The sequence below is a fragment of the Herminiimonas sp. GW821-FHT09C12 genome (genome assembly GCF_059416385.1).
This window is the reverse complement of sequence record NZ_JBWKPC010000001.1, coordinates 1-57671: the sequence shown is the minus strand read 5'-3', so window position 1 is coordinate 57671 and position 57671 is coordinate 1. Positions and strand designations below refer to the sequence as shown.

The following is a 57671-nucleotide window of genomic DNA, read 5'->3' as shown; positions in this document are numbered from 1 at the left end:
TACCTGCCACAACGTCGTCAACAGGCGGACGAGAAGTTACCGGTACCTGAACTGGCTGCATTTAAAGCGGTGCTGGATCCGACTGCAGAAGGTCGCGAAATTTCGACCACACAAGCTTACGTACGCATTATTTCCATCCTGCTGCGCGATGCAAATCTGGGTCAACGTCTGGTGCCGATTCTGGTTGATGAATCTCGTACTTTTGGTATGGAAGGCTTGTTCCGTCAGATCGGTATTTATAACCGCGAAGGCCAGTTGTACGAGCCAGTCGATAAGGATCAGGTCAGCTTCTATCGTGAAGATAAAGCCGGTCAGATTCTGCAAGAAGGTATTAACGAAGCTGGCGCGATGGCATCGTGGATTGCAGCAGCGACTTCGTACTCGACCAACAACCGCATTATGGTGCCGTTCTACACCTTCTACTCGATGTTTGGTCTGCAACGTATCGGCGATCTGGCATGGGCAGCGGGCGATATGCGTGCACGCGGCTTCCTGCTTGGCGGTACCGCTGGTCGTACTACTTTGAACGGCGAAGGCTTGCAGCATGAAGACGGTCACAGCCACATCCTAGCTTCGACCATCCCGAACTGTATTCCTTACGATCCAACCTTCGCACACGAAGTCGCAGTCATCATGCATGACGGCTTGAAGCGCATGATCGAAAACCAGGAAGATGTGTTCTATTACATCACCCTGATGAACGAGAACTACGCACAACCTGGTTTGAAACCGGGCACCGAAGCCGACATCATCAAAGGTCTGTACCTGCTGCAAGAAGGCGCGAAGAAATCGAAAAACCGCGTGCAACTGATGGGTTCCGGCACCATCCTGCGCGAAGTGATCGCCGCTGCCGATTTGTTGAAAGACGATTGGGGCGTTACTGCCGATGTCTGGTCCGCACCATCGTTCACCTTGCTGGCCCGTGACGGTCAGGACGTAGAACGCTGGAACATGCTGCACCCGACCGACAAGCCACGTCAGGCGCACATCACTTCGTCCTTGCAAGGCACCGCCGGTCCTATCGTGGTGGCGACCGATTACATGCGTACTTTTGCAGAACAAGTACGTGCGTTCGTACCGAAAGATCGTACCTACAAAGTACTGGGCACTGATGGCTTTGGTCGTTCGGACAGCCGCGCAAAATTGCGTGAGTTCTTCGAGGTCAACCGTTACTTCGTCACGATCGCGGCACTCAAGGCATTGGCAGACGACGGTGCGATTGCATCTTCCGTAGTTGCAGAAGCAATTGCGAAGTACGGCATCAATCCAGAAAAAGTCAATCCGGTTACGCTGTAATCTACATACAAAAATCCTTCCTCATCACTGAGGCGACGGGGATGCAAATGGACATCACCATTTGCTTCCCCGCTGTCGTGATGGCGGACACGCAAACAAGCGGAGATAAAAGATGAGCATGGTCGAAGTCAAAGTCCCGGATATCGGCGACTTCAAAGAAGTCGAGGTCATTGAATTGTTGGTCAAAGTGGGCGATACGATTAAAGTCGATCAGTCCCTGATCACGGTTGAATCCGACAAAGCCAGCATGGAAATCCCATCCAGCCACGCTGGTGTCGTCAAAGAATTGAAAATCAAACTCGGTGACAAGATCGCAGAAGGTGCGTTGGTCTTGTTGCTGGAAGAGTCAGCAGCAGCGCCTGCTGCCGCTCCGGCGCCTGCAGCACCGGCTCCGGAACCAGTCAAGGTTGAAGCTGCACCTGCCGCAGTGCCAGCGCCTGTAGCTGCTCCAGCGTCTGTCGCCGCGCCAGCTCCGGTTCAAGCTGCACCTGCCGCACCAGTTGCTGCCGCAGTTCCAGCGACTGCTGCCAGCCACAAAGCACACGCATCACCATCGATACGCAAGTTCGCGCGCGAACTCGGTGTCGATCTCGGCAAAGTCGTCGGCTCCGGTCCTAAAGCACGCATTACGCAGGAAGACGTACAGAATTATGTGAAGGGCATCATCGCTGCCGGTCCGGTTGCGGCTGCTGTTGCTGCACCAGTCAAATCAGGTGGCGGTGCAGGTCTCGATCTGTTGCCATGGCCATCGCTGGACTTCAGCAAGTTCGGTACAACCACCTTGCAACCGCTGTCACGAATCAAGAAAATCAGTGGTCCTAATTTGCACCGCAACTGGGTCATGATCCCGCACGTTACGCAATACGACGAAGCAGACGTGACCGAGTTGGAAGAGCTGCGTAAATCGACCAACACCGCGCTGGCAAAATCCGGCGTCAAGTTGACGATGCTCGCATTCGTCATCAAGGCTTGCGTTGCAGCTCTGAAAAAATATCCAGAGTTCAATTCTTCACTCGATGCATCTGGTGAAAACCTGATTCTCAAGCAGTACTACAACATCGGCTTTGCTGCCGACACACCGCAAGGTCTGGTGGTTCCTGTCGTCAAAGGCGTCGACCAGAAATCGGTTACGCAGATCGCACAGGAAATGGGCGAACTGTCGGCACTGGCGCGCGACGGCAAGCTTAAAGGTTCCGACATGCAGGGCGCGACCTTCACGATCTCGTCCTTGGGCGGCATCGGTGGTACTTACTTCACACCATTGATCAATGCACCGGAAGTGGCGATTATCGGTTTGTCGAAAACATCGATGAAACCGGTATGGGACGGCAAGCAATTTGTGCCGCGTCTGATCATGCCTTTGTCGTTGTCTTACGATCACCGCGTGATCGATGGCGCTATGGGTGCGCGCTTCGTGACGTATTTGAGCGAAATGCTGACCGATCTGCGCAAGTCGCTGCTGTAATTGATCGCACCGCAATGAGCGATTTCAAACATTCTGTTCACCTTCATGAGGTGTTGGCATGACTACTTGTGTGGTTGTCAAAAAGAATAATGAAATCGCGATTGCCTGCGATTCACTGGTGACCTTCGGCGATACACGTCTGTCTCATGCGTACGAAGAGAACAACAAGATGTTCCGTATTGGCGATTCCTACATCACCTTGGCAGGCACGGCTGCGCATTTTCCCGTCATGCGTAAATTGCTGACGAGCATGGGCGAAGACTGCAAGCTGAATAGCCGCGATGAAGTATTCGATACCTTTACCAAGGCACATCAGATTCTGAAAGATAAGTACTTCCTGAATACGAAAGAAGAGGAAGACGATCCTTACGAGTCTTCACAGATCGCGACTCTGGTAGCGAATCCGCACGGCATCTTCGGCATTTACTCGTATCGTGAAGTATTCAGTTTCGATCGTTTCTGGGGCATAGGCAGCGGACGAAATTTTGCTCTTGGCGCGATGTATGCAGCTTACGACGGCGCAGCCAGTGCCAAGGAAATTGCAGAAATCGGTGTGCATGCAGGAGCAGAGTTTGACAAGAATACGGCAGCACCGTTTCAGATCATCAGTTTTCCCATGCGGGGATGACTTTGTAATTCAGGGTTACTAAAAAATATCAATCCGGACTCGACGCATAGAGCGGGACGAGCAGGATAAAAAATACGGAGCTAAAGCGATGAGCATGATTGAAATGAAAGTCCCCGATATCGGCGATTTCAAGGAAGTTGAAATTATTGAAGTGCTGGTCAATGTGGGCGATACGATCAAGGTCGATCAATCGCTGATTACAGTCGAATCAGACAAGGCCAGCATGGAGATTCCATCCAGCCACGCCGGTGTCATCAAAGAATTGAAAGTCAAACTGGGCGACAAAATTGCTGAAGGCTCACTGTTGCTCATCCTGGAAGCAGCGGACAGCGCGCCGGCACCGGCTGCGACTCCTGCGCCAGCACCAGCCGCCGCGCCAGCTCCTGCACCGGTTGCAGCAACACCGGCTCCAACTGCTGCTCCAGCACCAGTTCAGGCTGCAGCGCCAGTCGCTGCACCAAGCGCAGCCAGCTTCAGCGGCACAGTAGATATCGAATGCGACATGATGGTTCTGGGCGCAGGTCCTGGCGGTTACTCCGCAGCCTTCCGTTCTGCAGATCTGGGCTTGTCTACAGTCCTTATTGAACGTTACTCGACACTCGGCGGTGTTTGCCTGAACGTCGGTTGCATTCCATCCAAAGCTTTGTTGCACGTCGCAGCAGTGATTGATGAAACAGCTTCGATGGCTGCGCATGGCGTGACCTTCGGCAAGCCGCAAATCGATATCGACAAACTGCGCGGCTACAAGGAACAAGTCATCGGCAAGATGACCACCGGCCTCGCTGGTATGGCGAAAGCACGCAAGGTCAATGTCGTACAAGGTGTAGGTCAGTTCGTCGGTCCAAACCACATTGAAGTGACGGCAGCAGACGGCAGCAAGAAAACCATCCAGTTCAAACAAGCAATCATCGCTGCTGGTTCATCGGTAGTGAACTTGCCGTTCGTACCGCAAGATCCACGTATCGTCGATTCCACCGGTGCGCTCGAATTGCGCAGCGTGCCTAAGCGCATGCTGGTCATCGGCGGCGGCATCATCGGCCTGGAAATGGCAACCGTTTATTCCACACTAGGCGCACGCATCGACGTGGTCGAAATGCTGGACGGTTTGATGCAAGGCGCTGATCGCGACATGGTCAAAGTCTGGCAGAAGTTCAACGAGAAGCGCTTCGACAAAATCATGTTGAAGACAAAAACTGTAGCGGTCGAAGCGTTGAAAGAAGGCATCAAAGTTTCTTTTGAAGCAGCAGAAGCCGGTGCGACTGCACCAGAACCTCAAGTCTACGATCTGGTCCTGGTCGCAGTTGGCCGCAGCCCGAACGGCAAGAAGATTGCAGCTGACAAAGCAGGCGTAACTGTTACTGACCGTGGCTTCATCGAAGTCGATGCGCAGATGCGTACCAACGTGCCGCACATCTTCGCCATCGGTGATCTGGTTGGTCAACCTATGCTCGCGCACAAGGCAGTACACGAAGCGCACGTTGCGGCAGAAGCGGCAGCTGGTGAAAAAGCCTACTTCGACGCACGCGTGATTCCATCTGTTGCTTATACCGATCCTGAAGTCGCATGGGTAGGTATCACTGAAGACGAAGCCAAGGCCAAGGGTATCAAGCTCGAAAAAGGTCACTTCCCATGGGCAGCATCGGGTCGTGCCGTGGCGAATGGTCGTGACGAAGGCTTTACCAAATTGCTGTTCGATGCAGAAACACATCGCATCGTCGGTGGCGGCATAGTCGGCACACACGCTGGCGACATGATCGGTGAAATCGCATTGGCGATCGAGATGGGTGCTGACGCAGTTGATATCGGCAAGACCATACACCCGCATCCGACCTTGGGTGAATCGATTGGTATGGCGGCTGAAGTTTACAAAGGCGTCTGTACTGATTTGCCACCGACACGCAAGAAGTAAGGTGTAACTGAGTCTAAGCTGTGCTTAGACTCAAGCAAAAAGCGACGCAATGCGTCGCTTTTTTATTTTTAAACTCAAAAATATTTGGGATATAGGATTGCTTAAACGAAAGCGATTTTCTATATTCACAAAGTCGTGAAAATTAGAGCGCACAGTAAGACGAATACATCAGGAGGATTTTTGAACATTACAAGTGAACAGAACAATGCGGCCGGGCAGATAGTCGAGCTGTTGGCAATGCGAATAGGTCAAAACCGTGCGATACATCCAGAGACAGTGATCGCGGTGGTTGCACGCTTATCTGGTAGTTTTCTTTTGAGATCATTTAACTTTGATCTGGATAAGCTGGAGCGAGGAGCGATTGTTTTGTCGGCAGAGGCAAACGAAAAAGCTCCGGACTTACTGGCGCTTTTGTCCTCTGCGCTTACCAGCCGTAGCATACCGCTGGATACGAATAAACTGGGTGGAGACAAGTCTTTGCGCGGCGAAGAACCTAACTTGTCCTTCGAGGAATCAATTACCTCGCTGCAAGATGGTCTGCTTCTCATCATGCAAGAAAATAATCTGGATTTTGAGCAAGCTGCACAAGCAGCAACTCTGGCAACCGCTTTTATCATTGCAGAGTGCAGCAGAACAATAGGTGCTGAAACAGCATTGAACGTTGCGGTCTATGGTTTGATAGAGGGGTCGAAAACAGTACCACCGCCTTTTGCATCTGTACAAAATGTGAATTAAAAGACTTTTTGTATTTTTCTTGAACTTAATTTTTAGCAGATAAAGCGTAAGAAATTCAGTTAAGTAATATGAATAAAAAGTAATACGTAGGCTCTGTTCTGAATCATATAAAAGGCGACGTATTGCGTCGTCTTTTTATTTGTTAAATATGGTTTATAGCAATCGGTTTTCCCATATCCATGGCTTGTTTAATAGTAGGTTTCGACATACATTATTTGGCCTTCATCTTGAGTGGAGGAATAAAAAATCAGGGAATAATATGAAAATAATGATCATCATCATGGTGACAATGGCGGGTCTTTCCGGTTGCGCATCTATAACCGGGGATACGGCGCAGCACGTTCGGGTTGAAACTGTTAACCAGGATGGCGCTGTTGTAGCGGGGGCAAAATGCACGATGCAAAACAATTTTGGAACAACTTCAGGAGATTCTGGTACGCAAATTGTGACGCATAGATCTTCCGAAAATTTACATGTTGAGTGTAAAAAAGATGGCTATCCAGATGCGCAAGCAGCGGCGATTTCGCGTGCTAACGGTGGTATGTGGGGGAATATTCTTATCGGTGGCGGCATTGGAGCAATCATCGATCATAATAAAGGAACTGCTTATACTTATCCGGAATGGATTCGACTTGTATTTGGGAAAGTACTGACGTTTGATCGTTCTGATGATAAAACCGGGCAGCCTTCATTAGCGAAAGAGGTGCCCGATGCGAGACAAAAGTCCTCGGATGTAGCAAGTGCACAGTAAATGCATTGATTTTAAAAAAGCGACGCAATGCGTCGCTTTTTTCTTATTGCACCATCCAGGTTAAGAATCAGCACAGTCGATTATTTAAACCACCATTCCGACCAATCCCGTAACAGTCCCGCCAAACGGTCATACCCAAACTTCCCCGGATGCGCAAAATCATTGGCAATCGCTTCTTTCAGCCAATATTCATCTTTGCGCAGCGTATCGAACACCGATAAGTAAGGAACATATAGTCCGGCTGCTATTTCAGCAAACTGCTTGTCCAACTGCGCGACGCGACGATTGTGCGGCGCGTCTGGCATAGACGGTGGTCCGACCATCAATGTCTTGTAGCGAGCTGAAGCAGAGCGCAGGATGTTCTGGCAGTTGGTCAGACTTTCTTCTTCAGGAACGCGTAACACTCCCTCATAGATAGCGCTGTCGTTGACGCCAAATGAAAACACCACGTGCTGTTCACAGTCGGCCGGCAAGCGCGCCGCGCATTCCTGTTCCCAGCGCGCTGCAATGTCGCGGCTGGTATCGCGGCGTATGCCGAGGTTGTAGTGAGTGATGTTGTAGCCGCATGCTATGGCATCTTGTGTGACGCGTCCGGCCCAACCCAGACATAGCGGATCGCTGGTGCCTTGTACGAAGGAGTCACCGACAAAACAGATGCGATGATCGGTATTGGTCTTGGGTTTTGAATCGCTCACGATGGGTAGTCGAAGAAGGTTCAGTCGAAGTAGGTACGCGCCATTTCAAACCTGGGCGCGAAGTAGACATTATCCATACGCGCTATGCGTACTTTACCTTTGCTGGATGGAGCATGGATGAAGCGGCCATCGCCTATGTAGACGCCAACGTGTGAGAACGGTCGATTCATGGTGTTGAAGAACACCAGATCGCCGGGACGCAAGGTGCGTGGATCTATCTCTTTGCCAAGGCGTGCGATGTCTGCAGCGCTGCCGCTGACGTTCATGTTGAGCGCCTGGCGATAGATATAGGACACCATGCCGCTGCAATCCAGTCCGGCTTCAGGATTCTTGCCGCCGAACTGGTAACCGGTGTCTATCATGCCCATCGCATAGAGGGCGATTTCATTGCCTTTTTCGCTGATAGGTTGCGGCTCATACAGTATGCTTCCTGTCGATTGCCGCTTGATTGGCGCTGAGGTGCCGCAGGCAGCGAGTAGTGATGCTGCCAGCAGCGCGAGCAATAGTCCGCGCAAGCTGGCTATCTTGATCGAGGTGCTATGCAGCATCATCAAGCCGCTCAAGACTTCAGGTCGCTCAACACACCAGACAACATGTCTATCATCTGGTCTATCTCTTCATACGATACATTCAGCGCAGGCATGAAGCGCAGCAGGTCAGGGCGCGGTGAGTTCAGCAACAAACCAACTGGTGTCAGGTCACGTGCTTTTTCCACGATTTGCGGGCCGATGTCTGAACCCAGTTTCAGTGCGCGCAACAATCCATCGCCGCGTTCGCCGGCCAGACCGTGTTTCTCTGTGAGCTTCAGCAATGCTGTGCTCAGGTAAGTGCCTTTGTCTTTCACTGATTGCAGAAAGCCCGGTGCCAGTAGTGCTTGTGCAACTGCGATACCGACTGCAGTCATCAATGGATTGCCGTTGTAGGTGCCACCTTGATCGCCCGGTTCAAAGCAGGCCACTTCTTCACGACACAACATCGCAGCCAGTGGAACACCACCGCCTATGCCTTTGCCCAGCGTCATGATGTCTGGTGTGATACCGGACAATTGATAGCCGAACAATTCACCAGTGCGGCCCATGCCGGTTTGTACTTCATCGACGATCAGCAGCACGCCGTGTTCTTTGGTCAGTGCGCGCAAGCCTTGCATGAATTCACGCGTAGCCGGGATGACGCCACCTTCACCTTGTACAGGTTCCAGCATCACGGCGATGGTTTTATCGGTGATGAGTTTCTTGACGCTGTCGAGATCGTTCAGTGTGGCTTTGAAAAAGCCTGACACTTGCGGCGCATATATCGTGTCCCAACCTGCTTTGCCACTGGCCGACATGGCGGCGATCGTACGGCCGTGGAAGCTGTGATCGAAGGTGATGATTTCGTAGCGATTTTCGCCGGCGGCATTCTTGTTGAGCTTGCCCCATTTACGTGCCAGCTTGAACGCACTTTCATTTGCTTCTGCGCCGCTGTTGGCGAAGAAGACGCGATCGAAGCAAGAATTCTCAGTCAGCAATGCGGCCAATGCGATCGATGGTTCGTTGTAGAACGCCGGTGATGGATTGATCAGTTTTTTCGATTGCGCTGTCAGTGCATCTTGCATGCATTGCGGCGAATGGCCGAGACAGTTGACGGCCCAGCCTTGCAAGTAATCGAGGTAGCGTTTGCCATTATGGTCAGTCAGCCACATGCCGTCGCCTTCTGTGAAAACCAGTTCAGGACGGTTGGTGATGTAGAGCAGTGAATTGACGGGGTACTGGCTGAATTCCATTTCGGCTACTCCTGAGCGCAAATAATTGAAAGAATATCTGGGACGAAAATTACTAAGAATTACTAAAAAAAAAGCCACAGGATTTGCCTGTGGCTGAGTGATCGGCTTACGCTTACACGCACGGCATCCAAGGCTGGGGCAGCTGGTTACGGCGTCGCAAGAGTTTGGCGGTCATATTCATGTGAAGAATATTATGACGTTTTGCGCAGTGCGTCAAAACGTTTTTCGCCACTCTTGCTTAGCGGCACGCCGCGTGGTTAAAAGCTTAATAGCTAATCAACAAGCGAATTAACCCTGTGCCAGATCTGCTTCTGATGTGAATGCGTCTGCGTAGAACTCGTCGACAGGCAATTTGCACACCGCACTGAAATCGGCTTGCGCTGCTTCCACCATCGCCGGTGCACCGCATGCATACACTTGATAATTCGACAGGTCAGGCAGATCGGCCATCACGGCTTGATGTACGAAGCCGCTACGGCCTGTCCATTGATCGTCTGCTGTTGCATGCGAGATGACCGGAACGTAAGTGAAGTGCGGCACGGTGCGCGCCCATTCTTCGCACAGGGCATGCATGTACAAATCTTTCGGACGACGGCCGCCCCAGTACAACGTCATCGGGCGTTCACTCTTGTCGTGCAGCGCTTGCTCGACGATGGCTTTGATAGGCGCAAAGCCAGTGCCGGATGCCAGCAAGACCATCGGTTTCTTCGAATCTTCGCGCAGGAAGAACGTACCTTGCGGGCCTTCGAAGCGCAGGATGTCACGTTCCTTCATCGTCGTGAATACCTGATCGGTGAAGAGGCCGCCGGGCATGTGGCGCACATGCAGCGTCAGTTGTTCATCCAGATGCGGTGCATTTGCCAGACTGTAGCTGCGACGCTTGCCGTCTTTTAAAAGAAACTCGATGTATTGGCCGGCGCGATATTGCAGGCGTTCGCTGGCCGGTAATTGCAGAGAAATGGCGATGACGTCATCGGCCAGTCTTTCCAGCTTGGCGACGCGTGATGGCAATTTCTTGATTGGGAACTCGCCGATGCCGAGCACTTCGCGGGCTTCGATCTCGATATCGCTATGTGGGCGGGCGCAGCAGAAGAGAGAAAATCCTACAGCTTCATCAGCTGGCGACAAGGCGCGTGCCTGATGCGGGCCATGCGTGACTGTGCCGGACAAGACCATGCCCTTGCAGCTACTGCACGCGCCATTCTTGCAGCCGTAAGGCAAGCCGACGCCGGCGCGTATCGCCGCATTCAAAATGGTTTCATCTGCTTCGCAGCTAAATTGCCGACCACTCGGCTTAACAGTTACTTGGAACGTCATACAATCTCGATCATGAAAATAAATACTAAAAGCAAAAATACTGCCAACACCTTCGGCAAACCGCGTCTGCTGATTCTGGGATGCGGTGACGTAGGCATGCGCTTGCTGCCGCTGTTGCGCGACCGTTTTCGCATTTTTGCCGTCACTACGCAGTTATCCAGGCAGGAAGAATTACGTGCTGCCGGTGCGGTTCCTGTCATCGCCAATCTGGATGAGCCGGCTACGCTGGCACGTTTGGCGCGCTTGTCCTCGCATATTGTGCATTTGGCACCACCGCAATCGGCAGGCAACACGGATAAGCGCACACGTAATCTGACCGCCATTTTACCCGACCACGCGACACTGGTTTATGTCAGTACTTCCGGTGTGTATGGTGATTGTGGTGGTGAGTGGGTAGATGAGACGCGTACGGTGCAGCCGCATAATCCGCGCGCGACCAGACGGGTTGATGCTGAAAAAGTGCTGCGCGCATGGGCACGTCGTTCGCAATCGCGTCTGAGTATCCTGCGTGTGCCTGGTATTTATGCTGATGATCGTTTGCCTGTTGATCGCTTGAAGAAGGGCTCGCCAGCCTTGTTGCCTGAGGATGACGTATATACCAACCATATCCATGCCGAGGATCTGGCGCAGATCATTGCGCTGGCCCTGTTCCGTGCGCAGCCTTGCCGCATTTATCATGCGGTCGACGATAGCGATATGAAGATGGGCGCTTACTTCGATGCGGTGGCCGATGCCTTGTCGCTGCCGCGTCCGCCGCGTTTGTCGCGTGAGAAGTTGCAGCATGAGGTGTCACCGATGATGTTGTCCTTCATGTCGGAATCGCGTCGTTTGGCGAATCAGCGGATCAAGACCGAGCTGGGTGTGCGCCTGCGCTATGCGACGGTAGGGCAGGCTTTGAGCCATTTGAACAAGGTTACTGACAAAAATTGATGTGCGTTAAGAATTTGTTATGAAAATTAGTGTGAATTAAGCATGTTTTAGCTGCATTACTGATCGGGAGCGTCAGTCCACGTATTTCTCCCGATTTTTATCTCTATTTTTATCCCTTCCTGTGTAAATTCAGCAACTTATCTATGTAATTGACATCTTTAATGTCAATTTATATGGCTTTAATCATCCGTTTTTATCCATTTAAAAATAATACTCTTCGGTTTTTCCGTATATAAATTATGCTAAATTCGATTTCCAGTAATGTTAGGATTCCGTTAAAGTTCGTCCACCTGCCAGAAACGGTGGTTTGAAAAGGGGAAGACCGATGTAGGAGCACCGGTGCTGATTGTTGAAAAGGCAATTGGCTTCAAGCATAAAAATATTTGCCAAAACGAAATCTGCGATCAACCCACCCTGTTGGCGTGAGATGCGCGTAAGGCATTCACCAATTTATTCGAGACTATTATGGAATTTCTACAAGTTTTTACTACGCCAGAAGCATGGATCGCATTAGCAACGTTAGCGATGCTGGAGATCGTGCTCGGCGTCGATAACATTATTTTCATTTCGGTTCTGGTTGATCGCCTGCCGAAACATCAACAGCAAAAAGGCCGCATCATCGGTCTGGGTCTGGCGATGGGTACACGTATCCTGCTGTTGTTGAGCTTGTCGTGGATGATGGGATTGGTCGAACCGATCTTTACAATTGGCGATATGGGCTTCTCCGGCCGCGATCTGATTCTGTTCTTCGGTGGTCTGTTCCTCTTGTATAAGGCTTCGTCCGAGATCAAGGAATTGATGGGCACGCATCAAGAAGAGGAAACGAAAGCTGTCGTGAAAAAGGCAAGCTTCGCGATGACCTTGGCACAGATCGCTGTGATCGATATCGTGTTCTCGCTGGATTCGGTCATTACCGCAGTTGGTATGGTCAGCCAGGTAGAAATCATGATTGTCGCTATCGTGATCGCAGTCGGCGTGATGATGTTCTCGGCAAAAGCAATTGGCGAATTCGTCAACGAGTACCCAAGCATCAAGATGCTGGCACTCTGCTTCCTGGTCATCGTCGGTGCTGTATTGGTGGCTGAGAGCTTCGCGATCCACATCCCGAAAGGCTACATCTACGGTGCGATGGCATTCTCGCTGGTGGTTGAATTGTTCAACATCCGTATGCGCAGAAATCATCACATGGCAGCATGCGATGCGCCTGAGTCGGTTCAGGACGGCGTAACGGCTTAAGTTGAAGTAAGACGGAGCGGCACGGATGTGCCGCTCCTCAAGTAAAAAGAGGAACCCGTTTGGGTTCCTCTTTTTTTTCGTGCTGCTTGGTAGGTCTTATTTGCAAGACGAAATTGATATTTCGCCCAGTTTAAAACACACCGTTTTTAGAAGCGATGCTGGATACCAGCGGTCACGCCACGCTGATTGTTGCCGAAACCGGCATCATCACGCGACAGACCAGTCAGCAGTCCGTTCTTTGCCTTGGCGTAAGCTCCGCTCAAATACAGATCGGTACGTTTCGACAAAGCATACTTTGCGCGGAGCGAGAGCATGTATGGATCTGCATCGGTGTTGGCCGCTACGTTCTTGATGTCTTGATAGGAGAGCAGTGCAATCAAGGTTAGAGCTGGTGTAGTTTTATAAGTGACGCCAGCCCAGTAGAAATCACTGCGTCTGTCGGGAGCATTGCTTGCCAGCGTCATTTTGTAATTGCGATAACCAAGGTCGACAGCCAAGGCATCGGTGATTTGATAATCGCCGGCTAAATGCATGATGGTGGTTCTGTCACCAAGGCCGGTTGTCGTACCATTGGCACGCTGTACTGTCGCGGCGAGGCGCAATGGGCCTTTTTCGTAACCTGCACCCAAGTCATATTTGGCGTTATCGCTCATGCTGCCTGCGACTTCACCAAAGCTATAGGTTGCGCCGACTTTGAAGTCGCCGAATTTTCCTAAATATTTAACCATGTTAGCCAGATTGGTCACCATGCCATCTTTGCGAACGGTGCCTCCAGTGGTTGATGCGGTTGCGCTGCCACCGGTAATCCATGAATAGTTGGCCGAATAGCCCATAGGATCGAAAGGAAGGATGAAATCATAGGTGGTGGTGAAAGAGCGTCCGGCAACGATGCGGCCCCAGCTGCCTTCGAGGCCTACATTGGCTTGGCGACCAAAATAGTCGGCAGTATCTTGCGCACCGGTGTCTACCTTGAAGCCGCTTTCCAACTGGAATACTGCCTTTAAACCGCCGCCCAGATCTTCAGTGCCACGGAAGCCTATACGCGAGGTATTCATCGCACCGGAACTTAGACGCGCCAAGCCATCTTTATTGGAGTTAGCGTTGTTAACATATTCGACACCGGTATCGACGATACCGTAGACGGTGACGTTGGATTGCGCGTAAGCGCTGGCTGCCATAGCGCCGAATGCGGCGAGCATTGCTGTCGCCAGATATTTCTTCTTCATTTGTGATGTCCCCATTATTTGATATTTTGGTGTTGGTTGTGCGATACGACTACGCTGCACAAAGGCTGTTGCGTGCTACGGATGTGCCCCCCTTTCTGTGATGCCTGAATTGATAACTAAACCGTTTGGAAAGCCCACAGCGCGTGTTGTGGCAATTGCAGCCAGTACTCGCCCGGGGCCAGTCGTTGTTTTGCATAAGCGCGTAGAACGGTGCCGTCGGTGCCGTTCTCGTTCGCATTGCGGAAGACGCATTCCCAGCGATCACCCAAATACATGCAGGTTGAAAGCGGTAACTTGATCGCGTTGTCGACAGATGTATCGGAGATGTTGATTTGCTCGACGCGGATGATGGCGGTGGCATCGTTGCTGTCACTGCTGTGGCCACGCAGAGTTGCCTTGACATTGCCGCCTGCGATTTGCAGTACGACATGCTCGCCTTCGCGTTGCAGTATCTTGGCTGGCAAGCGGTTATTGCTGCCCATGAATTCCGCCGTGAACAAGGTGTTCGGCGTTTCATACATGCTTTGCGGTGTGCCTTGCTGTTCGATCTTGCCGTTGTTGAGCAACAGAATGCGATCCGAGATCGCCATTGCCTCTGCTTGATCATGTGTGACCATCAGTGCTGACAAACCGAGTCGTACGATCAGTTCACGCAAGAAGGCACGCGCTTCTTCGCGCAACTTGGCATCCAGATTCGAGAGTGGTTCGTCCAGCAGAATGACGGGTGGGTTGTAAACCAGTGCGCGCGCGATGGCGACACGTTGTTGCTGTCCACCGGACAATTGATGCGGAAAACGGTCGCCCAACTGGCCGAGACCGAGCTGGTTCAATACGGTCTTGACGCGTTCGGCAATGTCGCTGCTGCTCATCTTGCGCAACTTCAAACCGTAGCCGACGTTGTCGGAAACAGTTTTGTGCGGCCATAGCGCATAGGACTGGAACACCAGACCGAGATTGCGTTCTTCAGCTGGAATTTCCAGCTTGCGATTGCCATCGAACATGGTGCGTTCGCCGATTTGTATATTGCCTGACTTCGGTGATTCCAGACCTGCAACTGCACGCAGCAAGGTGGTCTTGCCGCTACCGGATGGTCCCAACAAGGCGACTACTTCGCCGCGTTGCAATTCCATCGAGACACCTTTGAGAATCTGGTTGGCGCTGGCGCCGGTGCCATAGTCGAGATGCAAGTCATTGACGCTTAATTCGTTCATGATGATTTCCTGAAGATGTGATGTACTTAATCGTGCAACTTGACGCCGAAGCGCAGCGCAATGCCGAGGCCGATGGCCACCAGCGTGATGTTGATAAAGGAGAGAGTGGCGACCAGATCGACGGAGCCGGAAGCCCACAGCGAGACGATCAATGCGCCTATGACTTCGGTGCCAGGCGACAGCAGATAGACGCCGGTCGAATATTCCCGTTCGAAAATCAGGAACACCATCAGCCATGCGCCGAGCACGCCGTAGCGCACCAGTGGCAAGGTGACGTCACGTGTGACTTGCGAACGACGCGCGCCAACCGCACGTGCGGCTTCTTCCAGTTCCGGGCCAACTTGCAACAAGGCTGTGGTGATCAGACGCAAGCCATAAGCCAGCCACACCACCGAGTACGCCAGCCACACCGAGAAAATGGTGGAGCGCAGTTCACGCAATTGCGGAATGACGTTTTCGACCAACCACATCGCGATGAAGTTGTCGTAACCTTTCAATATGTTGTCGAGGAAGGACGGTACGAACAGAAACACCCACAAGAAGGAAAGGCCAGCCAGCAAGCCTGGCACAGCGCGTGGAATCAATACGCTGTAATCAAGGAAGCGCGTGATGCCATCCGATTTGCGATGCATGGCCAGTGCGATGCAGCAGTAGCAAGCTACTGCCAGCGCGCCGCCGATGACACCGATCATGATGGTGTTGACGATGCCGCGTACCAGCGATGGTTGTTCCCAGATATCGCGGAAATGCTGGAAGGTGAAGGCATCGATCAGCGACACGCCATAACCCCAGTGCGAAACAAATGCACGCAAGGCGATGCCGGACAATGGAATTACTATCGTGAAAATCAACCACGCTGCGATCAGACTGAAAGCCAGCCATTTCCATTTACCTAAAGGCAGCGCTTTTTGACGCGAGCCTTTGCCTTTGATGGACACATATTTGTTGGCGGAGCGTAGCAACCAGCGCTGGATCATGACCAGCGGCAGCGTTACTGCAACCAGACACACCGCAACTGCTGCCATCAAATGATAGGAAGGCGTACCGAGTTTATTGGTCAGCTTGTACAGATAAGTTGGCAAGACCAGATGACCCTCCGGATCACCCAATACCAGCACCAGACCGAATACTTCAAAGCCGAGGAAGAACACCAGTACGCCGGCATAGGCCAGCGCCGGCATGATCATAGGCAGTGAAACATTCAACGCAACTTGCAACGGTGATGCGCCAGCCACGCGTGCGGCTTCTTCCACATCGGCACCCAAGCTCTTGAGTGCAGCGGACGCGTACAGATAAACGTGCGGGACGTGTGTCAGGCCGGCGATGATGACGATGCTAGGGAAGGCGTACACATTCCATGGCGTTGCTTCTATGCCGATCAGACGCAACATGTCTTGCATCCACACGGTGTAGAAACCAACCGGCCCCATAGACACGACATAGCCGAAGCCGATCACCATCGGTGACACAAAAATAGGTACCAGCAAGAGCGGTGCAATCCAGTTGCGACCCGGCAAATCGGTGCGCACCATCAGGAAGGCCAACATGCTGCCCAGCGGTACGGCGATCAAGGCCAGACCAGTGGCGAGGGTTAAACCATTAATGAAAGCCTGGCGAAAATCAGGATCATCGAAGATGAAGCGATACGGCTCCAGACTCAGTGTTTTGATAGGCGCAAAAAACGGCGCAGATAAAAAGCTCTGATAAAAAATCAATATCAGTGGCAGAAAGATAGCAATCGCTGCCAGTGTGACGACCAGTCCGCGCGGCCAGTTAAGGCGCGACAGCCAGGAACGGCTGGGTAGCGGATGGATAGAAGTAAGCGTAGTCATAAATAGAAATACCTTGCATAAGCTGTGTTAAATCGCAGGGCGGATACAGCCTTAAGCTCTGCAGTCATCTCGAACGCAAGGTGGAAGGCATCACGCTTTCCACCTTGCTTGCTACAGATGAATTACTTCTTGCCTGCGGCTTCTTTCCATTGCTTCAGGAATGCCAGGCGTTTGGTTTGATCCAGGTATTGCAACAAGGATGGTGTGATCGCAATCGGTTTGAGTGCGGTACCGAGTTGTGTCGTCAGAGCGGCCAGTGTCGATGTGCCGGTAACGTCAGAACGCAGCGAATACAGTTGCGATTCATTGGCGATGATGGTTTGGCCGCGTTTGGACAACAGATAGTCGATCCACAATTTGGACGCGTTCATGTTTCTCGCCGACTTGTTGATGAACACCACGCGCGACAAGACCAGGTTGTAATCCTTGGTGAAGACCACGCCGATCGATGGATCTTTGGCGGCACGCGATTGTGCGTAAGAGCCGATGACGTTGTAGCCGATCAGGTTCTCGCCGGAGGAAATGCGTTCCAGCATGGTGCCGGTCGACGATTGCACGCGGAGCGCTACATCGCCGAAGGACTTGGCCAAATTCCAGAATTGCGGATTGGTTTGTGCATCTTCGGTAATGAACAAGAAGCCGACGCCTGATTTTTCAATGTCGTAGCTGGTGACTTTGTTGCGGAACTTGTCAGCCTTGGTGGTCAGCAGTTTGAGCAGGTCGGCATGGGTAGATGGCACTTCATCTGGGCTGACCAAACGCTTGTTGTAAACGATGGCGAGTGGCTCGAAGGTCGTGCCGTAAGCACTGTCCTTGTAATTGGCCCAGGCAGGAATGGCAGCAGATTCCTGCGATTTGTAGGTTGCGCCATAACCTTCGCTGACCAATTTGAATTGCAAGTCCATCGCCGACGACCACAACACGTCAGCAGTAGCGCCACCGGCAGCGGCTTCCGAGATAAAGCGGTTATACACTTCGGTCGAATTCATGTCGTTGAATTCAATCTTGATGCCAGGGTAGAGCGTGCCGAAATCCTTGAGCAGTGGTTCCACCGCTTTGGAGTCGGTAGCGCTGTAGATCACCAGCTTGCCTTCCTTCTTGGCGCCGTCAATGATCTTGGCGTAATCGGCAGAGTAACCAGCTGGAACTTGTGCTGACGCATGTAATGTAAAGCTCAACGAGAGTGCAGTTAGTGCGATTGCTATAGGTTTTTTGATCAACATTTGCTTCGTCTCCTAGTGGATTTAGTTATTCAATAAGGCGCAGGGGACCCAGAGCAAGTCCAAACAGACTTGCCGCCTTGTGCGCTTCACGGAATTTTTTTGCCGAACGAATCGGCGTGGCCAGAACTATCTGATCAGGCCAAGTTGGTCGGATTGTTTGCGATAGTCTTCAACGGTTTTATGGATGTAGTGGGTTAATTGGTCGCCGGTCAGGGCTATCGGATACAAGCCATTAGCAGCACGTAATCGGTTGAATTCAGGCGTCGCCATCATCTGATCGAAGGTGTGCACCCAGCGCTTGTATGCTTCGTCGCTGACCTGCGGTCCCATGTAGAAGCCGCGTATGATCGGCCAGCTGATATCTATGCCTTGTTCGATGGCGGTCGGCACATGGGCTAATACGCCGGGCAAACGTTTTTCGGACAGAATGGCGAGGACGCGAATTTCGCCATCGGTATGCATGGCTGCTTCGGATGCATCGCCGGAGATCACTTGTACATGGCCGGCGCGCAGGGCAGTGAATGCTTCGCCGCCACCTTCTAGCGCAACGAAACGCAAATTCTTGGGATTAATCTTGCTTTGCTTGGCCAGCAATGACACCTTGAGCCAGTCTTGACTGCCGACGGTACCTGCTGTGCCTATGGTGATTTTGGATGGTTGCTGCTTGAGCGCTTCCATCAAGTCGCGTAGCGTCTTGTAGGGCGAATCGCTGCGCACGGCAATCATGCCGTAATCAACGCCTATCGCTGCGACCCAGCGCACATTGTTGACATCGGCATGGCCGTATTTGCCTTGTGCCAGATTCATCAGTGAGCCGCCGGAGAAGGCCACTAGCGTATCGGCTTCGGCGCGGCGTTGTGTGACGAAGGAGTTCCAGGCGACTGCACCTATGCCGCCGGGCAGGTAGCTGATCTTGACGTTGATATCTTTATCGGTGCTTTGCAAACCTTGCTGTATCAGCTTGCAGGTGACAGACATGCCGCCGCCGGGTTTGGCAGGCGCGACGCATTGCACCGGCGCTGCTGCATAAGCGCTGAATGTGATGCATGCACTGAGTGCACAAATCAATTTGATCGGTGTGGTCATTGTCTCCTGCCATCCTCTATTCGGTCGCTCGTTTTCGCACGACTCGGTTTTATTTATCTGCCCAGCCACCATAAATTTCTTTACAGCAAATTCATGCGGGCTGATGATGCATCCAGCTGGATCGAGCCAACCGGTTGATGCAGCATTGAATGCAGATGCATTACTCGTTTTTTTCATCATAACGGCTCGAATCTTTCAATTACCTTTCATAGAACGCATTTCACACAACCCCGTGAGATGTGTTCTGGAAGTCGCTGAATTTTGCCAACGGCGATTTTCTGTGTGAGTATTGGCGGCTATATTTTCTTACCTATGCGTACAAGGCCATGCGGATTTTACTGATAGAAGATCATGTTGAGTTGTCGCGTTGGCTGACCAAGGCATTGCAGGATGCGCACTGGTCGGTCGAATGCGCAATGAATGGCGCTGACGCCGACAGTTTGTTGCATACGCAGCAATATGCGCTGGTGATACTCGATTTGACCTTGCCCAAGATGGATGGTTTAGAGGTATTGAAGCGTTTACGCGCCCGCGGCAGCAAAACGCCGGTATTGATTCTGACAGCACGTGGTGGTTTGCAGGACAGGGTACAGGGTTTGAATCTCGGTGCGGACGATTATCTGGCCAAACCGTTTGAACTGGAGGAGCTGGAAGCGCGCGTCAAGGCCTTGCTGCGTCGTGCGCAGGGCGGCGAAGCACCGGTCTATAGTTGCGGTGCATTAAGTTTCGATACGGTATCGCGCATGTTCAGCTATGGCGATGCGGCACTGGCGTTGACACCGCGTGAACATGCGGTGCTGGAAGTCTTGATCAGCCGTGCCGGGCGCGCCGTATCGAAGGAAAAATTGTTCGATGAAGTATTTGCACTGGTGGATGATGCCAACCCCGATGCCATCGAAATCTATATTCATCGCCTGCGCAAGAAATTGCAGCGCGATGGCGATGGTGTGGTTGCCATCACGACCTTGCGCGGTCTCGGTTATCTGTTAGAGGTCGCTGCCAAGAAATGACTTCAAGCACCGCCACCAAACCAATCAAATCCATGGGCAGTTTGCGCGGCCAGCTATTGCGCTGGCTGTTGGTTCCGCTATTGCTGGTGGTGGCGCTGGATGCTTTTTCGGTTTATCGCAATGCCTTGGACGTGGCCGATCTGGCGTATGACCGTGCCTTGCTGGCGTCGACGCGGGCATTGGCAGAGCGTGTTTCTGTGGTGAATGGCAAAGTGGTGGCTGATGTACCGTATGTGGCGCTGGATAGTTTTGAAACCGATACGCTGGGACGGATCTACTACAAGGTAACCGGTACGCATGGCGAGTTTGTTTCCGGTTACGCAGATTTGCCAGCCTTGCCACCTGATGTACCCCGTTCGGAAATCTATCCGGCACTGGTGCATTTTTATCACGCGACTTATCAAGGTCAACAGGTGCGCATTGCTGCCTTGTATCAACCGGTCTATGACGATTCCATGCGTGGCATCGCCTTGATTCAGGTTGGTGAAACCATGGATGCACGCAGCGATCTGACGCGACAAATTCTCTTTAGTACTTTATGGCGGCAAGGTTTGCTGGTGATGGTGGCAGCCTTGCTGGTGTGGTTTGCAGTGCGTTTGGTATTGCGTCCGTTGATGCAATTGAAGGCGCAAGTGGAGGCACGTTCACTAACCGATTTGGCTGACTTCGACGCTGATCGGGTGCACAAGGAAGTACGTCCTTTGGTCGCTGCAATGAATGGTTACATGGGGCGTTTGCAGGCGTTGATTACCAGTCAGCGTCGCTTTATTGCAGATGCCTCGCACCAACTGCGTACACCGCTGACGGTGCTGAAGACGCAGGCTGAATTGGCGCTGCGCCAATTGGATCGCAATCCTAACGATGTGCGCGCCTTGCAGGATATGCGCGAAATAGTCGAAAGCATAGCTGGCACGACCGAATCCACTGCGCACCTAGCTAATCGTTTATTGACGTTAGCGCGTGCTGAACACGGCATGGCTGAAAGCGATATCACGTTGATTTCGCTCACGGAGGTGACGCGTCAAGTCGGCTTGGAGCATGCACCTGCCGCGGTTAAAAAACAAATTGATCTGTCATTCGATGCACCCGAGGAAGTCATGATCAAGGGGCATGCTCTGTTGTTGCACGAGCTGATTAGTAATGTGGTGGATAACGCCATTCATTACACGCCGATAAGCGGCAGGATTATTTTGCGCGTGCGTCGGGACGCGCTTGCGCAACGGGCGATACTGGAAGTGGAAGATAGCGGTATAGGTATACCCAAAGAAGATCGCGAACGTGTCTTCTCCGCCTTTTATCGCTCGCCGTCGGCACAGCAAAAAAATATCGGTGGTGCAGGTCTGGGTTTATCTATCGTGCGTGATATTGCTGTGTTGCATGGTGCCGAGATTGCACTGTCGAACTCGAGTGATGGTAATTCGGCTTGCCCTGGGCTGAAAATCACGATTAGTTTTCCATCGCCATGATTCTGCAAATAAGTGCTGGATACTGAAAAAGCAGGCCTTGAATTGAAATCAGCACGCTATAAGCGTGCTGATGATGAAGATCAAAACTGAAGAATTATTGACGCTTGGATTCTTCTTTCTTCAGTTTCTTCGCTTCCTTTTTTTCCTTCATTGTTTTGGCAGGTTCTTTCTTCACTGCCTTCTTGCTGTCCTGACTTTTGCCCATGATGTTCTCCGTGAAAAGATGTATTGCAGTTAATCAAGCAGCGCGATATCGCTTGTGGTCTCACTATAGCAATGTATTTGCACTTTGCTGAGCATATTTGATGGAAGTTACTTTGCCATGACGTTTATCAATTGGTGAGCATCCAGTTTGACATCTTTCCGACTACATCATTGTCCAGCCCGTTAAAGCCGTGATGCGCACGTGAGTTACAGGCATCGCCCACATCTTCACCGCCGGTGAAAGAAATCAACTGCTTCTTCGATGCGTCGCGCAGTTTATCCATCAAGTTGGATGTAAGACTGAAGATGCAGAGTCTGCAGCCGTCTTGCTCATGATGAACCACCAGTACGGGAATCTTCAGCGTGTCCATTGGCATGGAGAGTACGGATGGTCCTTCACTATCGACCAGTATGGTCGATGTGAGTGCCAAGCCATCTGGTCCTTCTGGCGGCGGCAGTTGCGTCGCGACAAAAGCTGCTGATTGCGTGCCACGACTGGTGCCGACCAGCCAGACTGGCGTCTTCGTCTGTCCTCGTGTCCAGGCAATGACAGCTTTCATATCGGCTAGGTGTTCTGGTGTTTGGCGAAAGCCGCGCAAGAATGGCGAGGATAGGCGGTCGGATGGCGCATCAACGAGCACAACCAGAAAACCTTGATTAGCGAAGAGCTGTCGGGCGCGCACCAAAAAATTATCTTTACCCCAATGGATAGATCCACCGGACGCGATTTGCAAGCCGCCATGACCGCCGGCCAGCAAAATGACAGCAGCTTTGGGTGCGGCTGGTGTCAATACGAGCATGCGTTGCGTTACACCCGGTCTGGTGGGGATATCGACGACCTTTTCCGCAGTTTGAGCGTAGGCCACGCTCAGGCAGAACATCAGGAACAAACCTAATATGGATTTCATCGTGCCATTCATCACTGTTCTCCGAGATGGTCGTTCATGATGGGATGAACGGCTTGCGTTGATGTGCTGTCTTGTCAGGTGAGTGCTGCCGTCACCTTCAAGACTTCTTCTGCTGTTGTTACACCTTCGATGATTTTCAATGCGCCGGCCAGTCGCAGCGGCTTCATACCGTCGGCAATACTTTGCTGTTTCAATTGATGGATATCGGTTTCTGCCTTGATCATCTTGGAGAAGGATTGTGTGACAGTCAGCAATTCATACAAACCGGTACGGCCGCGATAACCGGTTTGCCGACATTCAGGACAACCGACAGGTCTATAGATGGTGGTCGGTTTGGGAAGGTCCCAACCTTCGCTGAGGCTGAGCCATACGTCATCCAGCATTTCGCCATCCGGTGATTTGCAATGCGTGCACAAGGTGCGCGTCAGGCGCTGCGCCATGATGCCGATTAGCGTTGATTCCAGCAGGTAGTAGGGCACGCCCAGTTCCAGCAAACGCATGACGGCAGATGGTGCATCGTTGGTGTGCAAGGTGGAGAGCACCAGATGACCGGTCAATGCGGCTTGGATCGCCATTTCTGCCGTTTCCAGATCGCGTATCTCGCCGACCATGATGATGTCGGGGTCCTGTCGCATCAGCGAACGCACGCCGTCAGCGAACGACAAATCAATACCGTGCTGCACTTGCATTTGATTGAACGATCCTTCAACCATTTCAATCGGATCTTCCACGGTGCAGACATTGACTTCGCTGGTCGCCAGCGCTTTCAAGGTCGTGTACAGCGTCGTGGTCTTGCCGGAACCAGTCGGGCCAGTGACGAGAATGATGCCATGCGGGCGTGTTGTCAGGTTATCCCAACGTTCTGCATCATCTGGTGGAAAGCCGAGTTCAGGCAGTGATTTAACGACCACATCCGGGTCAAAAATCCGCATCACCAGTTTTTCGCCGAAAGCGGTTGGCATCGTTGATAAACGTAATTCAACTTCCTGACCATTATTGGTACGCGTCTTGATGCGACCATCTTGCGGTCTGCGTTTCTCGATCACGTCCATCCGGCCCAGCAACTTGATACGCGCGGTCATCGCGATCATCACGGTCGGTGGTACTTGATAAACCTGATGCAGTACGCCATCGATACGGAAACGTATCGCGCAGAATTCACGTTTGGGTTCCAGATGAATATCGGATGCACGTTGCTCGAATGCGTATTGCCACAACCAGTCGACGATGTTGATGATGTGGTGATCGTTGGCATCGACTTGTTTGTGATTGCCCAGTTCAACTAACTGCTCGAAGTTGTTGCGTAAGGCGACGTCCTGGCCGTTCAGTTTCTTCGCGCCCTTGATCGATTTTGCCAGCGCAAAAAATTGCGTTGTGTATTGCGCGATATCGAGCGGGTTGGCGATCACTAGCTTCACGTTGCGCCGCGTGATCTTGGCAATCTCTGCTTCCCATTCTGTGGAGAATGGTTCGGATGTGGCGACGACTAATTCGCTAGGCGTGAGCTCGACCGGCAGGATGTGGAAGCGCGTTGCATACGAAGCCGACATCACATCCGCTACGCGGGTGAAATCAATTTTCAGTGGATCAATACGGAAGAACGGTAGTTTGACTTTGCCAGCCAGCCATTCGGTCAGCCAGTCCAACGTGACGGGGCGGTGCGGCTCATTGGCAGTCAGCAGTTTGCATTGTGCGACTGCGACCAAGGGATGCATCGCTATCGATGCATTCTTGTAAATGCTCTGAGCCTGGTTATAGAAGACCTTGACGCCTTCTTTGGTAACGATGCCATCTGCCAGCAGCCAGGTAAAAATCTGCTGTAAATCCAGCTTCTTGGGCGGGGCCTTGTTCGTGGCAATTGATGTGATGGAAGCAGTTGGCATAACCATGACCCGTAAGATGGAACAGTTGGACTGATGTTAACACACGGTTTAGCTGTTATTGCTGTGCTTGCCACGCCTTGATGCCATTTACCCACGATTTAGCCGGCAGTTTGGTCGCAGCAGTAATCTGGGCTGCGCGTTCGTACAGGGCGGTCATATCCAGCGTGGGTTTTGTATTGAATGCGATGGCAATCACATTGCCTTCATGGACTTCCGGCAGCGAGATCACGGTATCGAAGGCAAAGTGCATAGCGCTCAAATTCTTCGCATAACTTGGGTGATCACCGAATAAGTTGACCGTCATGATGCCATCCGGCGTCAAACAAGCTGCACAGGCTTGATAAAACTCAGGTGTATCCAACACCGGGCCGCGCGCAGTAGCGTCGTATAGATCGACTTGCAAGGCATCGATACGACCCAGATTGGCCGGATCATTAACGTATTCCAGCGCATCCATCTCGATCACGGTCAGGCGCTCGTCATTCTGCGGTAACTTGAACATCGAGTAGCAGATCGTGATGACGGATGGATTCAGATCGACCGCAGTGACGCGTGTTTCTGGAAAGCGTTTATAGCTGAATTTAGTCAATGCGCCGGTGCCGAGGCCGAGTTGCACGATGTGCTGCGGTTTCTCGTTGAACAGCATCCACGCCATCATTTGTTGTGCATATTCCAGCTCTATCCAGTCTGGCTTGCTGATGCGCATCGCGCCTTGTACCCATTCTGTGCCGAAGTGCAAATAACGTATGCCGAATTGTTCGGATAGCGTGACCGGTGCAAATTTCACTTTGCGCACGGGTTTCGGTTTGGCAGGCGGAGGAGATTTTTTGCCGGGACCGCTCTTCAGGTTGGCATCGGCTTCTATGGATTTTCGTTTGATCAGCATGAATTCGGTGTGAGAGATTTTTTACTTACTGCATGATACCGCGCCAAACCGTCAGCTTCTGCTCAAATGTCATCATGGCGTAGGCAGGTGAGGACGAGGGCAGGATGAAGGTTTCAAAGCCGGCTTGGGCGAATAAGGCTTCTTGCTTGCCTGATGTCTTGCCATTAAAGCAAACACGGCGCAGATTAGGACATTCCTGTTTGAGTTGGGCAAAGTCATTGTGCTGCGCCAGGCGTATGGCGCTATCCAGGCTACCTTCGCGCGCGCAAGCTGCGATCACGTCCCATAAGCCTATGGAATGGGCTTGTAATCGCTTTAACTTGTCGTCGTAAGGCAATACGACCAGATCTTCATTGATCAAGGTGGAGATCAAGCGCCAGAATTGGTTGCGTGGGTGCGCGTAGTATTGTTGTGCAGTCAACGATGCTTTGCCGGGGAAACTGCCCAGAATCAAAATTTCAGTTTGATGGTCGATGACGGGTGGAAAGCCGGTCAGCAAGGAAGTTTGGCGAGAAGCAGGCATGCTGGTATTTTAATGTAGGCCATGCGATGTGACGCCATTGAAAACACAAAGGATGCTACATGAGTGAAAAAATAATGATCGTGACTGGCGGTAGCCGCGGTATAGGAGCAGAGATAGCCAAACTCGGCGCGGCAGATGGTTATGCCGTGTGCATTAGCTATGTGAAGAACAAGGCTGCTGCGGATGCAGTGGTCGATGCCATCGTGCAAGCGGGAGGTGTAGCGATGGCCATTGCTGCCGATGTCGCGGTAGAAGCCGATATTCTGCGCCTGTTTGAAACTGTGGATCAGCGTTACGGTACCGTGACGGCGCTGGTCAACAACGCCGGTATTCTGGAGACACAAATGCGCGTCGACCAGATGGATGCGGCGCGCATGCAGCGCATCTTCACGACAAATATAGTCGGCAGTTTTTTATGCGCGCGTGAAGCGGTGAAGCGCATGTCTACATTGCATGGTGGTGCTGGCGGTGCCATCGTCAATATTTCTTCAGTCGCCGCGCGCGCCGGCGGGCCGGGTGAATATGTTGACTATGCCGCCTCCAAAGGCGCCATTGATACGCTGACGATAGGTTTGGCAAAAGAGGTGGCAACGGAAGGTATACGCGTCAATGCGGTGCGACCGGGTGTAATCTACACAGAAATTCATGCCAGCGGCGGCGAGCCGGGACGAGTGGATCGCGTCAAAGGAAACATCCCGATGCAGCGTGGCGGCGAAGCGCATGAAGTGGCGCAAGCTGTGTTGTGGCTGTTGTCGGACCAGGCATCTTATACAACCGGTAGTTTGCTGGATGTGACAGGCGGGCGATAAAGCGACGTTTTTATCTCTAAAAATTTCAATGTCAGACCTCAGGAGAACGCATGAAAACAGCATGGATATCCACATTTTTTGCATTATTGATGGCGATGCCGATTGCACATGCCGCAGATGATATGAAAGCATTTCCTCCACCTGAGAAGGGAATGACGCGACATGTACTGCAGCTTCCTCCGCAAGAGGACGAAGCGGCTTTCAAGGTAGAGCTGATAGTCGGCAAAGAAGTGTCTACCGATGAAAGAAATCGCTATTTCTTCGGTGGAAAAATTGAAGAAAAAAATATCGAGGGTTGGGGCTATACACGCTACGTTGTGCCTAAAATCGGACCGATGGCTGGCACCATGATGGCGGTTGATCCGAGTGCACCAAAAGTCGCACGTTTTATCACGCTAGGCGGCAATCCTTATCTGATTCGTTATAACAGCCGCTTGCCTGTAGTGGTGTATGTGCCTAAAGGCGTGGAAGTGCGCTATCGGATATGGCGTGCCGGACCAGAAGTGAAGAATATAGAACAGGGTTGATAGACCAAGTACTGTTCTTTTGTCTGAAAGCTAAACACGCTTGCTACAGAAAAGTGGCAAGCGTGTTTTTTATTGTGCATTCCATTCAATACGCTTGAGTTTGTATAAAACATGTTCTCGTAGTGGGTGACCAGTCGGCAGTTTCGGATGCTCGAAATTATCTTCATCATTGGTATGCATACCAATGCGCTGCATCACAGCTTGCGAGCGCAGATTGGCTGGTACGGTGAACGAGACAACTTCCTGTAATCGCTCTACTTCAAACGCATATTTCAATACGCATTGCGCGGCTTCGGTTGCGTAAGATTTCCCCCATGCCGAGCGCGCCAATCGCCAGCCTATTTCTACCGCTGGAGTGAAATGCGCATCAAAAGATACGTGTAGCAGACCGACGAAACCGGCAAAGGGAAGCTCACCAGGAATTTCCAGTGCCCATAAGCCGAAGCCATATTGATCAAAGTGTTCGCGTATGCGTGCAACTAGTTGGTTGCTTTCGCTGCGGTTCAAGATGGCAGGGAAGTGCTGCATGACTTCAGGATCGGCATTCATTGCAGCAAACGGTGCAAGGTCGCTATCTTTCCAGGCGCGCAAGAGCACACGTTTTCCTTTTAGTTCAGGAATCACTGCGCTGCCATTTTTGTATCTGCATATAGATCACGGTTTGCAACAGCGCGACGATGCTGCCGGCCATGACTTCGGATACACGTAATAGTGCGAGATGCAATTCTTCATCCACGCCACCACCGGAAAATGCAGCGGACATCAGTATCACTACAGTCACCGGCCCCAAACGCCAGTTGCTTGGATAGTTTTGCCACAGCATGGCGACAATGACGGCTAGTGTCATCGCGATCAGCATGGCGAAGAAGGTCGCGCCGAAAATCACCAACGACAAGCAGGCGATCACGCAGCCGGAAATGGTGTTGACCAGTCGCGCCTTGAAGTTGGCTTTGGCGACAGTCATGTCCGGTTCGGTCACGATGATGAGCGAGATCATCGCCCAATAAGGTTCGTTCAAGCCGAGCGCGCGTAGTCCGTACCACAAGATCAATGAACCGGAGAGGATCTTGATGATGTAGACCAGCGCGTTCTTTCTGGGACTAATAAAGTTGAATTCCATGTCCTTCATCAGACCCGCAACAGTGCTGCCAGTTCAAGCATTATTGCGAAAGTTTAGCCTTGGCTTCTTGCAGCTCGGCTTCTGCTTCTTGCAGTTTCTTTTGCTGTTGGGCGATTTTCTTTTGCTTGCCGCTGGCTTGGGCTTTTTCCAAGTCGGCTTTACGTTCGGCTACCTTGTGTTCTTTCTTTTTCACATCGGCTTCACGTTCACGTCGCAAGCCTTCATCGGTGCAGTGATCGATGATTTTCTGGAGCGCGATATTCAGGTTCTTTTCTTGTGCCTTGTTGCCATGTGCGCGGGCTTGCTCGATCTGGGTGTGTACTTCCTGGCGCTTGGCAGCACAGCCGGTAAGTGGCTCGGCAGCATGGCTGGTAGAGACAGCACCTAACAACAGTAGGGTGGATAAACAGCTGGTCGTGATTATTTTCATTTTTCGACTCCTGGTTGGGTGGAAGTCGCTTCACTGTATAGGAACAGGGTGAAATCTGGCAATACAAATAGCATGTTGGAAATGACTACAGCGACCATACAGGTCGCCGTAGCGGGGAAATGTCTCGGCAAGCCACATGGTACTTGCCGGTGTCATCTCAGTGATTACTGAGCAGCTGTTGTTGCTGCTGGCTTGGCCGCAGCTTTTTTCTTCTTGGCAGTTGGTTTGGAATCGTCACCTTGAACGGAAAGCTGACCACCGGTACCGAGACCGCCAGCTACATTTTGTTGACGGTAGTTTTTCACTGCGCGCACGATATTGTTATAGGAATCGGTAAAAGCGGCTACGATCACTTTGCCTTCAGCCGTGTTGGAATAGCCACCCAGGCTGCCACGTGCGCTGGAGCCGAAGAGTTGGCCCATGGCACCGAAGTCCATACTTTTGGCGCTACCTTCAGCGGCTGCGATTTGTACACCCGAGCGGTTGTCGACCAGATTCAGCAGTGTGCTGGCTTCTTTGCTGTTGACGTTGCCTGCAAGACCTGCAACTGCACTACCCAAGCCGCCACCCAGCAAGCCGGCGACGCTGCCACCCATGCCACCGGCATTATTGTTGCTGAAGGTAATCGATGGATTGAGGCCGTAGTCTGCTGCGACCATTTTGCCTTTGCCGAAATTCGATTTTTTACGCAGTTCGCCGGATTGCTCCAGTTGGCGTTCGCCCATCATGGCTGTCATGCCGCGGCCGCGTTCGACCACGACGAAGCAGTTAGATTGCTGTACCAGCAGCTTGAGGACAGGAACGGTCGAACCGAGTTTGTATTGGCCGGTCAGGACGCCATACCAAGGAGCGCTGGTATCTTCGATGATAGCCATGGTGCCCAGAGGACGATCGCAGCGCTCGAGTGTGGCATTGGCATTTTGTGCATTGGCACCGCCGGCTGATCCGGTGGCGGCAGTTTTTGCGCCGCTATTACCCATGTCCATGGTGGAACAGGCACTCAGCAGGACACCGGTCAGGCAGAGTGGCAAGATACGCAGTAGACGATTCGACATTTCTTTTTCCCCTATCAAAACAAACAAAAATAAACAGGCATCGGATTTTTTTAATCCTCTTTCCCCCCCCTTGCTTGGGGGTAACAATGTGAAATATTACGACAGTTTCAGAAACATTTTTCTTTTTTGATGCCATAAAAGCATGATGAACTTCTTTGTCTGCCGAAATGACAGAGTGGCGGGACGCATGAATGAGCGTTGTAAATCGGCTGCGTTGAAACGAAAAAAAGCCGCGTTATTCACAACGCGGCTTTTTGTTTAGGCTTGGCTTCAGCCGTGAAAAATACAATGTTTCAGATTTATTTTCCTGCTAATCCCAGCAACATTTCATTCAGACGTTTTACGAATCCAGCCGGATCACTGAGGTTGCCGCCTTCGGCCAGCAGTGCCTGATCGAACAGGATATTCGACCAGTCGTCGAATTTCGCTTCTTCGTATTTCAGACGTTGAACCAATGGATGGTCTGGATTGATTTCCAGAATAGGTTTGGCATCCGGTGCATTCTGGCCCGCTGCTTTCAGCATGCGCATCAGGTTGGCGGACAATTCATGTTCTTCCGCCACCAGACATGCTGGTGAATCGGTCAGACGGAAGGTAATGCGTACTTCCTTGGCTTTATCGGCCAGAGAGGTTTGCATCTTGGCGACGAGTTCCTTGTACTGATCTTCGGTTTCCTGATGCTGCTTCTTCTCTGCTTCATCTTCCAGTTGGCCGAGATCCAGATCGCCTTTGGCAACCGATGCCAGTTCCTTACCTTCGAATTCTTCGATAAACGACAGCATCCATTCATCGACGCGGTCGGTCAGCAACAGAACTTCGATGCCTTTTTTGCGGAAGATTTCCAGATGCGGGCTGTTCTTTGCAGCGTTATACGATTCGCCAGTTGCGTAGAAAATCTTGGTCTGACCTTCCTTCATGCGCGAGACGTAATCGGCAAACGAGACAGTTTGTGCATCGCTATCGTTATGGGTCGAGGCAAAGCGCAACAACTTGGCGATACGTTCCTTGTTGGTTGCGTCTTCGCCCATGCCTTCTTTCAGCACTTGGCCGAAGGCATTCCAGAAAGTCGTGTACTTGTCTTTTTTCTCTTGCTCGTCAGCGTTAGCCAATTCTTCCAGCATGCCCAATACACGCTTGGTCGAACCTTCGCGGATCACTTTGACGTCGCGTGACTCTTGCAGGATTTCACGCGAAACGTTCAGTGGCAGATCAGCAGAATCGATCACGCCTTTGACGAAGCGCAGATACACCGGCATTAATTGCTCGGCATCGTCCATGATGAAGACGCGTTTGACGTAGAGCTTGATGCCGCCACGCTTGTTGCGATCCCATAGATCGAACGGTGCTTGCGTCGGGATGTACAGCAATTGCGTGTATTCGCTGCGGCCTTCGACGCGGTTATGCGTGTAGGTCAGTGGTTCGCCGAAGTCGTGCGATACGTGTTTGTAGAACTCAACGTATTGCTCTGGCGTGATGTCGTTCTTGCTGCGCGCCCACAATGCGCTGGCTTGATTGATGGTTTCCAGTTCATCGCGTACGACGGTTTCTTTTTTCTCTTCGTCCCACTCTTCTTTCTGCATCATGATAGGCAGAGAGATATGGTCGGAATATTTGCGGATGATGGATTTCAATTTCCATGACGACAGGAACTCGTCTTCGCCTTCGCGCAGATGCAGAATGATGTCGGAGCCGCGTGTTGGCTTGTCGATGGCTTCAACGGTGAAGTCGCCTGCGCCTTCTGATTCCCAACGTACGCCTTCGCTGGCAGCAGTGCCGGCGCGACGAGTTTCTACTGTGATGCGATCAGCGATGATGAAACCGGAGTAGAAGCCGACGCCGAATTGGCCGATTAGTGCGGCATCTTTTTGCTGGTCGCCGGACAGGCGCGAGAAGAATTCTTTGGTGCCGGATTTGGCAATGGTACCGAGATGCTCGATGGCTTCATCGCGTGTCATGCCGATGCCGTTATCGGAAATGGTGATTGTGCGTTTTTCCTTGTCGAAGCTGACTTTGATCTTCAGCTCGGAATCGTTTTCAAACAAGGCATCGTTGTTGATAGCTTCGAAGCGCAGTTTGTCGGCAGCGTCGGATGCGTTGGAGACCAGTTCGCGCAGGAAGATTTCCTTGTTGGAATACAAGGAGTGAATCATCAGTTGCAGCAGTTGCTTTACTTCAGCTTGAAAGCCTAGGGTTTGCTTTTCTGGATTTTTTTGTTCGGAAACGGCCATTTTGTCCTCAAGAATCAAAAAATAAGGGAAATATTGTTGAAAATCTGACAGCGGGAGCTGCTGTTTATTCGCAACCCGCAATGATGTTGCTTCGCGCGGCGGAGGTCAATCCAGACTTTCAAAACGTTGGGTAGCAAATAGGGATGAAATTACAAATTTCAAGATCGACCTATCTCTCGCTCTAGGAAACGCATGATGCCGGGATCGGCCATGGCAGCCACATTGAAGCGCATATTGGTCGACGGCAGTTGGTTCGGCGAGAACAGGCTGCCGGGTGCCAACAGGTAACCATGCTCCATCGCTCTCTCGGTCAGCGCATTGCTATCGCAGCCTACATCAGTCCAGACGAACATCCCGGCAGGTGTGCTGATATTGATCTTGATACCTATGCGTTCCATTTGTCGCACGGTCTTGTCGCGTACCGCATCCAGCTTGTTACGCAGGCGGTCGGCGTGCTTGCGGTAGTGGCCTTCAGACAGGATGCGATACACCACGCGCTCGGTAATTTCAGTCGTGGTTAGCGTGGTCAGCATCTTGCGGTCGCATAAATGCTTGGCGATTTCCGGCGAAGTGGCGATGAAGCCGACGCGCAAATTGGCCGCTAGTGTTTTGGAAAATCCACCCAGATAAATCACGCGATTCAATTGATCGAGTGCAGCTATGCGCGTGGCTGGTTGTACTGCGGTGCCGGGATGCATATCGCAATAGATATCGTCCTCGACGATCATGAAGTCGTATTGCTCGGCGATCTTCAATACCTGAAATGCCTTGGCGGCGGAGAGCGAGGTCGAGGTTGGGTTGTGCAGGACGGAATTGATGACGAACAATTTGGGGCGATGCAATGCAGCCAGTTCTGCCAGTTGCGCGATATCCGGGCCATCGGATAGACGCGGGATACCGACTACTTTTGCACCCAACATTGCGAATGAACCGAACATCAGAAACCAGGCTGGATCATCGACAAAGATGGTGTCGCCCGGTTGCACGTAATGACGTGCGACCAGATCCAGTGCTTGCGTGACACCCAAGGTAGTGACGAACTGATCTGGTGTTGCGGAAATTTCCAGCTCGGCCAGTTTCAATTGTAGTTGCTGGCGCAGCGGCAAAAATCCTTGTGGATTGCCGTATTGCAGTGACAGCTTCTGTCGGCTGACGGCGCGCAAGGCATTGGCAACAAGATCGCCATCCAGCCATTCATTGGGCAAGAGGCCGACACCCGGCATTTGTTGTGGTGGTAATTGGCGGAACATATTGCGCACCAGCCAAACTACATCGACTGGTTGTGGTGCGGTGTTAGCGCGTTGTGCGCGTGGTGCCAGCATGGGCGCGCGGTCGCGTACATAGAAGCCGGAGCCGCGGCGCGATTCCAGCCAGCCGCCGGCAACCAGACGGTCGTAGGCTTCCACCACGGTGAAACGAGAAACCTTGTGCTGATCGGAGAACTGGCGGATCGATGGCATGCGTGCGCCGGTGCGCAGCAATTTGTCGTCGATGCGCGCAGTGACCAGTTGCACGATTTGCTCTATCAGCGAACCGCTGGCTTCACGCGATATCAGTGGGTGAGGCACTTCGCTATGAGATGCAGTAGCGGCCTTATTCGATTTGGCTGTATTGGTCATTTTACCGTGACAGTGAGAATATTAATTCCTTAAGTGTACTGGTACTGTATTGGTTTTGTCGATTACGATGTTTTGACGATAAAAACAGCAAAGCCATAGATCGCTTTGCATCCTCTTGGAACAATATGGAATCCCTGCTGCCACTTTCCCTGTTCGCCTTCGTCTCCTCCATCACGCCGGGGCCGAACAACATCATGCTGACCTCGTCTGGTATCCGCTTCGGTTTTGTGCGTTGCATTCCGCACATGCTGGGTGTCGTCTTCGGCTTTAGCGTGATCCTGGCGTTGTGTGCGGCTGGTATAGGCAGTCTGATTGTGGCGATGCCTGTATTGCATCTAGTGTTGAAAACGATAGGTTCCACTTATCTGGTGTATCTGGCGTGGCAGCTACGCAGCATGGCATTCAACCAAGGCGAGGACGATAGTGCGCGTCCGATGTCCTTTATCGGTGCTGCACTTTTTCAATTTGCTAATCCTAAGGCGTGGGTGATGGCGGTGACTGGTGCTTCCGCCTTCCTGCCGCCTATGCAGCCGGTATGGTTAGCGATCGTTGTGTTTTGTTTGATATTCAGCGTAGTCAATTTGCCGTGTATCGGTATCTGGGCAGGTACTGGTGCGATGCTGCGTCGTTATTTGACGCAGGCTAAATGGCAGCGATTGTTTTGCGCAATCATGATTGCCTTGACCTTGTATTCAGCTGTGGCGATCTGGTCATGAGTCACGATTCCATAGTAAGTTCTGTCGCTATGACACCAGAAACCAAAGGCATGTTGTTGGGAGCAATCGGCGTGGCGCTGTTCAGTCTGACCTTGCCGTTTACCCGAGTCGCTGTCGCCGAGTTACATCCCGTCTTCGTCGCGCTCGGTCGCGCTGTAGTGGCAGCAATCTGTTCCGCCGTTTTGCTCTGGTGGACTGGTGCTGTACGCCCGAATAAAACACAGATGAAATCGTTGCTGATTACGGCGCTAGGCGTGGTGGTTGGCTTCCCGGTGTTTTCATCGATTGCAATGGCTTATGTACCGGCTTCGCATGGCGCGATCATCCTGGGTATCTTGCCGCTGGCGACTGCCTTGTTTGGCGCATTGCGTTTTGGTGAGCGGCCTTCCATCGGCTTCTGGATTGCGGCAGTTGTTGGCAGCAGTCTGGTCGTTGCGTTTGCATTACAGCAGGGTGGTGGCGAATTGCATATTGCCGACCTCGCTTTATTTCTGGCAGTGATTGCGGCTGCCATGGGTTACGCCGAAGGTGGGCGCTTGTCGCAGACGATGGGCGGGCAACAAGTGATTTCATGGGCGCTGGTGTTATCTATGCCTATAGTCTTGCCTATCACAGTATGGTTGGGTTGGCAGCACGGCGTGAGCGCTTCGCCGGCGGCGTGGATCGGCTTTGCTTATGTCTCGCTGTTCTCGATGTTTATCGGTTTCTTTTTTTGGTATAAGGGTTTGGCTTTGGGTGGCATTGCGCGTGTAGGACAAGTGCAATTGATACAACCCTTTTTAACCTTGCTGGGTGCGGCTGTGATTCTGGGAGAGTTACTGGAATGGCGCACCTTCCTGTTTGCACTTGCCATTATTGCCGTCGTAGCCATCGGGAGAAAGATGCCTGTCAAGCGCAAAAATTGAATATAGATGTCCTTACTCTCGCTGTGTAGCGACGATAGTTGGGAAGGAAAGCCGAGGATTTGAGATAATCACGGGTATTCTTTCCGTGATCGTCGGGAATATGATGGCATCTAGCCAACATCGCGTTCACGGACATCTGTTAATTGCCATTCCTCCATTGCGCGGAATGGCATCAATTTTTGGAGCACTTATGTCTTTTTACGACAAACTGAAAGCATTGAATATCGAATTGCCTGCCGTCGCGACGCCAGCTGCGGCTTACGTCATGTACGTACAAAGCGGCAACACGGTTTTCCTTTCAGGCCATATCGCCAAAAAAGACGGCAAGCCTTGGGTCGGTCAATTGGGCAAGAACATGACTACCGATGAAGCCAAGTTGGCAGCACGCGGCGTCGCAATCGATTTGATCGCAACCTTGCAAGCAGCATGCGGTGGTGATCTGAATCGCGTCAAACGCATCGTCAAGGTCATGAGCCTCGTCAATTCGACCGGCGACTACACCGAACAACATCTGGTTACCAATGGCGCATCGGACTTGCTCGGTGAAGTATTCGGTGCACAAGGCGTGCATGCACGTTCCGCATTTGGCGTGGCGCAAATCCCGCTTGGCGCTTGCGTGGAAATCGAATTGATCGCTGAAGTAATCTAAGAAATATATATGCCCCGGAACGCCGGGGCGTGAGCCTTGTTTATACCGTGAAGTCATCATGAAAATCGAACATCCAACGCCGATCAATTGGCAATTCGCTAAACGTGCAGAGCAACTGCAAAGCTCGGTCATTCGCGAGATCCTGAAAATCACGATGCGCCCGGACATCATTTCCTTCGCCGGTGGTTTGCCGTCGCCGGAAACTTTCCCGGTCGAGCATATGAAAGCGGCTTTCGATACCGTCTTGTCGAATCAAGGCAAGATCGCTTTGCAATACGGCCCTAGCGATGGTTATGCACCGCTGCGTGAGTGGATCGCGGATTCGCTGTCTATCGATGGCGTGACGATTACGCCGGATCAGGTCTTGATGGTGTCCGGCTCGCAACAGGCGCTGGATTTGCTCGGCAAAGTATTGATCGAAGATGACAGCAAGGTCTTGGTAGAAACGCCAAGTTATCTGGGTGCCTTGCAAGCCTTCTCGGTTTATCAGCCGCGCTTTGTTTCCATCCCGACCGACGACTACGGCTTGCTGCCGGAAGAAGTAGAAAAAATCGCAGACGGCGCACGCTTGTTGTACGCCTTGCCGAATTTCCAAAATCCAACCGGCCGTACCTTGTCGGTCGAGCGTCGTATTGCATTGGTTGAAACCTGTGCGCGACTCGGCTTGCCTTTGATTGAAGATGATCCATACGGCGCGCTCAGCTATCGCGGTGAACCATTGCCGAAAATGCTGACGATGAATCCGAGCGGTGTGATTTACATGGGCTCGTTTTCCAAAGTGCTGACACCAGGCATACGTCTAGGCTATGTAGTTGCACCAGTACCACTGATCCGCAAACTGGAGCAAGCCAAGCAAGCTGCCGATTTGCACACATCACAATTGACGCAAATGGTGGTGTATGAAGCGATCAAGGATGGTTTCCTCGAGAAGCATATCCCATCAATACGCACACTGTATGCGAATCAATGTCAGGTGATGCTGGATGCGCTGACAGAATTTTTCCCTGCCAGCGTAAAGTGGAACAAGCCGGAAGGCGGCATGTTTATCTGGGTAACGCTGCCTAAGCATATCGATTGCATGCAGTTGCTGGAGGAAGCGATTGAGCAAAAGGTTGCTTTCGTTCCGGGTGCGCCGTTCTATGCAAACGAGCCTGAGAAAAATACGCTGCGTTTGAGTTTCGTTACCGTGCCGCCAGAGAAAATTCGTGAAGGTGTCGCCAAGTTGGCCAAGCTGATTGCAGCAAAAATCTGATTCGATCGGTCTTGATACTAAAAAGCCGCTTCTTAATGAAGCGGCTTTTTTATTGAGTGGATGGTTTTGGATGAGTGTATTTTATATCGCTCCCGATGATCACTGCGCTGTTGAGTATGCGCAGGAGGTAGTCATTTATGTGCAACATAAAGTAAGTGCCTGACGCAATGTCCGCTATCGACCCAAAGCGGACATCATCAATGCGAATTGGTAGCAACTTTAAAATTCGATTTAGTGGCAATCTTGATGCGAGTACTCAATTAATAGGCAAAGATAATATTGCTGAAGTAAAAGCTGAAAAACAAATAGAAAGAATGATCAATCAGTGCATCAAGAGCCTACTAAGCTCTTGGTGCGCCTGCAGAACGCTAAGGAATTCAAACAGTTAGATGGCCCGTTGAAAAACTGGGCCATTTTTTATGGCAGGTCGCCGATCAGTCCTGCAATTCCCAAGATGTTGGAAGGTGTAAGTCGTCTGTTATACACACCAATGTGTGACTCAGACATGTGATCGGAAATGTGAGTTTTCGATCCAAAGTGGGATGGTATCGCTCATCACTCATCAGCAAAATGCCGCCGAAATATACTTAAAAATACCAGTTTTCAGTGATGTTTCAATCAGACGCATCCGTGTAATCTGTTGCCCATAAAACATCAAGCCAAAATACAAAAGACAGGCGTAGATATCCCGATATCTGAACTGATCTGAGCAAAGAATATTGATCTCGCATCCCCTTGCACAGGCTTAACGCCGCTGGTCGCGCAAGCGGATGATGACGATGTCGAGGGAGTGGTCAGTCAGTACAGCAGCCCCTATTTTTGATGTATCAGCAATTCGTCGATCAAAGAAAATATCGGCATATTAAACAATCGGTAACCCTACATCATGTCTATAAAATCTAAAAAGCGTCGCTTGCAACTGCCTTCAGTACAACAAGGTACCGAACTTTCAGTCATCGTCTTGGCAGTCGGCTTCGCACTGGGTAATAGTACTCATGCCAATGCCGCGTGCTATTCCCTTAACACCAATTCTACGGTTTTTGGCCCTGAAAACTGTGTGGCGTGGGGTGGCGGAAATCTTACGGTTACTAACATCGGGAGTCTTAGTGGAGAATTAATCGCTGTGACGGCATCAGGCGGCGTAGGCACACTGAGTAATAATGGCGTAATCGACGGCACTACTTCCGGCATTCACAACACGGGCGCTATGACCGCCCTGAACAACAGCAACACCATTTCAGGCGGCACCTATGGTATTCAGACCGATAACGGTAGCAGCATCACTTCGCTGCATAACACTGCCACTGGTACGATTAGTGGTTACACTGGCGTTCTTGCAGGAAACCTGACTCCATCTGGCTCGATCACTATTGGGACCATCACCAACGACGGTTTCATCTCGGGAACGGGCAACGTCGGTGTCGGCACCAGCAGCAACGCGACTATTGGTACCTTGGTCAATACCGGCACTATCACAGGTGCATTGGGCGGCGTTGCCAATGCAGGCAATATCAACATATTGAACAATAGCGGAACCATCTCAAGCAGCGGTTATGCCATTTATAACGCAGCAACCGGCACCTTTGGCCCTATCACCAATAGCGGTACGATCGCCGGTACGATCGCAAATTTCTCTGCCAATGACCTGACTATCAACGGTGCCAGCGGTGCCAGTTTCGGGATTTTGACAGGTTACGGCGGAGGCCTGGGCAACGCTGATCGGACTGTAATCACCAATACCTTTTCAAACCTCACCTTCAACTCCGGCAATCTTCTGCTGAACAATAACATCAACGTCGGCACCCACACTGTTAGCAACACCGCAGCCACGCTGCAGGTCAATAACGGTATTACCGTCACTGGCAATTACAATCAAGGCGCTGGCGCAACCCTGCTCATAGGCGTGGCGAATGGTGCAGTAGCAACAGGCGCCGTTAACTCTGATAGCGGTTACGGTCGTTTGGTGGTTTCAGGTAACGCCACGATTGCAGCCGGTTCAGCAGTCACGTTAAAACCATTAACTACGTACGCCTTTGCTGCGGGTCAACGCTTTGTCGTCGTGACTGCGGCTGGTGCCGCTAGCTACAACGAGAATGCATTGCATTATGCTGCTTCCGGGTATACGGGGCCTCTCTTTGGTAGCAGCGTGACGTCCGGTGGCACTAACAATCTGGTGGTTACGCTGGGAACAAATCCCGCCACACCTGCGCCATCTTCCCCTGCAACCGTACCGAATGCTGTCGCTGCACTCGGCGGGCTATCTCGCTACACAGGCATCGATCCGGCTCTTTTAAATCTGTTCAATGCAGGTCAGGCATTGAATCTGGGTCCGACCGCGGATGCCAATCGCGCTGGCCGTCAGTTAAATCCGATCTCATCGACTGTCAGCAGCGAGGCAGTTACCGCACCAACACTCGATACCCTCAATATCGTAGCCGCCCATAGTGATAGTTTGCGTTTGGCACAAAGCGGCAGAGCTAGCGGTCTCTCCGCTGGTAATGCGGTGTCAGCGACCGGTGTATGGGGACAGGCTTTCGCTGGGCAAGCCAGACAGGATGAACGTGATCAGGTCAGCGCTTATCGTGCCAATTACAGCGGCCTGTTATTCGGTGTCGACCAACAGTTGAATGAGCGCTGGAATATTGGTGGAGTATTCAGTTACAGCAATGCTCGCATCCGTGACACCGGTAGTAATGCAGGCGATTCCAACGATGTGGACGCCTACGGTTTGCTGGCTTACGGTAGTTATAGCGGCCAGCCCTGGTATCTGAATTTCTCTGCAGGCGCAGTCCAGCAACGTTACGCTACGACCCGCACCGTCAGCTTCCCTGGCTTCGCTGGCGTTGCTACCGGCAAGTTCGACGGCATGCAGTATGTGGCGAAGGCTGAAGTAGGTTATCCACTGGCCACAGGTAATGTCACCACCACCCCGTTATTAGGTCTGACCTATAGCCGCTTGAATCAGGATGCCTATACGGAAAGCGGCGGCAATGGCGCTGCACTGGCTGTTGGCTCAACGAGCGTCAACTCGCTGCAAAGTGATCTGGGTGTTAAATTCGAACACGAACTGGCGACTTCGTATGGGAATTTAATACCGAGCCTGAAACTGACTTGGCGTCATGAATTAGACAACAATCGTGCGGCGACCAATGCACGTTTTGTGGCAGACCCAAGTGGCGAAACCAGCTTCACGTCGTTTGGTACCAGCCCGGTCAGGAATTCGGCACTGATTTCGTTGGGTGCGACATTGTTGCGCGAGAAGAATCTGAGCCTATCTGTCCGTTATGACTTACAGACAGGATCAGGCTTCCTTGCCCAGAGTGGTAGCTTACGTTTGCGCAAATTGTTTTAATCTGCAGAGCTGAATGTCCCTGTCGTGGGGAAGTCCATCAAGAGCTTTTTAAGCTCTTGATGCACCGATAGAATGCTAAGAAAATCAAACAGTTAGATGGCCCGTTGAGAAACTGGGCCATTTTTTTATGGCAGTTGTAGATCAGTTCGGCGATTTCTAGAATGTTAGAAGGTATACGTTGACTGCATCACACCAATGCATGGTTCCCGCATTCGATGCATGCCATGATCTGCCTCTAGTGCGACAAGGCTATTACCAGATGTTCTACGTCTTAGGTGATAAAGCGGTATCACTATCTGTATAAACAATCTCAATGTTCGCTTCTGGCCTATGGCAGACACTTATTTGATAACGCAAGTTTTCTTGGATAGCGACGCACTAACCATGTGATCAAGCGCTTGCTTTACTGCGTTACTCAACTACTGAGTACATTCATTAGAAACGTACCATCTCTCCATGCTTGATCGCGACGAAGTCGGCTGCAGGAATCTGCGCCTTCCTCAATTCTTGCGCCAATGCTTTGGGCGGTTCGTCCAGCGATTCATCCGCCAATTCAAACGTGCCCCAGTGTATGGCGATCGAGCGTCGTGCATGGAGGTTGTTGTGTATCTTTACTGCTTCGCCCGGATCGACATGTTGTGCTTTCATGAACCAGCGTGGCGCATACGCACCTATCGGTAACAGCGCCAGATCGAAGGGTGCAAAGCGCTTGCCTATATCTTCAAAATCTTTCGAGAAGCCGGTATCGCCGGCAAAGAAGAATGACTGCGGCGTTGTTGCATGCGTTGGCGTCGTCACTGCCCAACCGCCCCACAAGGTTTGGAATCTATCGTTCAAGCCGCGCGCTGACCAATGCTGTACCGGTACAAAATTGAAGTCGAGTCCGCTGACTTCTGTTTTATCCCACCAGCCTAGCTCCTGCACATTGTTGATGCCGATATCGGCCATCCAGCTCTTGATGCCAAGCGGCACCAAAAACAATGGCGCGCCACCTTCCTGCTGATTCAGTTTCAGTACGGTTTCTTTATCCAGATGATCGTAGTGATTATGCGAAATCAGCACCACATCGATATGCGGCAGTTGCGCGTAATCGAGAGCTGGTGGCACCTTGCGTTGCGGACCCATGAAGGTGAATGGTGAGGCGCGTTCCGACCAGATTGGATCGGTCAGGATATTCACACCGCGCATTTGCACGAGTACCGTCGCATGACCTATCCATGTTGCGGTGGAGACGGTTTTGTTGGTTTGCAGCCAGCTCGCATCTGCCTTAACGATAGGGAAGTGATAGCCGTTCGCAGGTGGTTTGGGCAAGCCTTGCGTGAGGCGCTCCCATTGCCATTTCAAAAAGGAGCCGCCTATCGGGCCTTGCAGATAATTATTCTTGTATAGCGGAGGAGGGGAAATGAAGTAGGCATGGATGAAGCCATAAGCAGTGATGAGCAAAACTAGCAGCAGCGTAAATCGAAGACGACGACGCGTCTTCGATTTGGCCGTTGGTACAGTAGAAACGGGTTTGGATGTTTCCGTACTGGACATGCTGGTGTTCTACCTATTTTTGCGCTGTCAGCGTTGTTGCCTTGATCTTCGATTCCAGCGCCTTGCCTTTGCGTGCACGTTTGCCGATGTGTACGGCAAGTCCTGACGCCGACAACAAGACTTCCTGTGCCTTGCCGCCGCGTCCAGCGCCGGAGACAAGAACGCCACGTTGGCTGATCGGTTCTGCTGCCAACAGTTTCTCGTTCTTTTCCAGATCCATCAGGATCACACCGCGACCACCTGCGCCCAGCGATTTGATTTCATCGATGCCGAATACCAGCACGCGGCCTTTTTCCGACAGGCAGGCAATGGCACTGGCAGCAGTCGTTACCGGACGTGGTGTCAACGGTTCATCGCCGTCGTCCAGTGTGATGAAGGCTTTGCCGCCGCGGGTACGGCTGACCATGTCGCCTGATTTAGCGGTAAAGCCATAACCAGCGGTTGATGCCAGCAGCAAGGTCACATCGGCCGGGCCGGCGAAGTAATGCAGGATGCGTGTGCCGCTTGCCAGTTCAACCAGTGTGGTAATCGGTACGCCATCGCCGCGTGCGCCGGGCAGCGCGGAAACCGGAACGGAATAGATGCGACCGTTAGATCCGAATACCAGCAAGGTATCGACCGTCCGGCATTCAAAGGTGTCGTACAGCGCGTCGCCAGCCTTGAAGGTGAATTGCGCAGCATCGTGGCCGTGTGCAGTACGTGCGCGTACCCAGCCTTTTTGTGAGATGACGACGGTGACTGGTTCGTCGATGACTTTGGTTTCGACAGTCGCTTTCTCTGCAACTTCGATCAGTGTGCGACGTGCATCACCGAATTGTTTTTCATCGGCTTCGATTTCCTTGATGACCAGACGCTTCATCGACGATGGATTGTCGAGCAAGTCTTGCAGCGTGGATTTCTCACTACGCAGCTCAGCCAGTTCTTGCTGGATCTTGATGGTTTCCAGACGCGCTAATTGGCGCAGACGAATTTCCAGTATGTCGTCGGCTTGGCGCTCAGACAATCTGAACGCATCCATCAATGCCGGCTTCGGCTCATCCGATTCGCGGATGATCTTGATGACCTTGTCAATGTTGAGCAGGATCGCTTCGCGGCCTTCCAGAATATGGATGCGGTCGTTGACTTTTTGCAGCTTGAATTGCGAGCGACGTGTGATCGTGGTGAAACGGAAATCGATCCACTCGCGCAGAATATCGCCCAGCGATTTTTGTCGTGGTCGTCCGTCGCCACCTATCATCACCAAGTTAATGGAGACGCTGGTTTCCAGCGAGGTATGCGCCAATAGCATATTGGTGAATTCGGTCGGATCCTGATTCTTCGATTTCGGTTCGAACACCAGACGCACCGGCGCTTCGCGACCAGATTCATCACGTACCGTATCGAGCATCGCCAACACAGTTTGCTTCAATGCCAATTGATCCGGCGACAGCGATTTTTTGCCGAGCTTGATTTTTGGATTGGTCAGTTCTTCGATTTCTTCCAGCACGCGTTGCGACGATGTGCCGTGCGGCAGCTCTGTCACGACCGCTTGCCATTGACCACGCGCCATGTCTTCTATCTTCCACGTCGCGCGTACCTTGACGCTGCCACGGCCGCTGCGATAGATGTCGCTGATCGCGGTCGGTGAAGTGATGATCTGGCCACCGCCTGGGAAGTCCGGGCCTGGCACAATCGCCATCAATTCTTCATGCGTCAATTTTGGATTGCGGATGATGGCGACGGCTGCAGTCGCTACTTCACGCAGATTGTGTGAAGGAATTTCGGTCGCCATGCCGACTGCAATGCCCGATGCACCGTTCAATAATACGAAAGGCAAACGGCTAGGCAAGAGTTTTGGTTCTTCGGTCGAGCCGTCGTAGTTTGGCTGGAAGTCGACGGTACCCATGTCGATTTCTTCCATCAGCAATTTTGCGATGGGCGTCAAGCGTGCTTCGGTGTATCGCATGGCCGCGGCACCGTCGCCATCGCGTGAGCCGAAGTTACCCTGACCATCGATCAATGGATAACGCAGTGAGAAATCCTGCGCCATGCGTACCAGTGCGTCATATACAGATTGATCGCCATGCGGATGCAACTTACCGAGTACATCGCCGACTACCGCTGCTGATTTGCGCGGTTTGGCGGAAGAGTTCAAGCCCAGTTCATTCATCGCAAACAGGATGCGGCGTTGTACCGGCTTCTGGCCGTCGCAGACATCCGGCAGGGCGCGGCCCTTGACGACGGAAATCGCGTAATCCAGATAAGCGCGTTCGGCAAATGTGGCCAGTGTCAGCGCTTCGCCGCCATCGGCTGGTACAGATTCAAAAAGATTGGCTTGATCAGTCATTATTATTCTGGAAAATTATTCGATGGAAGTAATGGATTCGACAGAGATAGTGCGACGTCCGGGGATGATCAAATGAACGCGTTTGGAATCGAGCTGATTCGAAAAATTCGGTTCATCTGATGTTGGTGCATCCGCTTGCGTCGCGGGTTGAAACATCTTGTAAAACTGGGTCACCAGCTTGACGTAATTGCGCGTCTCTTGATACGGCGGGATCGCGTTATTGTATTTTTGCACTGCACCTTCGCCTGCGTTGTACGAGGCCACAACAAGTTGCTGTTGATGCGGGAACATATCGCGCAAGAAGCTGAGGTAACGCGCACCGATGCGGATATTGGTTTCCGGATCGGTCAGTTTTTGTTTAACGCTCTTTTTACGATCTGCGTGCAGGCCAAAACGTTCTGCCGTCGCCGGCATCACTTGCATCAAGCCGACAGCACCTTTAGGCGACACAACTTTTGGATTGAAGCTGGATTCGACTGTGACCACCGCTTTTAGCAAAGCAGGATCGAGATTGAAATCGTTGGCGACATCGTTCAACAGTTTTTCGTACTTTTGCAGATTCGGATGTTGCGATAAGAAATGCGCCAGAGGTGATTCTGATTCTGCAGATGCTTCTGGTTCGCTTAGTTCAGTCAGTGGCGTAAGTTGCGATGCATGCAAGGCTTGATCGCCACGCGCAAACAGTTGATAACGCTGATCCAGTTTTTCTGTCGCGAAATGCGCGTCGCCGTTGGCGTCGGTGTAACTGTAGATATCCGCATGCGCAGCAGCGGATAGTACAGACAGCGACAAGGCCAGCAGAAACGCGCGCATCGACAACATCAGATATCGGCCTCTGCTTCGTTGCCGTGTTCTTCTATCCATGTACGACGTGCAGCAGCTTCGCCTTTGCCCATCAACATATTGAAGCGTGATTCTGATGCTTCCAGATCGAACTCGCCGAGTGTGACTGGCAACAGACGACGTGTATCCGGATTCATTGTGGTTTCCCATAACTGTTCGGCATTCATCTCGCCCAGACCTTTGAAGCGTGAGATGGTCCACGCTGTGTCCTTGACGCCATCCTTGCGCAGCTTGTCTTCGATTGCTTCCAGTTCGCCATCATCCAGCGCATAGATTTTCTGCACAGGCTTCTTGCCGCGAGCAGGTGCATCGACGCGATACAAAGGCGGACGTGCGATGCAGATATGACCGCGATCTATCAGTTGCGGGAAGTGTTTGAAGAACAGCGTCAGCAACAAAACCTGAATGTGCGAACCATCGACGTCCGCATCGGACAGAATGCAGATGCGACCATAGCGCAGATTGCTGAGATCGACGTTGTCGTTCTTGCCGTGTGGATCAACGCCGATAGCAACAGCGATATCGTGAATTTCATTATTGGCAAACAGACGATCGCGTTCGGTTTCCCATGAATTCAGTACCTTGCCGCGCAGCGGCAGAATCGCCTGGAATTCCTTGTCGCGTCCCATCTTGGCTGAACCGCCAGCAGAGTCACCTTCGACCAGAAAGATTTCATTGCGCGAGATGTCGCTGGATTCGCAATCGGTCAACTTGCCCGGCAAGACTGCTACGCCGGACGATTTTTTCTTTTCAACTTTTTGCGCAGAACGCAGACGCGATTGCGCTTGCTTGATGACGAGTTCGGCCAGCTTCTTGCCGTAATCGACGTGCTGGTTCAACCACAGTTCGAGGGCAGGGCGCGTGAATGAAGACACCAGACGCACTGCATCGCGTGAATTCAAACGTTCCTTGATCTGGCCCTGGAATTGTGGATCGAGCACCTTGGCTGAGAGTACGAAGGAGACGCGTGCGAACACGTCTTCCGGCAACAATTTCACGCCTTTAGGCAAGAGCGAATGCATTTCGACGAAGCTCTTCACCGCGCCGAACAAACCTTCGCGCAAACCGGATTCATGTGTGCCGCCGTTGGAGGTTGGGATCAAGTTGACGTAAGACTCGCGGACTACCGCGCCATCTTCTGTCCATGCCACGACCCAAGCTGCGCCTTCACCTTCGGCAAAACCTTCGGCATCGGCACCAGCGTATTGCTCGCCTTCAAACAATGGAATCAGGGTTTCAGCATTCGATGCCTGCGCCAGCGACTCGGTCAAATAACCGCGCAAGCCTTGGTCGTATTGCCAGGTTTGCGTTTCGCCGCTTTTCGCGTGGACTAATGTGACTTTGACGCCGGGCAGCAGTACCGCCTTGGAACGCAGCAGGCGTTGCAGCTCAGCTTGTGGAATGACGGATGAATCAAAATATTTAGGATCTGGCCAAGCCGTGACGCGGGTACCGCTGCGTTTTTCGTCGCGTGCAATCGAGCGTGACTTCAACGGTTCGATGACATCGCCACCGGCAAAGGTCAGCGTGTGAACGCCGTTTTCGCGCCAGACGGTAATTTCCAGTCGGGTGGAGAGTGCATTCGTCACCGATACGCCAACACCGTGCAAGCCGCCGGAAAAGGCATACGCGCCGCCTGAACCCTTGTCGAACTTGCCGCCAGCGTGCAGACGGGTGAAGACGATTTCTACCGTCGGGACTTTTTCTTCCGGATGCATGCCGACAGGAATGCCGCGACCGTCGTCTTCGACGCTGACGCTACCGTCGGTGTTGAGCGTGACGACGATGTTCTTGCAATAGCCGCCCAGTGCCTCATCGGAGGCATTGTCGATCACTTCCTGAATGATGTGCAGCGGGTTCTCGGTACGCGTGTACATGCCGGGACGCTGTTTAACCGGTTCCAGACCTTTGAGGACACGGATGGATGATTCGCTATAGTCGGATTTTTTAGTGGCCATTCAATCGAATACTGGTAAGGGTGCTGAGGTAAGGTGCTGAAAAATTGTTAATTGCAAAACACTGTGAAGCATGGAAAGTGTCTGCATTCTAATGAAAAAAGGCCTTCAGCATGTTTTAACGTGTCATTCATGTATAGAGAAATCGCCCCAATTGTTAAATATGGTTAGATCGTCTAGGCATTTCTGGCGCTTTTTTGTTAAAAGCGGTCAAATGTATCCGTTTTGACAAATTACCGACATGATTTTGTACATATCTATCAGCGCATTGCCCATGCACATTGGGTGACAGCGGATTTTATCAATGCATGAGTGTCAAATAGTAGTAAATTTATTTTCGGTGTTGCCGAGCAATATAGCGCGGTAACGCTTCCCGAACCACGACGCGATGTCAGCTAATAGTTTCCCTTTTGCAGTGCGCCTGATGGGCTTCAAGCCGCAGGAAATCGAAATTTTCGATGCCACTTTTGCCCTGGACCAAGGCAAGGGATATGGCTACATCCGCCTGTCTGAAGATAACCTGCAAGATCCGGACCTGTATATCGCCAATGCGGAAGAGTTGCGAGCGTTGGTCGCCTTGTCCGATCTGCGCCCCAGCGATGTGCGGCCAGCGTTGCTGGTAGGCACGCCCAGCGTTCCATTACCGTACGCAAGTGTGGAACGTCCGATTCGCTGGCATAGATTGTTTGAAGCGCTGGATAAGCTGATTGAAAAGCGCGCCGACGCCTTGTCGCGTCTGGAAGCCTCGGATGTAGTTGCCGTACCGGAACGTCGTCGCCGCGATCGCGTAGATATTGATTTGACCGATCCCGCGGATTATCAAAAGATGCGCACTGAATTGCCGCATGGCGGTGCAGTGTTGGTCATCGACAAGACGCCGGCTTTCCGTGATTACATCGCAGAACTGTTGTTGCGTCACAAGACAGAGGTCTTGTGGGCGAGTAGCGAAGCGGAAGCGGAAGGTGCTTGCGCACGGCAGCGTGTGGCAGTGGTAGTGGTTAATACTTCGGTGACGGATATCAATCCATACCGCTTGTGCCAAACGGTCAAGGCGATCCGCCCAGCCGATAAAACTTCGGTCATGTTTTTGGTGAGCAAGGCCAGTGGCTACGATATCGACTTGGCGCGGTCATCGCGTGTAGATGGTTTCCTGACCAAGCCGATAGCGGCTCCTCACTTCATCAGTGCACTCAAGAAGTTCATGCACTTGCCGCGCTAACGCGGTATCCATCTCCATACTTATTTGCTGAGTGTGCGCATGCCGCGCTCAAGTCCTTCTATCGTCAGCGGATACATGCGATTGTTCATCTGCTGTCGGATGATCGCGATCGATTGACGGTACTCCCAAATGTTTTCCGGCTCTGGATTGAGCCAGATGTGATTGGGGAAGGTTTTGGTAAAACGTTGCAGCCATTCCGCACCGGTTTCGTCATTGTGATAATCGACGGCACCACCAGCCTGCAAAATCTCATACGGACTCATGGTGGCATCGCCGACGAAAATGACTTTGGTATCTGGCGTGTACTTGCGCAATACATCCCAGGTATCAAAGCGTTCCGTGCGCTTGCGTTGGTTGTTGCGCCACAGATGATCATAGACGCAGTTATGGAAGTAATAGAACTCCATATTCTTGAACTCGGATTTGGCAGCCGAGAATAATTCTTCGGTACGTTGGATGTGATCATCCATAGAGCCGCCTACATCCAGCAGCATCAATACCTTGATATTGTTTTTGCGTTCCGGTTGCATCTTGATATCGAGATAGCCGGCATTGCTGGCGGTCGCGCGTATCGTATCGTCGAGTGCAAATTCTTCGGCCGCGCCATGACGCGCAAACTTGCGCAAGCGACGCAATGCGACCTTGATATTGCGCGTGCCGATTTCACGCGAGGCATCGTAATCGCGATAGGAGCGTTGTTCCCACACCTTGACGGCGGTGCGATTGCGGCTCTCACCGCCTATGCGTATGCCTTCCGGATTGGTGCCGCTATTGCCGAAGGGCGAAGTGCCGCCTGTACCTATCCACTTGCTGCCACCTTCGTGGCGTTCTTTCTGTTCTTTCAGCAATTGTTGCAAACGTTCGGCGAGTTTGTCGTAGCCGAATTTTTGCAGTAGCGCTTGTTCTTCTGGTGACAATTTACGCGCCGCATTCTTCAGCAGCCAATCGAGTGGGATGGCAGAGTTCTCTTCAAAAACGGTGCTGATGCCTTTGAAGTAGAGGCCGAAGGCGCGATCGAATTTATCGAAGTGCGCTTCGTCCTTGACCAGTGTCAGGCGTGCGAGATAGTAGAAGTCATCAAAGGATGTCCCTACGACATCTTTTTCCAATGCTTCGAGCAGCAGCAGGAATTCCTTGATGGAGACAGGAATCTTTGCATCTTTCAGCATGAAGAAAAAATCGATTAACACGGCCTATCCTGTAATTCAGTTCTTGATTCAGCGATTGGTGCGCGACATGAACACCAGTCGTTCAAACAGATTGATGTCCTGTTCATTCTTCAGCAATGCACCGTGCAGCGGCGGCACGATGATTTTGTCGTCGTTGCTGCGCAATGCTTCCGGTGGAATATCTTCCGCTAGCAAGAGCTTCAACCAATCCAGTAATTCCGAAGTGGATGGTTTCTTCTTCAAGCCGCCAACTTCGCGTACCTGATAAAACACTTCGAGTGCTTTCGCCAGCAAGTCTTTCTTGAGATTGGGGAAGTGCACGGCGACAATCTGTTCCATTGTGTCGCGGTCGGGAAACTTGATGTAATGGAAGAAGCAGCGGCGCAGGAAGGCGTCCGGCAATTCTTTTTCGTTATTCGATGTGATAATGACGAGCGGTCTATGCTTGGCTTTCACCATTTCACGTGTTTCATAGACGAAGAATTCCATGCGATCGAGTTCGCGTAGCAAATCGTTGGGGAACTCGATATCGGCCTTGTCGATTTCATCGATCAACAAAACAACTTGCTGGTCGGCAGCAAATGCCTGCCACAATACGCCTTTGATAATGTAGTTATCGATGTTTTTGACGCGCTCATCGCCGAGTTGCGAATCGCGCAGACGCGACACTGCATCATATTCATACAAGCCTTGCTGCGCTTTGGTCGTCGATTTGATATGCCATTGCAACAGGGGCATATTCAATGCGGCAGCCACTTCTTCCGCCAGCATGGTTTTGCCGGTGCCCGGTTCACCTTTGATCAATAGTGGACGCTGCAAGGTCAGTGCAGCGTTGACAGCGAGCTTCAGGTCGCTGGTGGCAACATAACTCTGGGAACCTTCGAAGCGTGTCTCTTGTCGCATGGCAGTGTCATTAAAATGAAAAGAAATTGGAGTATAAGCGAGAACAGCTTGGCGAATGCGTAGCGGATATAGCTGCTGGCTCCTCTCAGGATATCCTCTAATACAATAAATATAATGAAAATCTCTTTCCTTAGAATCTTCGCTGTTTGGCGCAGATTCCGCCGCGGTTCATTGCGGCATCACGCTGATCATGCGCGTTATCTGCAACAAGTAGAGCCTCTGGTACGTCGCGCAGATCCGAATGCATCGTGGCATGCGCGCGCCAATTGGATGATCGATCTGGCTGACTGGATACGCCACGAACCCAAGGTATCGTTTCTGGACGATAGCGAATGGCGTCGTATCAAGAATTTGCGCATACGCTTTCTGCTTGATTGGCTGGATGAACATCGCGATGTAAGACAGATCGTGCAGGCAACTTTGCGTAAAACATTGCGTGAGGCAACGGGTCCCGAGCTTTTTTCAGCGACCGGCTTGCCGCGTGAGTCAGCATTCTTTTCAGAATTATCAGAACGCATCGTCAAACTGGTGTTGCCGCCGCCTGTAGGTCAGCATGATTTGTCGACATTGTTTACCGCAATGTTTCAGGATGAATCGGATGCGGAATGGTTACTGGAACTTGATCCCAGAACCTTGTCGCGTTTGTGGAAGTTGGGCGCAGACGATGGCATCGCGCATGGCTATCGCAAGCAGATCGATGAAGCGATGTTGTATCTGGTGACGATGATTATTTCCATTGGCATCAGCCCGGCATTTCGTCAGCGTCTGGAACCGCGCATGCCTTTGCTGGCGACGCCGTTCATGGCCTTGCGTCGTGAGCTGGAAAATTATCTGATGACCGGCGATAGAGATGAGTCAGCCTTGCGCAGCGTACGCATGTTGATTGCGGTATGTCAGGCACAGACCGACAAGATCTACGCGCATCTGGATGAATACGGCGTATCGGTTGGCCTTGTCTATAACGTTGAGCGCATGCGTGCACAACTGACGCGTGTGGCGCGCTTGCTTGATTTACGCAATACGCAGCATGCGGAAGAAGGCTCGGGGCAAGTACAAGCGGTGTTAGTCGATTTGATCATTGCGCATCACCGTCGTTCATCGGTGCGTGAATTGGTCAATCGCAGTTTCTCCCTATTGGCGCGCAAGATGGTTGAGCGTAACGCGAGCCATGGCGAACACTATATTGCGAGTGATCGTAGTGAATATCGTGCAATGCTGAAGGCGGCGCTGATAGGCGGTTTTATTACCGCTTTTACTGCATTGGCAAAACTGGGAATTACCGGACTTGGTCTCGCGCACTTTTTCGAAGGCATGTTCCTGTCGATTAATTTTGCGGTCAGCTTCTTAGTGATCACGGCAATCGGCGGTGTGCTGGCAACCAAACAACCAGCGGTGACTGCACCTGCACTTGCTGCACAAATGGGTGAGCTGGAGACAGTAGAAGGCTTGCGTGAGTTGCTGGCCAAGATTGCTGCCTTGCTGCGTTCGCAAGCTGCGGCGGTCTTTGGCAACTTGCTGGCGGTAGCACCGGTGATCGTCGGTTTGTCGTTCGCTATTTTGTTCATGACGGGTAAGCCGGTCATGAGCGTGGAAAAAGCGCACGCAACCATCGCTTCGCTATCGGTGATTGGTGTGACTCCTTTGTTCGCAGCCTTCACAGGTTTGCTGTTGTGGCTGGCGAGTTTGATTGCGGGTTTTGCTGATAACTGGTTTGCCTTGCGTCGCTTGAGGGAATCCATCACTTACCATCGGCGTTTGGTACATGCATTGGGACCTGCGCGTGCAGAGCGCTGGGCGAACTGGCTGGAGCACAATATTTCCGGCATTGTCGGCAATGTGTCGCTGGCGATATTGCTGGGCATGGTGCCGGTGATTGCACAGTTCTTTGGCCTGCCACTGGATGTGCGCCATGTCACGCTATCGACAGCGACCTTGGCTGCGGCGGTCAGTAGTCTCGGCTGGGAAGTAATGGCGACGCCGCAATTCTGGCTGGCATGCGTGGGCATAGTCGCGATTGGCTTGCTGAACGTGGGCGTGGCATTTGGCTGTGCGCTGGCACTGGCTTTACGTGCACGTGATGTGCCTAAACGCGTGCGCCGTTTGGTGTTCCGCGCGATGTTGCGACGCTTTACGCTGACGCCATATATTTTCTTTTGGCCGACTCAGCCGGAGAGCCCGGTGCCTGTTGCACAGCTTGAAGACGATACGGAAAAAGAGGAAGAGCAAGCACCAGAGCGGCCTCGCAGGGATGAGTAAATTGCTTTGTCGGATACTGTCCACGCTGCTGCGATTGAGCGTGGACTGTCCCAGAGTCTTGGGGTAGAATCGAGCGGTTTTGGTGTGGCGAAGTAATAATTTCACTATATAAAAAGAGCTGTTCTCAGCCACGCCACCCGCAGTTTTCGTCTTACTTACCCACAGCTATCATGAAAAAACTATTTGCGCTTCTCGCGCTCGCGGGTGTGGTCAACATCGCTACCGCAGCGGAAATCGTTGGTGATGCCAAGGCAGGTGCCAACAAGGTGTCGATGTGTATCGGGTGCCATGGCATTCCGGGCTACAAAGCGACTTTTCCTGAGGTTTACCAAGTGCCTATGATAGGTGGGCAGTCGGAGAAGTACATTGTGAGCGCTTTGCATGCTTACAAAAAAGGCGACCGTAATCACCCATCGATGCGTGGTATTGCCGAGAGTCTGTCGGATCAGGATATTGCAGACGTCGCTGCTTACTACACACAGCAGAAATAACGGGAGCCCAATATGAAAAAAATTCTAGCATTGGCTGTCGTATCGCTGTCGGCAGTTGTTTCGTTCAACGCATCGGCTGAAAGCAAGATCGACGCTGGTAAAGCGGCTGTTGCCAAGTTCAATTGCGCAGCGTGCCACGGCGCTGATTTCAATACACCAATTGATCCGGCTTACCCAAAACTGGCTGGTCAACCCAAGGATTACCTGAAGCACGCGCTGGTTGCGTACAAGCGCGGCAACGGAGTATCCAACGGTCGCAGCAATGCCATCATGGGACCACTGTCCAGTGCATTGTCGAGCCAGGATATCGACAATATCGCTGCTTACCTGCACAGCTTGCCAACTACCTTGGTATTGCGTAAATAAGAACGCGAAGTAGTTTTCACTCAATAAAAAAGCCACGGTCTCCGTGGCTTTTTTATTGGCTGAACGATACAAGCAGATTAAAGCAGCAGTTCTGTGACCAGATCTTTTTTGGGATCGCTTTCAGTTTCAAACTTCAGCGCTTGCTCCACATGATGCAAGTGGTGCAGCATCAATTCGACGGCTTCTTCAACCTTGCCGGCTTTGGCTGCAGCGATGAAAGCAGAATGTTCTTGCGTCGAACAGACTGCATCGCGTGTCGATTGATACAACATCGTAATCAGTGAGCAGCGACCGGCGAGTTTGACCAGAATGTCTGTCAGTACTTCATTGCCGACGATATTGGTCAGCAATATATGAAAGTCACTCAGCAACGTCGAACGGAGCTGAAGATTGTTTTCCTCTATGGCGAGCCATTCTTTGCTTAGGTGCGCCTCCAGCATGACGTAGTCCTCCGCAGTTGCGCGGGCAACGAATTCCCGCACCATGGCGGCTTCCAGCGTACGACGTACGAAGAAAATATCACGAGTTTCTTCCATGGTCGGCTTGCTGACGAATGCTCCCTTGTCGGGGATCAGGTCTATCAGTTTGTCTTTGGCTAGCATGACCAGGGCAGCACGGATTTTTGTGCGGCTGACCTGATACACGCGCGCCAGCGCTTCTTCCCGGAGTTTTGCTCCAGGTGGAAGGCGCTGCTCGGCGATGGCTATGGTGATGCTGCGTGCAATCGCTTCTGAGCTGTCAGGTGGTGGTGCAGCGTCGGTCATAGGATGGATAGGCTTTTTATCTGGTCAGGTCACGTACACGAATTGTACCCCCAGTATTTTGCGCTATCCATCCGTTCGCTTCAGTCGAAAGTGGAGACAGGTATTTCACCATTCAAGACAGCGCGTGCGCGGGTCTTGTCGATGTCTTTTTCCCATGCTGCGATGACGACGGTAGCGACGCAATTGCCGAGCAGATTGCCGATTGCACGTGCGATGCCGACAAACCAGTCAATCGACAGCACCAGCACCAGTCCGACGACAGGAATTGCAGGTATCGTCGTCAGCGTTGCTGCCAGAATCACGATGGCCGAACCAGGTACGCCATGGGCACCTTTGGAGGTGATCAGGGAAATCGCCAGAATCAACAGCAAATCACCCATCGCGAGATGCGTATTGGTTGCCTGCGCGATGAACACTGCTGCCATCGTCAGATAAATCGAAAACGCGTCAAGGTTGAATGAATAGCCGGTTGGAATCACCAGACCAACCGTCGATTTCTTGATGCCCATGTGTTCCAGCTTGCGCATGATTTGCGGCAGCACACTATCCGAAGAGGTTGTTGCCAGCACCACGATCAGCTCTTCACGCAGGTAACGTATCAGTTTGAAGATGTTCAAGCCGGACATGCGCAGGATCGCTCCCAGCACTACGACGACAAAGAAAATCACCGCACCGTAAAACAGTAATACCAGCATGCCGAGTTGTTTAAGCGAGCCGATACCGTATTTGCCGACCGTGAATGCAATTGCGCCAAATACGCCCAGTGGTGCCAGACGAATGATGAAGGACATGCACTTGAAGAAAGCTTCGGACAGAGAGGCGATCAGTGTCACTGTCGGTTTGCCCTTTTCGCCGATGAGCAGCAAGGCGCAGCCGAAAATGAGGGAAACCAGCAAGACCTGCAGTACGTCGCCTGAAGTGAAGGCGCTGATAACTGTGGCTGGTATCAGCTTCATGAAGAAGTCGGCAAAAGTGGTGCCTTTGACCTTGTTGGCATTCTCGATAAAGCTGCTCATGGCGCTAGGATCGAGATGGGTAGGGTCAATATTCATGCCGGCGCCTGGTTGGAATACGAAGGCCAGAACCAGGCCGAGCAACAGCGCAATCGTCGTGACGATTTCAAAGTAGATGATGGCCTTGACGCCAACACTGCCGACTTTCTTCAAGTCGCTGGCGCCACAAATTCCCTGTACCACTACGCAAAATACGATGACGGGAATGATCATCTTGATGAGCTTGATGAAGCCGTCACCCAAGGGTTTCAGACTCTGGCCAAACTGGGGATAAAGCAAGCCGACGACTATGCCGACAAGGAGGGCAATGACGACTTGCCCGAACAAGGATTTGAAAAATCGATTCACCATGGTCTCCTGATGTTGTTCTAGATGGGTGTTGTCACATCACTATGTAAATTAATTTGGTTTGACGTGATGGAACAAGATCACTATATTGCATACAATTTATGAATACAATAAAAATGTACAATCCGTATGGACATAAGGAGACAGACCGTGAAAGATGTTCCAGAGCAATACCAACGCTGTGCACAGGAGGTGATGCAGCGGGCCGATGAGTTGGCCGTGCATACCGAAGCGAGTGGCATGTTGACGCGTACTTATCTGACGCCCATGCATCATGCGGCGGCTCAACAGCTGAGTGCATGGATGACGGAGGCGGGCATGCAAGTCCGTCGCGACGATGCAGGCAATGTGATCGGACGCTATGAGGCGCAGGCGGGCAGCAAGCCGGATGCGCCGGCATTGGTGACCGGATCGCATTTCGATACTGTGCGTAACGGCGGTAAATATGACGGCAATTTAGGCATACTGCTGCCAATTTCATGCATTGCGGTTTGGCATCGTGCGGGCAAACGCTTTCCCTTTCCTATCGAAGTGATCGGTTTCGCTGAAGAAGAGGGCGTGCGTTTCAAGGCGACCTTGCTAGGCAGCCGCGCCATCGCCGGCACCTTCGATCAGGCCGTGCTGGACAATCTGGATGAGCAGGGCAACAGCATGCGTCAGGTGATGCGAGATGCCGGTTTTAATCCGGATCGGCTAAGCGCATCGGCATGGCAATCGAAAGCGGTCAGTGCTTTTGTAGAACTCCATATCGAACAGGGGCCACTGCTGCTTAATGAAGATTTGCCGGTTGGTGTGGTGACCGCGATTTCGGGCGCGACGCGATTTATGGCGGAATTGCAGGGGCTGGCCGGACATGCCGGTACTGTGCCCATGCACATGCGCCGCGATGCGGCGATGGCGGCGGCAGAAATCGGTTTGTATATAGAGCAACGTTGTGGCGGTCAGTCCGGTCTGGTCGGCACCATGGGCATGCTGGAAGTGCCGAATGGTGCTGCCAATGTTGTACCTGGGAATGCACGTTTTTCCATCGATATACGGGCCGAGCAGGATGCAGTCAGAACAGCTGCTGTCGCAGACGTTGTTGCCAAAATCGAGAGCATCTGCGAGCGGCGCAATGTGCAGATCGTCTTGCGTAAAACGCATGAAGCCAACAGTGTGCCTTGCGCCGGGCAGTTGCAAAAACAACTGGCGCAAGCGATCGCTGAATGCGGTTTGACTGTGCGTCATCTGCCTTCGGGTGCGGGACATGATGCGATGGCGATTGCCAATATTGCCGATGTCGCCATGCTGTTTGTCCGCTGCGGCAATGGCGGCATCAGTCATCACCCGGATGAAATCATGACCGAGCAGGATGCGGCAGTTGCTGCGCAGGTGTTTGGTCGTTTCGTTGAAAATTTTGCGGCCTGAGTTAGCGGCCTTACCCATCACCTTATTGCAAAGGAATCTCATGAGCACTATCACCATCGACGGCTTCACCCTGACAGCAGAGCAGGTTATACAAGTTGCACGTGCACAGAACGGTAGTTACGCACAGGTCGCACTAGCCGCTACTTCCCGCACCGCCCTGAAAGAAAGCCGCGACTACATCGAATCCACCTGGATGCACGATGAAGCACCGATGATGTACAGCTTTAACAC

General features: G+C 52.0%; 49 protein-coding genes and 1 pseudogene (1 of these 50 running past the window's edge). 23 read left to right on the top strand and 27 right to left on the bottom strand.

The features are described from left to right. From aceE to AC07N2_RS00225, 6 genes are all read left to right on the top strand, one after another. Positions 1-1296: the 3' portion of a pyruvate dehydrogenase (acetyl-transferring), homodimeric type gene (gene aceE, locus AC07N2_RS00250; RefSeq protein WP_494776490.1), read on the top strand. The gene continues 1401 nt to the left of window position 1, outside the view; the window shows 1296 of its 2697 coding nt (coding positions 1402-2697); the start codon falls outside the window, past its left edge; the stop codon is at positions 1294-1296. Positions 1297-1408: 112 nt separating this feature from the next. Then, the gene (aceF, locus tag AC07N2_RS00245; protein WP_494776489.1) at positions 1409-2761 is read left to right on the top strand and encodes a dihydrolipoyllysine-residue acetyltransferase; all 1353 of its coding nucleotides are present in this window, start codon (positions 1409-1411) and stop codon (positions 2759-2761) included. A gap of 58 nt (positions 2762-2819) precedes the next feature. Then, positions 2820-3389: an MFS transporter gene (locus AC07N2_RS00240; protein ID WP_494776488.1), complete on the top strand. Its 570-nt coding sequence runs from the start codon at positions 2820-2822 to the stop codon at positions 3387-3389. Between the two features lie 88 nt (positions 3390-3477). Further along, positions 3478-5298, top strand: coding sequence for a dihydrolipoyl dehydrogenase (gene lpdA / locus AC07N2_RS00235; RefSeq protein ID WP_494776487.1), 1821 nt, complete (start codon positions 3478-3480; stop codon positions 5296-5298). Between the two features lie 135 nt (positions 5299-5433). After that, positions 5434-6033: a hypothetical protein gene (locus tag AC07N2_RS00230; RefSeq protein ID WP_494776486.1), complete on the top strand. Its 600-nt coding sequence runs from the start codon at positions 5434-5436 to the stop codon at positions 6031-6033. 259 nt (positions 6034-6292) lie between these two features. Further along, positions 6293-6784 carry a hypothetical protein gene (locus AC07N2_RS00225; protein ID WP_494776485.1) on the top strand — a complete coding sequence of 164 codons (492 nt, stop codon included), beginning with the start codon at positions 6293-6295 and terminating at the stop codon, positions 6782-6784. An 80-nt stretch (positions 6785-6864) separates the two neighbouring features. On the opposite strand, the gene AC07N2_RS00220 is transcribed toward AC07N2_RS00225, so the two are convergent. From AC07N2_RS00220 to AC07N2_RS00205, 4 genes are all read right to left on the bottom strand, one after another. Next, positions 6865-7479, bottom strand: a complete 615-nt coding sequence (locus tag AC07N2_RS00220; RefSeq protein ID WP_494776484.1) for a GDSL-type esterase/lipase family protein — start codon at positions 7477-7479, stop codon at positions 6865-6867. A 20-nt stretch (positions 7480-7499) separates the two neighbouring features. Beyond that, positions 7500-8030, bottom strand: a complete 531-nt coding sequence (locus AC07N2_RS00215) for a C40 family peptidase (protein WP_494776483.1) — start codon at positions 8028-8030, stop codon at positions 7500-7502. Positions 8031-8038: 8 nt separating this feature from the next. Then, positions 8039-9241: an acetylornithine transaminase gene (locus AC07N2_RS00210; RefSeq protein WP_494776482.1), complete on the bottom strand. Its 1203-nt coding sequence runs from the start codon at positions 9239-9241 to the stop codon at positions 8039-8041. 288 nt (positions 9242-9529) lie between these two features. Continuing rightward, positions 9530-10558, bottom strand: coding sequence for a CDP-6-deoxy-delta-3,4-glucoseen reductase (locus tag AC07N2_RS00205; RefSeq protein WP_494776481.1), 1029 nt, complete (start codon positions 10556-10558; stop codon positions 9530-9532). Positions 10559-10570: 12 nt separating this feature from the next. Here AC07N2_RS00205 and AC07N2_RS00200 point away from each other — a divergent pair, with 12 nt between their 5' ends. Together AC07N2_RS00200 and AC07N2_RS00195 are read left to right on the top strand one after the other, a co-directional pair. Further along, positions 10571-11488: an SDR family oxidoreductase gene (locus tag AC07N2_RS00200; protein ID WP_494776480.1), complete on the top strand. Its 918-nt coding sequence runs from the start codon at positions 10571-10573 to the stop codon at positions 11486-11488. Positions 11489-11953: 465 nt separating this feature from the next. Further along, positions 11954-12724 (top strand): TerC family protein, encoded by a 771-nt coding sequence (locus AC07N2_RS00195; protein ID WP_494776479.1) that lies wholly within the window; start codon positions 11954-11956, stop codon positions 12722-12724. Between the two features lie 146 nt (positions 12725-12870). On the opposite strand, the gene AC07N2_RS00190 is transcribed toward AC07N2_RS00195, so the two are convergent. From AC07N2_RS00190 to AC07N2_RS00170, 5 genes are all read right to left on the bottom strand, one after another. Continuing rightward, complete coding sequence (locus AC07N2_RS00190) at positions 12871-13950, bottom strand: porin (protein ID WP_494776478.1); 1080 nt, start codon at positions 13948-13950, stop codon at positions 12871-12873. 116 nt (positions 13951-14066) lie between these two features. Then, on the bottom strand, positions 14067-15161 hold the full coding sequence (locus AC07N2_RS00185; RefSeq protein ID WP_494776477.1) for an ABC transporter ATP-binding protein: 1095 nt from the start codon (positions 15159-15161) through the stop codon (positions 14067-14069). Between the two features lie 26 nt (positions 15162-15187). Further along, the gene (locus tag AC07N2_RS00180) at positions 15188-16993 is read right to left on the bottom strand and encodes an ABC transporter permease (RefSeq protein WP_494776476.1); all 1806 of its coding nucleotides are present in this window, start codon (positions 16991-16993) and stop codon (positions 15188-15190) included. 122 nt (positions 16994-17115) lie between these two features. Beyond that, complete coding sequence (locus AC07N2_RS00175) at positions 17116-18216, bottom strand: ABC transporter substrate-binding protein (RefSeq protein WP_494776475.1); 1101 nt, start codon at positions 18214-18216, stop codon at positions 17116-17118. Between the two features lie 126 nt (positions 18217-18342). Then, positions 18343-19302 carry a Bug family tripartite tricarboxylate transporter substrate binding protein gene (locus AC07N2_RS00170; protein WP_494776474.1) on the bottom strand — a complete coding sequence of 320 codons (960 nt, stop codon included), beginning with the start codon at positions 19300-19302 and terminating at the stop codon, positions 18343-18345. 326 nt (positions 19303-19628) lie between these two features. Between AC07N2_RS00170 and AC07N2_RS00165 the strand changes: the two genes are divergently transcribed. After that, on the top strand, positions 19629-20312 hold the full coding sequence (locus AC07N2_RS00165) for a response regulator (protein WP_494776473.1): 684 nt from the start codon (positions 19629-19631) through the stop codon (positions 20310-20312). Further along, positions 20309-21778, top strand: a complete 1470-nt coding sequence (locus tag AC07N2_RS00160; protein WP_494776472.1) for a sensor histidine kinase N-terminal domain-containing protein — start codon at positions 20309-20311, stop codon at positions 21776-21778. Before AC07N2_RS00165 ends, AC07N2_RS00160 begins: the two co-directional genes overlap by 4 nt. 332 nt (positions 21779-22110) lie before the next feature. Here the strand turns inward: AC07N2_RS00160 and AC07N2_RS00155 are convergent, their stop codons facing one another. The 4 genes from AC07N2_RS00155 to AC07N2_RS00140 all read right to left on the bottom strand — a co-directional run bounded on the left by AC07N2_RS00155 (position 22111) and on the right by AC07N2_RS00140 (position 26158). Then, complete coding sequence (locus tag AC07N2_RS00155) at positions 22111-22890, bottom strand: alpha/beta hydrolase family protein (protein WP_494776471.1); 780 nt, start codon at positions 22888-22890, stop codon at positions 22111-22113. Between the two features lie 74 nt (positions 22891-22964). Next, positions 22965-24773, bottom strand: coding sequence for a type IV pilus assembly ATPase TfpB (tfpB, locus tag AC07N2_RS00150; RefSeq protein ID WP_494776470.1), 1809 nt, complete (start codon positions 24771-24773; stop codon positions 22965-22967). Between the two features lie 55 nt (positions 24774-24828). Beyond that, the gene (locus AC07N2_RS00145) at positions 24829-25659 is read right to left on the bottom strand and encodes a spermine/spermidine synthase domain-containing protein (RefSeq protein WP_494776469.1); all 831 of its coding nucleotides are present in this window, start codon (positions 25657-25659) and stop codon (positions 24829-24831) included. Between the two features lie 25 nt (positions 25660-25684). Then, a complete protein-coding gene (locus AC07N2_RS00140) occupies positions 25685-26158 on the bottom strand; it encodes a DNA-deoxyinosine glycosylase (protein WP_494778083.1) in 474 nt (157 codons plus the stop codon). A gap of 83 nt (positions 26159-26241) precedes the next feature. Between AC07N2_RS00140 and AC07N2_RS00135 the strand changes: the two genes are divergently transcribed. After that, the gene (locus AC07N2_RS00135; RefSeq protein ID WP_494776468.1) at positions 26242-26991 is read left to right on the top strand and encodes an SDR family oxidoreductase; all 750 of its coding nucleotides are present in this window, start codon (positions 26242-26244) and stop codon (positions 26989-26991) included. 50 nt (positions 26992-27041) lie between these two features. Continuing rightward, complete coding sequence (locus AC07N2_RS00130) at positions 27042-27518, top strand: ecotin (RefSeq protein ID WP_494776467.1); 477 nt, start codon at positions 27042-27044, stop codon at positions 27516-27518. 69 nt (positions 27519-27587) lie between these two features. Here AC07N2_RS00130 and AC07N2_RS00125 read toward each other — a convergent pair whose 3' ends face one another. The 6 genes from AC07N2_RS00125 to AC07N2_RS00100 form a co-directional block, all read right to left on the bottom strand. Further along, positions 27588-28115 carry a GNAT family N-acetyltransferase gene (locus AC07N2_RS00125; RefSeq protein ID WP_494776466.1) on the bottom strand — a complete coding sequence of 176 codons (528 nt, stop codon included), beginning with the start codon at positions 28113-28115 and terminating at the stop codon, positions 27588-27590. Between the two features lie 16 nt (positions 28116-28131). After that, complete coding sequence (locus AC07N2_RS00120; protein WP_494776465.1) at positions 28132-28638, bottom strand: FUSC family protein; 507 nt, start codon at positions 28636-28638, stop codon at positions 28132-28134. 40 nt (positions 28639-28678) lie between these two features. Continuing rightward, the gene (locus AC07N2_RS00115) at positions 28679-29068 is read right to left on the bottom strand and encodes a DUF1090 domain-containing protein (RefSeq protein ID WP_494776464.1); all 390 of its coding nucleotides are present in this window, start codon (positions 29066-29068) and stop codon (positions 28679-28681) included. Positions 29069-29232: 164 nt separating this feature from the next. After that, the gene (locus AC07N2_RS00110; protein ID WP_494776463.1) at positions 29233-30123 is read right to left on the bottom strand and encodes a CsgG/HfaB family protein; all 891 of its coding nucleotides are present in this window, start codon (positions 30121-30123) and stop codon (positions 29233-29235) included. A gap of 299 nt (positions 30124-30422) precedes the next feature. Then, positions 30423-32351, bottom strand: coding sequence for a molecular chaperone HtpG (gene htpG, locus AC07N2_RS00105; protein WP_494776462.1), 1929 nt, complete (start codon positions 32349-32351; stop codon positions 30423-30425). Positions 32352-32509: 158 nt separating this feature from the next. Continuing rightward, the gene (locus tag AC07N2_RS00100; protein WP_494776461.1) at positions 32510-33970 is read right to left on the bottom strand and encodes an aminotransferase-like domain-containing protein; all 1461 of its coding nucleotides are present in this window, start codon (positions 33968-33970) and stop codon (positions 32510-32512) included. 125 nt (positions 33971-34095) lie between these two features. Between AC07N2_RS00100 and AC07N2_RS00095 the strand changes: the two genes are divergently transcribed. The 5 genes from AC07N2_RS00095 to AC07N2_RS00075 all read left to right on the top strand — a co-directional run bounded on the left by AC07N2_RS00095 (position 34096) and on the right by AC07N2_RS00075 (position 40844). Then, the gene (locus AC07N2_RS00095; protein ID WP_494776460.1) at positions 34096-34686 is read left to right on the top strand and encodes a LysE family translocator; all 591 of its coding nucleotides are present in this window, start codon (positions 34096-34098) and stop codon (positions 34684-34686) included. After that, positions 34683-35591, top strand: coding sequence for a DMT family transporter (locus tag AC07N2_RS00090; RefSeq protein WP_494776459.1), 909 nt, complete (start codon positions 34683-34685; stop codon positions 35589-35591). The genes AC07N2_RS00095 and AC07N2_RS00090 overlap by 4 nt, the downstream gene beginning before the upstream one ends. 190 nt (positions 35592-35781) lie before the next feature. Beyond that, positions 35782-36240 carry a RidA family protein gene (locus AC07N2_RS00085; RefSeq protein WP_494776458.1) on the top strand — a complete coding sequence of 153 codons (459 nt, stop codon included), beginning with the start codon at positions 35782-35784 and terminating at the stop codon, positions 36238-36240. Positions 36241-36298: 58 nt separating this feature from the next. Beyond that, positions 36299-37492, top strand: a complete 1194-nt coding sequence (locus AC07N2_RS00080) for an aminotransferase-like domain-containing protein (protein ID WP_494776457.1) — start codon at positions 36299-36301, stop codon at positions 37490-37492. A gap of 886 nt (positions 37493-38378) precedes the next feature. Beyond that, entirely contained in the window at positions 38379-40844 is a 2466-nt protein-coding gene (locus AC07N2_RS00075; protein WP_494776456.1) for an autotransporter family protein, read from the top strand. 435 nt (positions 40845-41279) lie between these two features. On the opposite strand, the gene AC07N2_RS00070 is transcribed toward AC07N2_RS00075, so the two are convergent. From AC07N2_RS00070 to AC07N2_RS00055, 4 genes are read right to left on the bottom strand one after another with little or no spacing between them, the layout of a single operon-like run. Then, entirely contained in the window at positions 41280-42380 is a 1101-nt protein-coding gene (locus AC07N2_RS00070) for an MBL fold metallo-hydrolase (protein ID WP_494776455.1), read from the bottom strand. Positions 42381-42393: 13 nt separating this feature from the next. Next, entirely contained in the window at positions 42394-44706 is a 2313-nt protein-coding gene (gene parC, locus AC07N2_RS00065; protein ID WP_494776454.1) for a DNA topoisomerase IV subunit A, read from the bottom strand. Between the two features lie 15 nt (positions 44707-44721). Further along, on the bottom strand, positions 44722-45519 hold the full coding sequence (locus tag AC07N2_RS00060; protein ID WP_494776453.1) for a lytic transglycosylase domain-containing protein: 798 nt from the start codon (positions 45517-45519) through the stop codon (positions 44722-44724). A gap of 8 nt (positions 45520-45527) precedes the next feature. Beyond that, positions 45528-47507, bottom strand: a complete 1980-nt coding sequence (locus AC07N2_RS00055) for a DNA topoisomerase IV subunit B (protein WP_494776452.1) — start codon at positions 47505-47507, stop codon at positions 45528-45530. Between the two features lie 385 nt (positions 47508-47892). On the opposite strand from AC07N2_RS00055, the gene AC07N2_RS00050 reads away from it, so the two are divergent. Continuing rightward, a complete protein-coding gene (locus AC07N2_RS00050; protein ID WP_494776451.1) occupies positions 47893-48723 on the top strand; it encodes a response regulator in 831 nt (276 codons plus the stop codon). Between the two features lie 20 nt (positions 48724-48743). On the opposite strand, the gene AC07N2_RS00045 is transcribed toward AC07N2_RS00050, so the two are convergent. Then, a complete protein-coding gene (locus tag AC07N2_RS00045) occupies positions 48744-49913 on the bottom strand; it encodes a vWA domain-containing protein (RefSeq protein ID WP_494776450.1) in 1170 nt (389 codons plus the stop codon). 27 nt (positions 49914-49940) lie between these two features. Next, entirely contained in the window at positions 49941-50795 is an 855-nt protein-coding gene (locus tag AC07N2_RS00040; protein WP_076592103.1) for an AAA family ATPase, read from the bottom strand. 114 nt (positions 50796-50909) lie between these two features. Here AC07N2_RS00040 and AC07N2_RS00035 point away from each other — a divergent pair, with 114 nt between their 5' ends. From AC07N2_RS00035 to AC07N2_RS00025, 3 genes are all read left to right on the top strand, one after another. Then, positions 50910-53051: a site-specific recombinase gene (locus tag AC07N2_RS00035; protein WP_494776449.1), complete on the top strand. Its 2142-nt coding sequence runs from the start codon at positions 50910-50912 to the stop codon at positions 53049-53051. Between the two features lie 170 nt (positions 53052-53221). Then, complete coding sequence (locus tag AC07N2_RS00030; protein WP_076592101.1) at positions 53222-53542, top strand: c-type cytochrome; 321 nt, start codon at positions 53222-53224, stop codon at positions 53540-53542. A gap of 12 nt (positions 53543-53554) precedes the next feature. Continuing rightward, positions 53555-53908 carry a c-type cytochrome gene (locus AC07N2_RS00025; protein WP_076592100.1) on the top strand — a complete coding sequence of 118 codons (354 nt, stop codon included), beginning with the start codon at positions 53555-53557 and terminating at the stop codon, positions 53906-53908. A gap of 77 nt (positions 53909-53985) precedes the next feature. On the opposite strand, the gene AC07N2_RS00020 is transcribed toward AC07N2_RS00025, so the two are convergent. Both AC07N2_RS00020 and AC07N2_RS00015 read right to left on the bottom strand, forming a co-directional pair. After that, positions 53986-54672 carry a GntR family transcriptional regulator gene (locus AC07N2_RS00020; protein ID WP_494776448.1) on the bottom strand — a complete coding sequence of 229 codons (687 nt, stop codon included), beginning with the start codon at positions 54670-54672 and terminating at the stop codon, positions 53986-53988. Between the two features lie 80 nt (positions 54673-54752). Then, positions 54753-56033, bottom strand: a complete 1281-nt coding sequence (locus AC07N2_RS00015; protein ID WP_494778082.1) for a C4-dicarboxylate transporter DctA — start codon at positions 56031-56033, stop codon at positions 54753-54755. Positions 56034-56183: 150 nt separating this feature from the next. On the opposite strand from AC07N2_RS00015, the gene AC07N2_RS00010 reads away from it, so the two are divergent. Together AC07N2_RS00010 and AC07N2_RS00005 are read left to right on the top strand one after the other, a co-directional pair. Further along, positions 56184-57440 (top strand): allantoate amidohydrolase, encoded by a 1257-nt coding sequence (locus AC07N2_RS00010; RefSeq protein ID WP_494776447.1) that lies wholly within the window; start codon positions 56184-56186, stop codon positions 57438-57440. A gap of 40 nt (positions 57441-57480) precedes the next feature. Further along, a pseudogene (locus AC07N2_RS00005) lies at positions 57481-57671 on the top strand (aromatic amino acid lyase); the annotation flags it as partial.

What these genes read in the sequence shown, in the direction of transcription:
- AC07N2_RS00035 (WP_494776449.1), top strand. Translation starts at nt 50,910, where the DNA reads ATGAAAATCTCTTTCCTTAGAATCTTCGCTGTTTGGCGCAGATTCCGC.
- AC07N2_RS00060 (WP_494776453.1), bottom strand. Translation starts at nt 45,519, where the DNA reads ATGCGCGCGTTTCTGCTGGCCTTGTCGCTGTCTGTACTATCCGCTGCT.
- tfpB (WP_494776470.1), bottom strand. Translation starts at nt 24,773, where the DNA reads ATGCCAACTGCTTCCATCACATCAATTGCCACGAACAAGGCCCCGCCC.
- AC07N2_RS00115 (WP_494776464.1), bottom strand. Translation starts at nt 29,068, where the DNA reads ATGAAAATAATCACGACCAGCTGTTTATCCACCCTACTGTTGTTAGGT.
- parC (WP_494776454.1), bottom strand. Translation starts at nt 44,706, where the DNA reads ATGACTGATCAAGCCAATCTTTTTGAATCTGTACCAGCCGATGGCGGC.
- AC07N2_RS00120 (WP_494776465.1), bottom strand. Translation starts at nt 28,638, where the DNA reads ATGGAATTCAACTTTATTAGTCCCAGAAAGAACGCGCTGGTCTACATC.
- htpG (WP_494776462.1), bottom strand. Translation starts at nt 32,351, where the DNA reads ATGGCCGTTTCCGAACAAAAAAATCCAGAAAAGCAAACCCTAGGCTTT.
- AC07N2_RS00055 (WP_494776452.1), bottom strand. Translation starts at nt 47,507, where the DNA reads ATGGCCACTAAAAAATCCGACTATAGCGAATCATCCATCCGTGTCCTC.
- AC07N2_RS00095 (WP_494776460.1), top strand. Translation starts at nt 34,096, where the DNA reads ATGGAATCCCTGCTGCCACTTTCCCTGTTCGCCTTCGTCTCCTCCATC.
- lpdA (WP_494776487.1), top strand. Translation starts at nt 3,478, where the DNA reads ATGAGCATGATTGAAATGAAAGTCCCCGATATCGGCGATTTCAAGGAA.
- AC07N2_RS00030 (WP_076592101.1), top strand. Translation starts at nt 53,222, where the DNA reads ATGAAAAAACTATTTGCGCTTCTCGCGCTCGCGGGTGTGGTCAACATC.
- AC07N2_RS00160 (WP_494776472.1), top strand. Translation starts at nt 20,309, where the DNA reads ATGACTTCAAGCACCGCCACCAAACCAATCAAATCCATGGGCAGTTTG.
- AC07N2_RS00195 (WP_494776479.1), top strand. Translation starts at nt 11,954, where the DNA reads ATGGAATTTCTACAAGTTTTTACTACGCCAGAAGCATGGATCGCATTA.
- AC07N2_RS00185 (WP_494776477.1), bottom strand. Translation starts at nt 15,161, where the DNA reads ATGAACGAATTAAGCGTCAATGACTTGCATCTCGACTATGGCACCGGC.
- AC07N2_RS00050 (WP_494776451.1), top strand. Translation starts at nt 47,893, where the DNA reads ATGTCAGCTAATAGTTTCCCTTTTGCAGTGCGCCTGATGGGCTTCAAG.
- AC07N2_RS00070 (WP_494776455.1), bottom strand. Translation starts at nt 42,380, where the DNA reads ATGTCCAGTACGGAAACATCCAAACCCGTTTCTACTGTACCAACGGCC.
- AC07N2_RS00205 (WP_494776481.1), bottom strand. Translation starts at nt 10,558, where the DNA reads ATGACGTTCCAAGTAACTGTTAAGCCGAGTGGTCGGCAATTTAGCTGC.
- AC07N2_RS00200 (WP_494776480.1), top strand. Translation starts at nt 10,571, where the DNA reads ATGAAAATAAATACTAAAAGCAAAAATACTGCCAACACCTTCGGCAAA.
- AC07N2_RS00075 (WP_494776456.1), top strand. Translation starts at nt 38,379, where the DNA reads ATGTCTATAAAATCTAAAAAGCGTCGCTTGCAACTGCCTTCAGTACAA.
- AC07N2_RS00135 (WP_494776468.1), top strand. Translation starts at nt 26,242, where the DNA reads ATGAGTGAAAAAATAATGATCGTGACTGGCGGTAGCCGCGGTATAGGA.
- AC07N2_RS00175 (WP_494776475.1), bottom strand. Translation starts at nt 18,216, where the DNA reads ATGTTGATCAAAAAACCTATAGCAATCGCACTAACTGCACTCTCGTTG.
- AC07N2_RS00080 (WP_494776457.1), top strand. Translation starts at nt 36,299, where the DNA reads ATGAAAATCGAACATCCAACGCCGATCAATTGGCAATTCGCTAAACGT.
- AC07N2_RS00170 (WP_494776474.1), bottom strand. Translation starts at nt 19,302, where the DNA reads ATGACCACACCGATCAAATTGATTTGTGCACTCAGTGCATGCATCACA.
- AC07N2_RS00165 (WP_494776473.1), top strand. Translation starts at nt 19,629, where the DNA reads ATGCGGATTTTACTGATAGAAGATCATGTTGAGTTGTCGCGTTGGCTG.
- AC07N2_RS00130 (WP_494776467.1), top strand. Translation starts at nt 27,042, where the DNA reads ATGAAAACAGCATGGATATCCACATTTTTTGCATTATTGATGGCGATG.
- AC07N2_RS00040 (WP_076592103.1), bottom strand. Translation starts at nt 50,795, where the DNA reads ATGCGACAAGAGACACGCTTCGAAGGTTCCCAGAGTTATGTTGCCACC.
- AC07N2_RS00090 (WP_494776459.1), top strand. Translation starts at nt 34,683, where the DNA reads ATGAGTCACGATTCCATAGTAAGTTCTGTCGCTATGACACCAGAAACC.
- AC07N2_RS00145 (WP_494776469.1), bottom strand. Translation starts at nt 25,659, where the DNA reads ATGCTGATCAAACGAAAATCCATAGAAGCCGATGCCAACCTGAAGAGC.
- AC07N2_RS00100 (WP_494776461.1), bottom strand. Translation starts at nt 33,970, where the DNA reads ATGACCAATACAGCCAAATCGAATAAGGCCGCTACTGCATCTCATAGC.
- AC07N2_RS00240 (WP_494776488.1), top strand. Translation starts at nt 2,820, where the DNA reads ATGACTACTTGTGTGGTTGTCAAAAAGAATAATGAAATCGCGATTGCC.
- AC07N2_RS00190 (WP_494776478.1), bottom strand. Translation starts at nt 13,950, where the DNA reads ATGAAGAAGAAATATCTGGCGACAGCAATGCTCGCCGCATTCGGCGCT.
- AC07N2_RS00085 (WP_494776458.1), top strand. Translation starts at nt 35,782, where the DNA reads ATGTCTTTTTACGACAAACTGAAAGCATTGAATATCGAATTGCCTGCC.
- AC07N2_RS00210 (WP_494776482.1), bottom strand. Translation starts at nt 9,241, where the DNA reads ATGGAATTCAGCCAGTACCCCGTCAATTCACTGCTCTACATCACCAAC.
- AC07N2_RS00225 (WP_494776485.1), top strand. Translation starts at nt 6,293, where the DNA reads ATGAAAATAATGATCATCATCATGGTGACAATGGCGGGTCTTTCCGGT.
- AC07N2_RS00180 (WP_494776476.1), bottom strand. Translation starts at nt 16,993, where the DNA reads ATGACTACGCTTACTTCTATCCATCCGCTACCCAGCCGTTCCTGGCTG.
- aceF (WP_494776489.1), top strand. Translation starts at nt 1,409, where the DNA reads ATGAGCATGGTCGAAGTCAAAGTCCCGGATATCGGCGACTTCAAAGAA.
- AC07N2_RS00215 (WP_494776483.1), bottom strand. Translation starts at nt 8,030, where the DNA reads ATGATGCTGCATAGCACCTCGATCAAGATAGCCAGCTTGCGCGGACTA.
- AC07N2_RS00020 (WP_494776448.1), bottom strand. Translation starts at nt 54,672, where the DNA reads ATGACCGACGCTGCACCACCACCTGACAGCTCAGAAGCGATTGCACGC.
- AC07N2_RS00110 (WP_494776463.1), bottom strand. Translation starts at nt 30,123, where the DNA reads ATGTCGAATCGTCTACTGCGTATCTTGCCACTCTGCCTGACCGGTGTC.
- AC07N2_RS00155 (WP_494776471.1), bottom strand. Translation starts at nt 22,890, where the DNA reads ATGAAATCCATATTAGGTTTGTTCCTGATGTTCTGCCTGAGCGTGGCC.
- AC07N2_RS00025 (WP_076592100.1), top strand. Translation starts at nt 53,555, where the DNA reads ATGAAAAAAATTCTAGCATTGGCTGTCGTATCGCTGTCGGCAGTTGTT.